The following is a 57,671-nucleotide window of genomic DNA, read 5'->3' as shown; positions in this document are numbered from 1 at the left end:
CCGCTTCCGTCGGTCGGCGTATCCGTGTATTTAAACGGCTGACGTTGCCTGAGCAGATCATCAAAATAGGAGGGATGCCGATTACCACACCGGCACGCACGGCTTGCGATCTGGTGATGGTGCCGAACGATATTCCCAGCCCGTCGCTGACCAACACTCTGGTTTGCCGGCTGATGTCCGCGTACGCGTTCCAGCCGAGCGACTGTTTGCGCATTATCCGGGAGCACCGGCACCATAAATTCGCCGGGCGCGCACGATTGTTCTTTGAATCAATCCAGCGGGAGATTGACGATCGGCCTGAGGCTGAAGTTGGGTCGGAAGCCGAGCTTGGGTGTGGGGCCGGGACTGAGTCCGGGGCTGCGACCCAGACTGAATCTGGGATCGGATCTGAGCTCGCAGGTGAGAGACCTGAAGCATCGGCCGCAAACATTTTGGCATTGCTGGATCAGCATTGAAGCGCTGTTCGCAGAAGCGTCAGCAGAAGTTTCAAAAGTTTCAATAGAAGTCTCAATGGCGCGAAACCAAGTCGGGAAAGCGCAAACCACACCGGCGCAGAAGCATCCCAACATAAGCAGACGCGAACTTGGACGAGTCGCGGAACCGCCAATTTTATTCATCTCAGCGAGGACCGCACATGGCAGAACAGCGTACATTCGGACCGCACATGTTAGGACTATGCATGTTAAGACCACGCATGACGGCATGGCACACAACAATCGACAGCGCACCACCACGACGCGCAAGGCATCGCCGCCATGCGAGGCATCGCGCCAACCATCGTCTGGCAAGACTCCGGCAACAGCAGCGGTTGCCCCGTCACGCCGCCGGTCATACCGCCAACCAGCGATATATCAACGATATGACGGCGCCACCGGAACCACCGTTGGCCCTGACACCGGCCGTGGCGTGTTCGCCAGACACCGGCGAAGACGTACTCTGGCATATCGCCCAGCACGTTCCCGAATTACGGCGATGGCTGGTGGCCAATCCCAAAGCAGGGGCGGCGCTGCTCGAATACGTCTCACAAGCCGGCGGTCCCGGCGTCAGACAATCACTGGAAATCCTGCTGGAATCTCTGGAACAGGAGTGAGCGACCGAGCAGCGGACGGCCGCCAATGTACAAGCAAACGGCAACCGACAATGCGCGACATACAATCGACTGCCGCGCAGTCTTCTCTGCTTATCTTTATCTCTCGGGCTCGGCCTAGACCTAGCCTAACCCTTGATATCCAGCACAGCCTGATAGACCTGCTTGCGGTTGGCCAACGAACCGTCGGCCAACGGATGTTCCTGCACCACTTGGGCGATGGCGTCCTTGATACGCACGCCGTCTTCCAGCGCCCGGTCGATGGCAAGCACGGCCATATCCTCCACGCTTAAGCTGTTAGGCGCTGCGGCTTCGGCCTCTTCGTCCGTGGCGCCGCCGATCACCAGCACCATCTCGCCGCGAGGCGGATTGTCAATTACGCTCTGACGAATATCGGCGATCGACCCTCGACGAATCTCCTCATAATCCTTGGTCAACTCACGGCATAGCGCCATCGGACGAGCAGGACCGAACGCGTCCAATACATCGTCCATCGAGTCGGCGATACGGTGCGGGGTCTCGTAAAAGACGATGGTGCGACGCTCACCCAGCAGCGTGCGCAGATACTGCACACGCTCGGAATGTTTGCGCGGCAGGAATCCCTCATAGCAGAAACGGTCGGTAGGCAAGCCGGAAAGCGCGAGGGCATCGAGTACCGCCGAGGGGCCGGGCGCACAGGTAACGGGCAGTCCTCGTTCGATGGCGCGACGCACGATGGCCAGACCGGGGTCATTAATGGTTGGCATGCCGGCATCCGAAACCACCAGCACCGTGGCACCGGTTTCCACCTGATCGAGCAGACCGTCGGCCTTGCTGCGTTCGTTGTGATCGTGATACGCCACCACGCGACCGTTCACATAGACGCCAAGACGGCGTGCGAGGTCGTAGAGACGGCGGGTGTCTTCGGCGGCGACGATATCCGCTTGGGCGAGCAAGGCTTTGAGCCGGTCGGAAGCGTCGCCGACATTGCCGATTGGCGTGGCGGCAAGCACTACGGTCCCCGCCGGGATGGTTACCGTAGTTGTGGGTGTGTCAGGGGTGTTTGCTCCTGCTGGCTGGCTGAGCGGCTCGGCTGCTTCGGTCGTACCGGCATCGACAGCTTCCTCACCATAGGCCATCACACTGGTCAATTCGGACCGCCCGGTCTCGGGCACAGTTTCATTCGCATTGTCTGCCATGTTCTCTGCGCTTGTCATATCTCCAGTATCACCCACCCCACGGAGTTAATCGGCTCTGCTCGATGACTTTCTCACGTCTTTCCGGCGGCTTCCCACAGCTTTCCGGCTTACAAGGGGCTGATTTCCGCTTTCGGGAAGATCTATCGGCTCTACGAGGGGTTGTCAGAGATGGTTCCGGCGTGTATTAGCGCTCCACATCGCCGTTATTTTGAGTAAGCGCAGCCCCTTATAACGCAGATAGATCTTTCAGAAAGCGGAAATCAGCCCCTTGTAAGCGAGATACGCCATCACTGAGCGACGATCATTGCGAACATGCGGGCTTTCAGGGCTATAGGAACAGGCACCAAGCCGACAGCTCAGGAATTCGGCGTTGTCCGGAACGTATTCCATCCCCTAGAGTAAAAGACCAAAACGCAGGGTTAATAGACAAAACGTGGGTCTTAAATCCTAGGTGAGGCGTTCTTCCGACTCACATTCGGGGTTATAGGCCAAAATGTGTGTCTGTTTGGGCTTGTCGGGCCTTGGGATGATTGCAGGGGCATCAAGCTCGTCCGCGGAAAAGAAAATGGGCCGCTCGCGGTGGAATGAATGCAAGCGACCCAAGTGGAGCTGACGGTAGTCGAAACCGCGACCTCTTCGATGCGAACGAAGCGCTCTACCAACTGAGCTACAGCCCCTTGGAATGTTGCCTTGCTCCGCAGGGCAACTCGCATAAATATAATACGGGGTGTGGCCAAACGCAATTTGACGCGAAGAGGTGTCGTCGAGGCAAGTCGAGGCAAGTCGAGGCAAGTCGAGGCAAAGCTCACGCTTCCAGCACGTCAAGCACTTTCTTCTCGTTGTACAACGCGAATACGATGCCGCCCAAACCGCACAGCGCCGCGGCGCATACGGCCGCAATCCGGTACCCCGCGCCGGAGGCCATGCCGATGGTGGATACGCCGGTGAACAGCAGCATCGCCACGGATTGCCCCATTTTCATTGCGAAGGTGCGAGCCGCGTAGAACATGCCCTGACGGTCCTGACCGGTCACGCGCGAGCTGGCATCGGCGATGTTCGCCACAATCGCCTGCGGCAGAATGCCGAACGCGGCCATAGGAATCGCGCCGACCACCGAAAGAATCAGGCCCTGAGCCATCGCCGGCAGGAAGCTCAACTCCTCCGAACCAAGCGCGCCGGCGAATGCGAACGCGCACGTGAAGATCACGAACGCTACCAGCAGCAACCTTTTCTTGCCAACGCGGTTGGCGAGAATGTTCACCGGCATGTAGAAGAGCACGGAGACGCCGGTCATCAGCACGAAGTAGATGGTCGTAGTGGTTTCGGGCAACTTCAGCAAGCTCGTGACAAAGAACGGCAAACCGGTCTGGAAAGTGGTGATGGCCACCCAGTAGACCACGTCGGAGCAGACGAATTTGCGGAATTCGCCGTCACCGAACGTCTGCTTCAACGATTCGATGGTGGATTCCGAGGTCGGCTGCGAATTGACGTATTCCTTCTCTCGAATGGCCAGCGGCGGCACGAGCATGCAGATGAACGCCACGGCGGCCATGATGGTGAAGGTCACGCGGATGGCGGTGATGCGGCCCATCATCGGCACGAACGCACCCCAAATCACCGGTGCCACGTAAGCGATCGCTGTGCCGAACACCCACGTGAAGGAGATGGCGGTGGAGATGGTGAGCTGCTGTTTGGAGTCATGCCCGAGTTCAGCGATCAACGCATTGTATGGCGTGCAGTAGAACGTGAGGGCGATGTAATATCCGATGACGGTCACGAACAGGAATGCGCCGTTGATCCAACTCGTGCCGTTGATCGGACTCCAGAACACCAACACGGTGACGATGGCAAGCGGCGCGGCCGCGAACTTGAGGAACGGCATACGCCGGCCTTCCTTCGCGCCGCATCGGTCGGAGAGGGAGGCCACGGCCGGGTCCACGAAGGCGTCAAAGAAACGAGCGAATGCGGTGATGCCGCCCACCACGGTCACGATGCCAAGCACCACTAGTCCCTGCGGCACGAACACAGTCTGGCCTTGGGAGATGGTCTCTTGGTCGGGTTGGTAGAAGTACACCAGCCAGTTGGAGATGATACCGGACAGCAGCGCCCAGCCGAACTGACCGATCGCAAACGCCCACACTTTGGCAATCGGCAGGTCTTTGATGACTGACTTCCCCGCAATGCCAGACGCACCAGACACACCGGACGCGCCGGCCATACCAACCGTATCGGCATCGGAAATTCGAACAGAACCACTCACAGCCAAACCTCCTTGTTGACGCTGCGTCAACATCAGTGTATCACTCAGCCTTCTTACGACATTCACCCCAAAACCAAGCCCCAAACCCCCGTACACAACCATGAGATCACATCTTCAACCCTCACCCTACCCATCTCAGATCCCACACCCGTCAGCGTACGTTTCTCCAGAGTAATTCCGCCCCATCCGGAAGAACGTACGCTCAGCCGACCGTAACGTACGTTCTCTCAGAAGACCGGCGATACAGTCCGGAAGAACGTACGCTGCGCGCACCAAAGGCACAACGGCACCAAACCCGTCGGAATAAGATGATCACATGACCACTCTCGCCGAGCAGCTCCCCCATGTCGCCGCATTCCCGCACGCGCTGGGCACGGGGCTGCTGATTCACACCGAGCATCCCCTGAGCGAAGCGGCTCGTGGACGAATCGGCTCGTTCATCGAACGATATGAGTCGGTGTTGTCTCGGTTCAGAGAGGATTCGACGGTCGCCCGGATGCGCGCCGCCCGGCACGGCGGCACATTCGTTTTCCCCGATTGGTGCGCCGACCTGTTCGATCTGCACGACCGCCTGTTCACGGCAACCGGCGGCGCAATCGACCCGTGCGTAGGCGAGGATTTGATTCGACTGGGATACGACGCATCATATTCGTTCGTCGTCTCGCCCGACGCTTTCGGCTACGACAGCAGCGACGATGCTTTCGTCCGATCCGATACGCTCGACACAGCCGCCGCCCAACACTTCGGTGACGCAATCCGTACGAAGGCAGAACGCGAATGGCATCTGGGGGCGATTCACGGCCGCGCGGCATGGGTCAATGACGTGACTCGAAACGGCGCAACGCTGGTCACACACCGTGCGGTCGCGCTTGACTTCGGTTCGTGCGGCAAGGGGTACTTGGTGGATATGATCGCCGGACTCTTGGCCGACGATATCGACAGAGTCGATGAAGCCAACCGCTCTCAGCCGACCTCGATGGCCGCTCACGATCATCCCGACAGCGAAATATCGCCAGCCCTGGAACGCCGGCAGACAGCCGCAACACCGGGCGCAGGCCAGTGCAGCAATCCCAACTATGTCATTGACGCGGGCGGGGATCTACTGGTGAACATCGCCGAACCGCTCACGATTGCACTAGAGGACCCGTCCGATGCAAGCCGGGCGGTCGGCACTGCCGAACTGCGGCACAGCGCTTTCTGCGCGAGCGCGCCCAGCCGTCGCCATTGGGGCGAAGCCGCCGGACATCAGCTTCACCATCTGCTCAACGCCATCGATGGACTGCCGGTCGACGATGTAGCAGCTACTTGGGTTGCCGTTAGCGCCGCATCATCCGCATACCCCACCGCGGTCGCCGACGGATTGGCGACCGCATTGTTCACCACACCGGCCAGCCGTCTCAGCCACTGCTTCGATTTCAACTGCGCAATACTCAACGCCGATCGCACCGCCACGCAATCCGAAGGCTTCCCGGGCAACGTGTTCACCCGATAATCATCATGGAGGCCCGCATTACACAGCCAGAGGCCTCCCGCTACGGACTTGCCGTCGAGTTCGAACCGCGTCACAATCCATCGCGCAACCGAATAGCGATTCTCTGCCGATAATTAGCAAGCCATAAGCAATCAATATATCTGAGCCGCGATTTGACCGGCACTCACCATATATATTGAGACTCACCGAGGTTCATTGGTTGGGCAAGGACCTCGCAGGGGGAAATTCAAAACATCGAGCACTGGGGGACTTGTATCCAGCTATGGCGCGCAGACGCCATAAGCAGTCGTTCTTCTCGACGAATCAGCGACGGATCAACGGCGAATCAACAACGAATCAGCAAAACCCAACTCAATCGTTCAGAAAAGGCATGTATGACTGGCTATACCGCAGGGGCACTCTCTCTCAAAAGCCCCAAAGCTATTGCCGCCGCAAGAGGGGGCATGGCTCAATACGTCGTCCAGCGGCTGCTGCAAGCGCTGTTTGTAGTCTGGGCTGCGTTTACGCTGAGCTTTTTACTGCTGTATGCGCTGCCCGGCAATGCGGCTACGCAAAAGCTGCAGACGTCAAGCTACATATCCCAAGCCCAATATGAGCAATTGGAGCACTACTACGGTCTTGATCAGCCGCTTCTGACGCAATACGTCAAGCAGCTCACCGGCATTCTTCACGGCGATTTAGGCATCTCCGTCGCAACCGGAATGCCGGTATCGCAACTTATCGGCAATGCTTTGCCGCAGACCCTCGGACTTACTCTATTGGCGTTGCTTATTGCAATCACTCTGGCTTTTGTGGTCTCCACTTTGGCTACAGTCTCCCGTTTTGCAACGGTACGACGCATATGCTGGGCGCTGCCGGCCATAGGCTCCTCCATTCCAGGGTTCTGGATCGGCCTTATTCTCCTGTGGCTGTTTTCGTTCTCCCTGCATATTTTCCCCGGAGTAGGCGATGGCAGTTTTGCCGCGATGATTCTGCCGGCCGTGACCTTGTCGCTGAGAACCGGCTCCCTGATCGCCCAAGTGCTCACCAACAGCTTGGACAAAGAGTGGCACTCGCCGTATATGCAGACGGTGCGAACCGTCGGATACGGGCGTTTGGCGGCGCTCTTCCAGCAAGCGTTGCCGAATGCATCCATCTCAGTAATGACGGTGATCGCCACTCACATCGGCGAACTGCTGGCAGGCACCGTAGTGGTGGAAACCGTATTTTCTCGCAATGGCATCGGACGAATCACGCAGGTGGCGGTCACCTCGCAGGACATGGCCGTAGTACAGGGCGTGGTTATTTTCACCGCCGCCGTATATGCCGGCGTCAACCTCGTGGTGGATCTGCTCTACCCACTTGTCGATCCTCGCATCCGCAACAGCTCGCGAAGGGGAAGAAAATGAAGCAACCGGACACCATCGCAATCCCGTTGAAGGTACAACGCGTCGGGCAACGCACCAAAACGGCCACTCTCTCCTTCCCGCGGCATTCGCGGATCTTGGACGCATTCGTCGGCAACTTCCGTCAGCCATCCTTGGCGATTGCCGTCGCGGTACTGCTGCTCGTCTTGGGCTGGGCCATCAAACCGAGCCTCTTCACCCGATTCGATCCGATTCAAGGAGACGCCGCCGAACGATTGGCCGCACCGAGCGCTCGTCACCTGTTCGGCACCGACCAGCTTGGGCGCGATGTGCTCTCCCGCATGATCTATGGTGCCGGAGAATCGGTTCGCGCGGCACTCCTCGCTATTGCGATAGCTTTGGTCGTCGGTTCGCTGCTCGGACTCATCGCCGGACTGTCCGGCAGTGTGGTCGATAGCATCATCATGCGCGTCGTGGATATCCTGCTGTCCATTCCGGCGCTGCTGCTCTCCATAGTGGTGGTTACCGCGCTCGGATTCGGAACGACGAAGGTGGCCATCGCCGTCGGCATCAGCGGAATCGGAGAATTCGCAAGAGTGATGCGTTCCTCCGTATTGAGCATTGCGTCTCGCAAATACATCGAATCCTCATATGGGTTGGGCCTCGGACATGCTCACGTGGCGTTCACGCACGTATTGCCTAACGCCTTGTCAGCGGTTCTCGCATTGGCTTCGATTTCCTTCGGCAACGTCATCCTGCAAATCGCTTCGCTGAGTTTCCTGGGGTACGGCAATCCGCTGCCGGCCCCGGAATGGGGATCCATTATCGCGGACGGCAGAAACTATCTGGTTTCGGGATGGTGGCTGATTGTGCTGCCCGGACTTGTGGTTATCGCTGTTGTGCTGTCGGCCAATCGCCTCGGGCACGCATGGAATGACTGAAAGGAGTGAATCATGACAGCTCTGTTACAGATCGAAAATCTTCATCTCACCTATCATGACTCGCAGCAGTCCGTTGAAGCGCTTCAAGGCATTTCGCTTGACGTCCAACAGGGGCAGACCGTATCGGTTGTGGGAGAGTCCGGCTCAGGCAAATCATCGCTGGCGCACGTCATCTTGCGCACGCTGCCCGATGCGACCACGGTGAGCGGAACTGTGCTGTTCCAGGGACGCAACGTACTGGATTTCAAGCCGAAAGAAATCACGTCATATCTCGGCTCGGATGTCGGATATATTCCGCAGGATCCTGCCGTCGCATTGAATCCGGTCCGCAAAATCGGCGCACAGCTGATCGGCGTATTGCGGCTCAGGAATCGCATCACCAAGGCTCAGGCAAAGCAGCAGGCGATACAGCTGCTGACCGACGCCGGACTTCCCCATGCCGAGACTCTGCTGGAGAAATATCCGCATCAACTCTCCGGCGGCATGCTGCAACGAGTGCTGATCGCCATAGTGATGGCGCTGCACCCCAAGCTACTGATCGCGGACGAACCGACCAGCGCACTCGACGTCACGGTTCAGCGGGTGGTCCTTGACTGCTTGGATCGATTCATCCGCAAAACCGGCAGTGCGATGCTATTGATCACCCACGATCTGGCCGTAGCCGCCGAGCGATCCAGCCGCATGGTCATCATGCATCACGGGACGATTGTCGAGCAAGGCGAGACTTCCGCGCTGCTGAACAATCCTCAGGATGAGTATTCCAAGCGCCTTATCCGCGCCGTTCCCAGCATGGATAGCGAGCGTCTCTTGTCGTCCGATCCATATGTCCCGGACGATGAAGAGGCCCTGCTTGAAGTCAAGCATGTCAGGAAGGCGTTCCCGGGGAACCACAGCGCGCCTCACGTCGCTTTGGATGACGTATCGTTCAATATTCCGGACGGACGGGTGCTCGCGTTAGTGGGAGAATCGGGGTCCGGGAAAACCACGACTGCACGAATAGTCGTCGGCACCGAAAAACCCGACAGCGGATATGTGCAGTTCAAAAACACCAAATACGCCGGACTGAATAATCGCGATAGCCGACCCATTCGACGCAAGATCCAAATGGTGTACCAGAATCCATACGCTTCGCTCGATCCTCGGTACTCGGTGCAGCGGCTGCTTGATGAAGCCCTGACGGCATCCGGCAACAAGGACAGCGCGACGCGACGTGCGCAGATACGTGATCTCATCGCCGATGTCTCTCTGCCGAACACCGTGCTCGACCAGAAGCCAGGTGATTTGTCCGGCGGGCAGTGCCAGAGAGTCGCCATCGCCCGGGCTTTGGCCATGAAACCCGACTTGATGGTGCTGGATGAGCCTACGAGCGCACTGGACGTCTCAGTGCAGAACGACATCCTGCACCTGCTTCATAAAGTTCAGGTGGAGCATGACATGGCGTACCTGCTCATCTCGCATAATCTGGCGGTCGTCCGAATGCTCGCGGATGAAGTCATCATCATCCATGATGGCCTCATTGTGGAACAGGGCGAAACGGATCAGGTACTCGCCAATCCGCAGCATCCTTACACCCAACAGTTAGTCTCCTCCATTCCGCGCTGGCATCGTCACGTCAATGTGCCTTCGTCATTGACGTGACGACAGAGCCGATCGCGGCCAATACATACGAATACTTACGCAGTACTTACGCAGTACTTACGCAATTTACAACGACAATTCATTCCTACGTACAGAAAGCAACACCATGACTTTTCCGACTTCCCTGTTCGCGTCCCGCACCAAGCGATTGCTCACCGTCCTTGCCGCCGGCACACTGGCATGTTCACTGGCCGCCTGCGGCAGCGCCACAGCCGCGCAATCCGCCACCGATCAGACGCTCACCGTCGCATTGGACGGAACCGTAAAGTGCCTTGATCCATGGCAGTTCGATGAACCGGCTGTGCATAACGTGCTGCGGCAGGTCGTGGAAAGCCTTACCGCTTTGGACACGAAAACCGGCAAGCTGCTCCCCGCCTTGGCCGAAAGCTGGGAGTCCAATGCAGACGCGACGGCATTCACCTTCCATCTCAAAAAAGGCGTTCACTTCTCGGACGGCGAGGAGCTTACCGCCGAAGTGGTCAAAAAGAACTTCGATCAGGCCGCGACCTATCCGCAGGGCGTCAGATCCAGCAGCTACTTCGCCAACTACAAAAGCACAACCGTGGTTGACCCGCAGACCGTCACCGTGGCCTTCAGCAAACCGAATGGTTCGTTCCTGAATCACACGGCCAGCGATTTCCTCTCGATTCTCTCCCCGAACACCATAGCCCAGTCCGCCGAAGCGCGATGCGCCGCAGGTGTGGTGGGAACCGGCCCATACACATTGGGCAAATACACGCCGAATCAGGATGTGACCATCAACGCGAGGAAGGATTACGACACCAATCCTTCATACGCAGGGCATACGGGCGAGGCATATATCAAGACAATCGTGTTCAAGCTGGTGCCTGAATCGAGTTCCCGTCTTGGCCTGTTGACTTCAGGACAGGCACAGGTCGTGCAAAGCATCGACCCGCAGGATTTCCAGTCCGCCGAAGGTTCAGGGGCGACAATCGTGCCCGTCACCACGCCCGGCGTGCCGCTCCGTCTGCAGGTGAACGTCAAGGAGGCGCCGTTCACGGACCAATCCGTGCGTCAGGCCGTTTCATATTACTTGAACCGTGACGAGATCAACACCGTGGCTTTCGGAGGCAAGTCCGAGCCCGCCATCAGCCTGTTGACCAAGAACGTTTCCGGATGGATCGATCTTTCCGATGAGCTGAAATACGATCCCTCCAAGGCCGACAAGCTCCTTGAAGACGCCGGCTGGAGCAAGAACAGCGACGGCATTTGGGAGAAGGCCGGCAAGCCCCTGTCGTTCCACATCACCAAAGCCAGCCCGTATACGCTTTCCCAGAAGCTGCTGGAGCTCGTGGTGCAGCAGCTCAACCAGAACGGCCTGCAGGTGGATTTCGCAGACTACACCGGTGATTATTCGGAGGTCACCGGCAAGCACAAGTACTCCATCCTGTTCGCGAACACCACCGATATCGATGCGGACGTACTCCGCGGCCAGGTGTCTCCCGTGGACGGCGGCAATCGTTCGAATCTGGATGCCGACGACGATCTAGTCGCGCCGCTGTCCGAACAGAACGCCACCACCGACGACACTGCCCGGAACAAGATTCTGCAAGACGTGCAGAAGGAAATCGTGGAACGCGGTCTGCAGATCCCGGTCGCGTATCTCGTGCAGTTCTATGGTCTGAGCAAGGGAGTGCAGGGCGTTACCTACGATGCGGAATCTCGCCTGAACCTGTACGACGCGAAACTCGCGTAAGGAGCTTGGACCTATGAGCGCCTCCCATTCGTTCAGCCATCTGCCGCAAGAGGCACATAACCAGACACATCACCGCGAGCACGCGACGATCAAGCGCGGCAGACCCTTCTACGGAGTTTCCGTAGGCGTGGCCATGCTGGACTCGACCATCCCGCACCCCCTCGGGGACATCGGCAACGCGACCACATTCCCTTTCCCGGTGCATTATGCCATCGTGCAAGGCATAGGTCCGTCCGATATGATCGCCCCGAAATCCGAGAAAGTCCGAGAGGGGTTTATCGACGCCGTCAACACGATGGCCGGTCAGGGCATTGCAGTGGCAGGCACATCATGCGGACTAATGGCGAGATACCAGTCGCAGATCGCCGATCGGACCGCCATTCCGGTAGCTACTTCAAGTCTGCTGCAAGTGGAATTGGCGCTCAGGCTGCTCAGATCAGATCAGAAAGTGCTTGTGGTCACCATCGAACAGCATGGAATCGATGAGGAACAGCTGCTGGAAAGCGGCGTCCCGCAGTCTGATTTCGCACGGGTGAGGGTCGCCGCTCTGACTGAAGCGACGTATCTGCATGGCGTGATCACGTCAGACACCGACGACTACGACGTCAGACGAGCCAGCGATGAAGTCTTGGCCGGCATCGACCAGGCACTGGCATCGGACGACAGCATCGCCGCCATCGTGCTGGAATGCACCAATCTCGCTCCGTTCTCCGAGGATATCCGGCATCGCACAGGCCTGCCGGTGTGGGATGCGGACACCTTAATCCAGTGGCTTCATTCCGCAGTCCAATGACGTCTCATGTTCTGACGTTTAGACGTTCTGCGACTTACGAACAGTTGCCATACACACAGCTGCTAGAGAAAGACTTTTTGACATGACCAAGCGATACCTCGTCATAGGCAATGGGATATTAGGCGCGGCCACCGCCGCAAGACTCGCATCACGCGGCCAGCAGGTGACTCTGCTTGACAGCGGCTCTCCGGAAGAGACGGCGTCGGCGAGATCATTGGGGTGGATCAACGATGCCGCCGCCACCTCCCCCGCATATCACACGTTGCGCACATTGGGACGATTGAGGCTGGCCCATGAGCAGCTCCGATCCTCGGCGTCCTGGTACCATCCCTCTGGACGACTCGATTGGGGCAGTTCGTCGGACCGTCAGCTGCTGCCGACGACAACCGTGGCTGTTTCACGTGAATCAATCGATGCTGAGATCGCACGTTTGGCGTCTCAAGGACAGGATATATATCCGATTTCCGCTCAGGAAGCCCAGTCGATCGAGCCGACAGTGGACTGGTCCCAGGTGCGGGGAACGGTACTGTACGAGCCGGAGGATGCGTGGGTCGATCTCCCGTTGCTCATCCATGAACTCAATGGCGTCGTGAAGCAGCATGGCGGGCAGATCGTCCCGGCCCGCGTCAATCGTCTGCTCACCGATGAAAATCATGTGGTGTCAGGCGTGCAGACCGTTGACGGCCAGACCATTGACGCAGACAATGTCATTGTCGCCGCAGGATCGGCGACCACGAAACTTCTCGAACCGATCGCCGACATCCCCGAGTCATCGAATATCGGCGTCACGATAACCACCGAACCGGTCGACAATCCGCCACGGACACTGTTGCGCATACCTTTTGCCGGAGTGAGGCCGGATTCATCAGGACGACTGGTCATCGTGGCGAGCAAGCTGGAAGAACTCGTCGATACACCGGGACAGGCCGTACCGGAAGAGGCGGTGCGCACATTGCTGGATGCAGTAGGCAACGCCCTGGAAGGCAAGCCAGAACTGCACGCCGCAAGCGTGAAGGTCGGCATCCGCCCCATTCCCGCAGACGGCTATCCCGTAGTCGGCACCATTCCCGGCACCAATGTTTCCGTCGTCTTCACGCATAGCGGGGCCACGGTCGGCTTGCTGTTGGGACAGCTGTTGGGAGACGAGCTGGTGGACGGCAACGAGTTCCATGTGCTGGACGATTTTCGACCGCAGCGGTTCGCGGCGAACTGACGCGCCGGCTTCCCCTGTCCGGCTCTCCTGTCCGGCTCTTCTGTCCGGCACCCGAATTGAAGGCACTCCGATATTCACATCGAAATTCATATCAATCATCGGTTCGATGCGTTCCCGCATCGACCGGCGCAACAGCGAAGGACAAACCAATGACGGATTATGGCACCCTTTTTCCCACTACCACAGCGGATTCCGCCGAACAATACCTTGAACTAGCACAGGACGCGGAACGTTCGATATCCCAATATGCCCATACCCACGCTGACGGCGTGTATTGGACGACGGAGCCGAATGCGCCGTTGGATCTATCCCGATACCACGGTTCCACCGGCATTGTGGAGTTTTACGCCAATCTGTATCAGGCGACAGGAAACTCCACATATGGCGAGATTTTCGCCAAAGCCGCCCGGTTCGCGGCACTTCACTGGCGGGATATTCTCCTGCCAGACAATGTTGCGGCATTGCAGCGGCAGGAATCCCTGCCGGAACTCGGCAAAAGCGTCGACTTCGGCGTAGGAGGCGTCGCCGAATCACTCAGGCGAGCATGGTATGCCGTATCCCAGGATCCCAGCGCCCAAGACTTCGACCAGGACTTAAAGAACACCATCGAAACGGCTCTGGCACAGATCGCGCAATGGTACCTTCTCATTGCGGAATCAGGCGAAAATGGGGTGCACTGGGCGAATAACAGTGCCCAACTATTCGATGGCGGCATCATCGAAATTCTGATTGACATCAACGCCATTCTCCAATCTAATGAGATCACCACAGTGATCGCCGCCGCCGGACGCGAATTCCTTTCGCACGGAGTGCGTCAACCTGACGGATCCTTGGATTTTGACGCATTCGCACAGATCGCCGAACGCAACTACTGGCGCGACAAGTATTATGAATCGCTGACAGGCGATGCTCGAACGGGCGGTTTCGTCGAACCTGCCACCATTGCCAACTATCAGCGGCTCATCGGCTCTCACCGCCCGAATTTTTCGTATGGGCCCGCAGGAGCAGGTTTTACGCTGCTGCGGCTGTACCACGAGACCGGCGATCGTTCTTATTTGGACGGCGCAAAGCAGGCCGCCTTGTTCCTCACCAATCATGCCGTGTCCCAGGCCAAAGGCTTCCTTTCTCCGCACGATCTCAACACAGGCCGCGATCTGTTCTATGCGGGAGAATGCAACGGCATTGCCGGCACCGCAAAGTTGTTCTTGTCGCTCTACGCATTGACCGACGACGAATCGTATCTGGATACGGTCAAGGGGTATGTTGAAGGACTCGAATCCATCGGCGTTCCCGAACATCAATCTCCAGGGTTGTGGAATAACGTATGCCAATGCTGCGGACATGCAGGACTTGTTCATTTCTTCCTGAGCCTGAACGAGATCCATCAAGACGAGCATTGGCTGGAGCTCGCCAATCGTGCCGCTTCCGTGCTGCTCGGCACCGCGAAGGTAACTCGTTCCGAATCTGGGGATCAAGCGATATGGCCTATAGCATGGTCCAGGCTGAATCCCACTCGCATAGGGCGTCCGATCGGATTGCGCGACGGTGCCGCAGGCGTAGCTTCCTCACTGCTTGAACTGTACCTTGCAGACAAGGGCGAGCATCTTCCCCGCGCTTATGACGACATTGGTTTCTGGAAATAAGGTCGTTGACGCCTCATGGTGAATACTGAACCTGCCCGTTACGGCTCCTTGAGCCGATCTCACCAGTAAGCGGAAGTCACATGTCGAACAACATGTCGAACACGGTCAGCGACAATGTCGGTTTGTCCAGAAAATTCGATGCCGGGACGGCGTCGTCTGTTCTCGGCACGGCAGCCGGCATAGGATCCTATGTTATTTGGGGCTTCCTGCCGGTTCTTTTCAGCAATCTGAATGCGGCCGGCTACGAAAAGGTGATCGTTCAGAGAATACTGTGGACAACCGTTCTGTCCATAATGTTTCTGGTATGTACGGGCAGGATCCCCAATCTTGTCAGGCTTGTCACTGACAAGAAGCAGCTTGCCGCAACCATCATCTGCGCATTATTGCTCGGAGCGAATTGGCTGACTCACATATATGCGATATTGTCCAATCAGGTCACCGATGCCGGCATCGGCTATCTGGTCAATCCGTTATTGACAGTCGTTCTCGGCGTGGTGGTACTTAAGGAATCCTTAACCCGAACACAGTGGGTAGGGTGCATGGTGGCCTTCGCCTCCGTATTGCTATCGGGATACGCCAATGGGCACATTCCGATAGCGGCGGCTCTGTTGCCGATTACCTGGTCTCTCTATGGTCTTGTGCATAAGCTGGTTCCCAGCATTGTCGATTCACTCACATCGTTCTCGGCTGAAATGCTGGTGCTCGGCGTGGCAACATCGGTATATGTGTTGGCCGGCGGAAGAGCCATGCCCGTTATCTCGGGAATACCCGCTGGCCAGTGGGCGCTGTTCGTATTATCCGGACTACTGACTTTTGCGCCCTTGGTACTGTATAACTTCGCTCTTTGCCGCACCATGCTGACCAATCTTGGCATCACCCAGTATCTTTCCGCGATCATCCAAATTTGTCTGGGCGTACTGTATTTCAAGGAGCCGCTTTCGGCCGGCAGCGCAGCAAATCTCATCCTGTTGGTCTGCGCGCTCGTCATATTCGCAGCCGGCGGCGCAAAGCACGCGGGAGGAGACGGCAAGCCGTCGCGCCGTGACTCCATATAAAAATCCATGAAGTTTCGACAAGCGGTTGAGCCACATACCGGTGCATCGCTCGTTGAGGTATCGGGGGTACCGCTGGTTGCCCTCCGGTCACCGCATGCCGGCACCCGCAGCGGCAATGGCACAGCGGCAGAGCTACATGGCAGACCAACCGACCCCGATGCCGCTATCTCGCTTACGAGGGGCTGATTTCGTGGCGGCGGAAGGTCTATCCGCGGTACAAGGGGCTGCTCGCCGAGTATTCACACGCCCAAAACGGCGGAACGGCGTTGGCGTGAAGGCATTCGCACCAACGTTTGCATGGGAGAAGAGCCCTTTGTAACGCGGATAGACCTTCCGCCGCACAGCAATCCGCCCCTCGTAAGCGAGATAGCGTCACAAGCAATCAGTCGTCATCCACATCACCAACCTTGAGCTGGTGCTCGTTCTGCGGTAGATCGGCCAAGGCTGCACGGATCTTGTCCGCTCCCACACGCTCCAGCAGATCTATGGCTCCGATATTGTCTTCCAACTGGGAAAGCTTGCTGGTACCCACCAACGTGGAGGCCACCTGCGGATTGGACAGGCAGAACGCAATGGCGAGCTGTGCGGACGAAGCCCCAAACGATTCGGCCAGATCGCGGAAACGGCTCATATCTTTTTCGGCGGCCTGCATCATATGTGACGGCCCCAACGGACGCTTGGCATCTTCGATGCGACGTCCAGCAAGCACACCCACCGCAAGCACATTCGATGCCTGATACGCCAAGTCGAATTCCTGAGCTACCTTTACCAGCTCCTTGTCCTCGGCCATATTTCGGCTGATAGCGTTGTAAGGAATCTGAAGCACGGTGGGTTTGGGCATGCCCTCACGATCGGCGAATTCGCAAGCGAATCGCACCTGCTCGGGGGTGGCATGGTTGATGCCCCAATGCTTTGCCAACCCAGCTTCAATTACGTCGGCCATCTGTACCACGATGTCCATCATCATGTGCTTGGCGCTGTAGGCGTTCAGTTGATCGACACGCTGATAGTAAAAAGCCGTATCCGGATTTTCGATGACCAGATCCGCGTAATCAACTTGGGCACGCGGCAGCGATTCCGCAAGCTGAACCTTGAACCGTGGGCGAGGACCGCCATACCACAGTTTCTCGGTATGGATGTAATCCTCACGCTTGATGCCTGCAGCCTCGCGCGCAAAACCGAATCGAATATCCGTAGTGGAAACCCGCTCAAGTGAATTCACCGCAGAGGTGTAGTGCCCCACGTCAAACCAATTCACACCATGTTTGACGGCATACGACAGCAGCTCCTCAATCTCATCCTGACTCATGCGGTCGTAAATGTGGTACGACCCCAAACTGATGGCTGAGACCTTCAATCCACTGTTGCCCAATGTGTTGTACTGCATTGCAGTCTCCTTCCGACGAGAAGTTCGGCCCGCGCTCATACGCGGATGCCATCATTCTATTTGTTTATATGTAAACTGTTTATCACTGAACTGTTTAACGCGCAACAGCCACTGATATACTGATAACCGCAGTGCAACAATCGCAAAGGACGACCATGGCCCGCCAACGGCATAACAACAAACCAGAAGCAGAACTTTGGTCTTTTCTCGACGAAGCGACCGCTAAAGTACCGCCGTCAATTCCCGAAGTCCACGCCGACGCCATGATCACCTGTATGACATTGCGTCTCGCATCGAACTTTCTGCAGGAGGACTTGGCCGAATCTCTTGCCGATACGGGACTGAATGCCAGAGAGTTATTGATGTGTCTGTTGCTGTACACCGACGGCGAGCTGGAGTTCCGCACCCTGCTGTCGTACATCCCCATCAAGAAAGCCACGGCTTCCGTTACGGTAGACGGATTGGTCAAACGAGGCGACATGCTGCGTCGAGAAAGCCCCATCGATCGCCGCGTAGTGCTGCTGTCGCTGACCGATCAGGGCAGGAAGCACTTCCAGCACGCCTTCACCACCTACAATTCCCGAGAACAGTTCTGGAGCAGCGGACTGACCAGCGAGGAAGCCGCTCAGCTGGTCGCCCTGTTGCGCAAGATCGTCGATCACGGCAGGGAACGCATGCAGCAGACTGACGCCGATAGTGAAAGTTGATCGACAGTCCCTTTTGAGGTCAGACCTCAGCCGCAGCCGGCTCGACCGACGCCGAAGCGCGGCCGAGCCAATCGATCACATCAGCAGTACTGGCAAACCCGTCACGCAAACACCGATTTGAACGGCTGCGGATTCTCCGGATTAGGAGCCAGCACCGAGGAAATCAGCTTCCGCGTGTATGGCTGTTGCGGATGATGCAACACCTGTCCGGTAACACCGGATTCCTCCAGCTTGCCATGATGCAGCACGATGACGCGATCAGCCATCTGATCCACCACGGCCAGATCATGCGAAATGAACAGGCACGAGAACCCCAACTGTGCATGAAGCTGCTTGAGCAGCTCCAACACCTTGGCCTGAATGGTCACGTCAAGCGCGGAAGTCGGCTCATCCGCAATAATCAGCTCAGGATCCAGCATCAACGAACGTGCGATGGACGCACGCTGCCGTTGCCCACCAGACAGCTCATGCGGATATCGATCAACGTAATCCGGGTCCAATGACACCGCTTCCAGCATGGTCCGAACCTTGCTATTGACCTCCTGATCGCTCATATGCGGTCGATGGATGCGCAATGGGGCGGCCACGCCTTCGCCGACAGTTCTGCGGGGGTTGAAACTGGTGCCGGGATCTTGGAAGATGAATCCCACCCGTTCACGCAATGCACGCATCTCTCGTTTCGACGCACCCACAACACTGGTTCCCAGCAAACTGAGCTCACCTTCCAGCTCCCCGCCAAGCCCAATAAGTGCGCGACCGATAGTGCTTTTACCGGAACCAGATTCGCCCACTAAGCCGAGAATCTCCCCACGATGAATCTCAAACGAAACATCCTGCACCGAGTGGATTCTCGATCCGAGTCGGCGGCCCTTATAGAACACGTTGATGTGATTCGCTTGAACCACAATGTCGTTATCGATATCGTTTCCATCGACGTCCGTAAGCCCACCCGAATCGGCGTCACCATCTTCTACCTCCAGTTTCGGCACGGAGGCAATAAGCTGCTTGGTGTAGGGATCACGCGGACGAGTGAACAGATCTTCGACGGACGCTTCTTCCACCACACTGCCGCGGCGCATCACCACTACACGCTGTGCGATATCCGCCACAACCGCCATATTATGACTGATCATGAGCAGCGCCGCCCCGGATTCGGCGCATTGCCGTTTGAGTAGATCAAGAATCTCCAGCTGAACCGTCACATCCAATGCGGTCGTAGGCTCATCCGCAATGATGAGTTTGGGATGCAAAGCCAGCGCCATGGCAATCATGATGCGCTGAATCTGCCCGCCGGAAAACTCCATCGGATATTTCTTAACGGCGGTTTCAGGATCCGGAATATCCACTTTCCGCAAATATTCCAAGCACAGCTCGTCTGCCTTCTTGTCATCAAGGCCATGCTCCGTCAATCCCAGTCGGAATTGCGCACCTATGGTGTACACCGGATTCAGCGAAGACAACGGCTCCTGGAACACCATGCCCACAATGCCGCCACGCGCAGCGGCCAGATCGCCGGCGGAAGCCTCGACCATATTGCGTCCGTCGAGCATGATTCGCCCACGAATCCGACAATCATCACCGAGCAGCCCCAATATGGCGCGAGCGGTTACCGACTTGCCACTGCCGGACTCGCCAACAATCGCCACACGCTCACCGGCTTCAACGTTCAGGTTCACGCCTCGCACAGCATGCACCAAACCGTTGTCGGTCGGGAAATCAATTTGCAAATTAGCAATATCCAGCAACGACATCACTTCGCCTCCTCTTTGGCGGCTGCGCCAGATGCTGCTCCGCGAGCCGTCTGCTCACGTTTGAGCAGCTTGGCAATGGAAGGTGCCTTACGCGACCGCGGGTCAGCGACGTCATTAACTCCTTCGCCGAACAAGGTGAATCCCAGCACGATAATGATGATGGCCACGCCCGGGCAGATCGCCGTCCACCACACACCGTTGCTCACATCGTTCATCGACTTGTTGAGGTCGTATCCCCATTCCGCCGCCGCAGTCGGCTCGATACCGAATCCCAGGAACCCGAGCGAAGCCAGCGTCATCACGGCGTCTCCTGCGTTCAACGTCATAATCAACGGTACGGTACGCAGCGCATTGGGCAACGCCTCATGGAACAGCACCCAAAGGTCTCCGGCCCCCATGGCTCTCCCCGCTTCGACAAAGCCTTCGCTGGACAGGCGGCTCACTTCGGTACGCACCACGCGGAAATACTGCGGAATATACACCACACTCAACGCGACGGCGGCCGAAAGCAGTCCCGGCCACATACCAGCTTGACCGCCACTGATTACCAGCGAGACCACGATCGCGAGCAGCAGAGTCGGGAACACATAAATGGCATCACTGATAGTGACCAGCACCTTATCCAAAGGACCGCGGAAGTATCCAGACAATGCGCCCAGCGGAACACCAATCACAATCGGCAGCACCACGCCGAGGCAAACGGCCAACAGTGCGGTGCGCGACCCCCAGAGCACACGGCTCAGCACGTCGTATCCGGTGGAGGTAGTACCCAAAGGATGCACAGCAGATGGGGCTTCCAACACTCCAAAAGTCGCTCCGTCAGCTCCTTTAAGCTGCGCGAATCCATACGGTGCCAGCAGCGGCGCGAACAGCGCCACCAGCACAAACAGCACGATGAACGACAATCCCGTAACGATCAGACCGCGCTGTGCGCCATTGCTTTCCGCAATCTCACGAATGATGGGAAGCTTGATGAGCCGTTGCCACACACCCGCCTGATCATTGCTTTTTGCATTTGAAATCGATGTCATGGACGATGCTCCTAACTGCGGATTCTGGGGTCGTTGATCGCCACCAGAATGTCGATCACACAGTTCACCACGGATACGATGATTGCCATCAGCACCACGATGCCCTGCACGGCAGTGAAATCATGGTTACTGAGATACTGCGCAAGCTCGTAGCCCAAGCCATGCCAGTCGAACGTGGTTTCGGTCAGCACAGCACCGCCGAGAATCATGGCGATCTGCAGACCGGCCACGGTCAGGATCGGGCCAAGCGCTGGACGCAAGGCGAAACGCTTGTGTATCGTCTTCTCGCGTATGCCGCGGGCTCGCCCCGCCAATGTGTAGTCGCTCGCCAAGGTGGACACCATTTGTGAGCGCACCAGACGAATGAACACGCCACCGGTGATCAAACCCAGAGATACCGCGGGAAGCACCGCATGCCTCAACACGTCGAGGGTCATCGGGGCACTTCCCAAAGAAATGGCGTCCAACAAATACAAGCCCGTGGCACCTTGGGCGGAGGTCAGCGTCAACGCCGTGTCGCTGGATGCCCTACCGGATATCGGCAACATCCCCATCCAAGAACCGAAGACCAATTTGAATACGAGACCGAGGAAGAAAATCGGCGTCGCGTAGGAAATGGCGGAGAACACGCGCAACACAATGTCTTGCCAGTGATCCTTGTGCACCGCAGCCACAATGCCCAGAGGGACACCAATCAGCGCCGCAATAATAATGGCAAAGATGCCTAGCTCCAGTGTAGCCGTACCGTTCTGACGGAAAATGTCCAGCACCGGACGGTTATCGGAGAACGTGACGCCGAAATCGCCACGCACCAATTGCCCGAGGTATTCAAAGTACTGTACGATAACCGGCCTGTCGTAGCCGGCTGCATGCTTCATCTGCGCGAGTTTGTCGGCGGAAAGACGACCACCGAGCGCCGCCGTAATCGGGTCGCCCACCAGCCTCATCAGGAAGAACACCAGCGTGACGAGAATCAGCGCGGTCGGGATAATCAGCAGGATGCGTATCAGCGCATACCGCAGCAGTTCCGCGGCACGACCGGACAACCCCGATGTTTTTGCCACTTTGACGTCACCGCTTTTCGCATTGCTTGATTTCATTGGTCTCCTTGAATTGCCGTACGGGGTGCATTCGCGGTCATATCGTCGCAAACACACCCCTTACGAACATCACAAGCCGTACTTGCGGTTTACTTGCTCAGCACACCGAGACGGAACTTGAACGAACCGTCCAGCGTGTTATCAACACCCTGCACGTTGGTGCCGGCCACAGCGATCTGCTGGCCCTGCAACAGATCGAGGTTGGAGATATCCTTAGCCACTTGCTCCTGCACTTGGGCGAGGATCTCATTGCGCTTGGTCTTGTCCGCTTCGGTTTTCTCGGCGGCAAGAAGTCGGTAGACGTCCTCGTTCTCATAGCCGTTCTGCAGGAAGTTGCCCTTGCCATAGAAGATGGACAGGAAGTCGTCGCCGTCGGAGAACTCACCGCTGCCGCCCAACTGGAAGATCGGGAATTCGCCGGTGGAATACTTCTTGGCATAACTCGACCATTCGGTGGATTGGATGGTCACCTTGAACAGACCGGAGGACTCAAGCTGTTCCTTGATCAGCGCGTATTCGTCGGCACTGCTCGCTCCGTAATGATCGGTGTTGTACTGGATGTTCAGGTTGACCGGAGTCTTGACGCCGGCATCGGACAGGCGCTTCTTGGCCTTGGCAGCATCCGGACCTCCATTGCCGTCGCCGTAGAGCTCCTTGAACGGCTGGGTAGCGCCAGTGATGCCATCCGGCACATTGGAATACAGCGGAACATAGGTACCCTTGTACACGCGGTCGGCAATGGCCTGACGATCCACCAGATCGGCGATGGCTTGACGTACGGCGAGCGCCTTGGCAGCATCCGGCTCATCGGATTGTGCGCCATAAGGCATGGTGTTGAAGTTGAACGTAAGGTAGCGGATGGAACCACCAGGCGCGGAATGAACCTTCAGCGAACTGTCCTTGCCCAAGGTTTCTATGTCCTTGGCAGACAACGTGTTCCAGGCCACATCGATATTGTGCTGCTGGATATTGAGTTTCAGGTTGTCTTCGGACGAGTAGTAGTTGACCATTACGGTGTCGGTTTTGACCTTATCGATCACTCCGGAATAGTTAGCGTTGGCCTTGAGCTTGGCGGCCACGCCCTTGGAGTAGCTCACCAGCTCATATGGGCCGGAGAAGCCACGTCCCTTGATGATGTCATCAATGGATGTGATCTTATCTGCGCCGAATACCTTGGGATCAACGATGGCGGCGTCGTTCGCGGTCAGAATGCCGGGGAAAGTCTGGTCATTGGCATCGTTCAACTCGCAGTCGACAGTCAGGTCGTCCACGATCTTCGTGGACTTGAGCGCCATCTTCATCAACTGGGGACCATTGGGGTCGTTGATACCGGCCTGACGATCCAGACTGAACTTCACGGCTTCGGCATTGATCGGATTACCGTTGGCGAACTTCAGCCCCTTGCGCAACTTGACGCGATAAGTGGTGGGATTGACGAACTCGCCAGATTCCGCCAATTCCGGTTCCGGATCGCTCGAACCAGGCTTCTGATTCATCAGTTGCCCGTAAATCTGAGTCATCAGCATTACAGATCCAGTGTCCGAGGCCCCTGCGGGATCCAGAGCAGACACCACATCCGTGGTGCCGATCTTCAACGTATTGGCATCCGATGCGGACGTCTGATCCGTGGACGCATGCGCACAACCGGACAGGCCCATACCTATGGCCAGCAGCATCGAAACCGCGGCCACTATTTTGCGCTTCCCCATGATCGCTTCCTCTCAGTGATGGAGTACCGCACTCCTATTTGTTTAGGTATGAACAGTTTAGATTTGAATAGATTAAGCGCTTGTAACACATCTCATTCAACGAAACGCATAGGCGAAATACGCAAAAGCGAACAGTTTGCGCAGCACCTCGCCGTCACTTTGCGCGAACATTGCGCGAGAAAGATACATTCGATATCGGGATGACACCGCGTTCAACGCTTGCGGCATGAGAACAGTCGCTGGGAGCAGCATTTTGCAATACGCCTTTGCACTGCAATAGAAACCCAAGAAATGAATCAGTCCCCAATGCCGCTATCTCGCTTACGAGGGGCTGATTTCGTGGCGGTGGAAAGTCTATCCGCGGTACAAGGGGCTGCTCGCCGAGTATCCCACACGCCCAAAACGGCGGAACGGCGTTGACGCGAAGGCATTCGCACCCACGTTTGCACGGCAGAAGAGCCCTTTGTAACGCGGATAGACCTTCCGCCGCACAGCAATCAGCCCCTCGTAAGCGAGCTCGTAAGCGAGATAGACGCACACCGTGGTACACAACCGCAAATTCAGCGAAACTGCGGTTGTGTACCACTGCCCCATCGAGGACCACAACGCCCGGTACCGCAAAACAGCCAATGTTCGCGGTACTACTTTGCATAAATCCTCAATTTGCGGTTGCGTACCATTTCCCCGTGGCACACAACCGCAAAACAGCCCACATTACAATTTCATCCCACATTCCGGCACATGAACCGAGCTGATTGACCCACACAGCCGCAAGGCGCACCGAGGAAAGACGCACCCGAGCAAAGGCGCTGAGCCGTCAAACGTATAGTCCAGTGGACTAGTGGACTATCCGCAGGCGAAGCGAGCGGCCCTGCCGCGAAGATCGCACGTAGCGCGACACGGTACGTCGCAGCGGGCAGCAACGACGAGGACACCCCATCATCCAGCGAGCGTGAATTGGGAGTTGTAGAGGTCGGCATAAAACCCTCCCGCCGCCAACAGCTCTTCATGGGTGCCGCGCTCGATCACGTCGCCGTGGTTCATGACGAGAATCATATCGGCGTCGCGGATGGTGGAGAGGCGGTGTGCGATCACGAAGGACGTGCGCCCCACGGTCAACGCGTCCATGGCTTTCTGGATGAGCTCCTCGGTACGGGTATCGACGGAGGAGGTGGCTTCGTCGAGAATCAGGATAGGAGCGTCCTGCACCATCGCGCGGGCGATGGTGAGCAGCTGCTTCTGCCCCGCGGACAGCGTGGATTTGTCGTCCAACACGGTGTCATATCCGTCGGGCAGCGACTGGATGTAATGATCGAGCCCCACCGCACGGCAGGCGGCAACAATCTGCTCGTCAGTCACACCAGGCTTGGCGTATGCGATGTTCTCACGCACGGTTCCGCGGAACACCCATGTGTCTTGCAGCACCATCGAGAACTGGTCGTGCACATTCCACCGCGGCACGCTCGCGGTATTCACGCCGTCGATGGAAATCGAGCCGCCGGAAATCTCATAGAACCGCATCAGGAGGTTCACCATCGTGGTTTTGCCGGCACCGGTCGGCCCCACAATGGCCACTTTCTGCCCGGCCGCAACAGAGGCGGAGAAATCGTGGATAACCGGCTTGTCCGGCTCATAACCGAACTGCACATGACTGAATTCCACGTCGCCGCGCACGGGTTGCACATGCCCTTGGGCGTCATAACCGAGCAGCTGCGCACGCTGGGTGGCCGGCATCGACGCACCGCGACCGCCGTGTCCGTCAACCGCAAGATCAACCCCAAGATCGACTCCAAGCTCAGCCTTGGTCGGCTCTTCCGCCATCTCCGGCTCCTCCAGGAAGCCGAACACACGCTCGGCGGCGGCCGCGCAACGCTGCAGGTTCTGGAAGGCCTGTGCGAACTGGGAAAGCGGTTGAGTGAACAGGCGAATGTACATCATGAACGCCACGATCACACCGAATTCGATCTGCCCGTCCATGGCGAGCGCCGCGCCCACCACGCATACCACTACGTAGCCGAAGTTGCCGATGAAGTTCATCAGTGGCATCATCAGGCCGGACAGGAATTGCGATTTCCAGCCGGATTCATACAGGTCCGCGTTGTACTGTTCAAAGCGGCGAATCGAATCAGCCTCGCCGTTGTACGCTTTCACGATCAAATGCCCGGCGTACATCTCCTCCACATGGCCGTTCACGTCGCCCAGGGCGGCTTGTTGCTGCGCAAAGTACTTTTGCGAGGCCTTCATAATCACCATCATCAGCACCAAACCGATCAGGCTTGCGCCGATGGCGCACAATGTCATGATCACGTTGTTGTAGAACATCATGACCAGCGCACCCACGAACAGGGTGACCGAGGTGATCAACGAACCCAGGCTTTGTCCCAGCGTTTGGCCGATGGCGTCCACGTCGTTGGTGATGCGCGACAGCACGTCGCCGTAGCTGACCTTGTCGTAGTATTTGAGCGGCAGCTTGTTGATTTTGACCGAAATCGATTCGCGCAGCCGCTGGGCCGTACGCTGGGTGACGTTCGCCATCATCCAGCTCTGCACGTAGCTGAGCACCGCGTACCCCACGTACAGGGCGACCAGCAGCCAGGCGATGCGGCCGACTGCCGCGAAATCGACCGAGTTCGTCACCGGACGTCCGTTGACGACGGCCGGCAGCCCCTTGACGATCTCGTTGGTCATGTCCTTGAGTTTGTCCGGCCCGATGATCTGGCAGACGGTGCCGGCCGCACCTAAAATCAGCGCGATGATGATGACGGGAATGTAATTGCGGCAGTAATCCATGAGCTTGCCCATGACTTTGCCGAAATCAGCGGGCTTTTCGACCGTGCGCCCTGCGCCCGGTCCGTGTCCCATAGGTCCTCTTGGCATTGGTAAGTCCTTTCGTTGGCTCTTGTGGTCAGGCCATCAGCTCGGCTTTGCTGAGCTGGGATTCGGCGATCTGCTGGTAGACCTCGCAGGTGTCCAGCAGTTCGCGGTGGGTGCCTTGACCTACCACGCGACCGTCGTCGAGTACGACGATGAGGTCGGCGTTCATGATGGTGCCGATGCGCTGCGCCACGATGAGTTTGGTGGAATCCTTGGCCTCACGGGCGAGCGCCTCGCGCACTTCACGGTCGGTCTTGAAGTCCAAGGCGGAGAACGAATCGTCGAAGATCAGGATTTCGGGATGGCGATAGACGGCGCGGGCGATGGACAGTCGCTGCTTCTGGCCGCCGGACACATTCGAGCCGCCTTGCGCAATCGCCGCGTTGAATCCGCCGTCCATACGGTTCACGAATTCGCTGGCTTGGGCCACGTCCGCCGCCGTCTTGACGCGATTCATCTGTTCCGCTGGCATCGTGGCGTTCTCTGCGGCCCGGTCTGCGGCGATCAGTTCAGCTTCGTGCTTGCGACCGGCGGCCGTTGAGGTATCGGCGATCTCGACATCGACGGTTTCGCCCGGCTCGTCGCCGTAGCTTACGTTGGATGCGACCGTACCTTTGAACAGTACGGAGGTCTGCGGCACGTAACCGATCTTGTCGCGCAGGGTTTTCAGGTTGTAGTCGCGTACGTCCACACCGTCGACCAGCACCTGACCTTGGGTGGCGTCGTAGAAACGTGGTACGAGATTGATGAGCGAGGTTTTGCCGGAGCCGGTCGAGCCGATGAACGCCACCGTCTGTCCCGGCTTGGCGCTGAAGGTGACGCCTTCCAGCATCGCCTCACGGGAATCCGGGTAGGTGAAGCTGACGTTGCGGAATTCGACAGTGCCTCTCTGCCCGGTTTTTGCCACGTCGGCTTCGGTTTTGGTGCCGTTTTCGATGATCGGTTTGGTGTCGAGCACTTCAAGCACGCGTTGCGCGGATACGTCGGCACGTGGCCAGAGCACGAACACCATGCTCATCAGCAGGAAGCTCATAATGACCTGTACGGAATAGTTGGAGAACACCACCATGTTGGAGAACACGGTGAGCTTGTCCGTAAGTTCGGCCGCGTCGATCAGATAGGCGCCGATCCAATAGACGGCGAGCATCAGGCCGTTCATGATGGTGTTCATCAGCGGCATCATGACTGCCATGGTCCGGTTGGTGAACAGCTGGGTTTCCGTGAGCTCCTTGTTCGCTTCGGTGAACTTGGATTCCTGATAATCCTCGGCGTTGTAGGCGCGTACGACTTTGAGACCGGTGAGATTCTCGCGGGCCACGAGGTTGATGTTGTCGGTGAGCTGCTGCATCGCCTTGAATTTGGGCATAACCATGGCCATCATCACTGCGATGGCGGCCAGCAGGATCACGACGGCGATGCCGGTGGCCAGCGTCCATTCGAAGCCCTCGCCCGCGATTTTCATCACGGCCCAGACGGCCATGATCGGTGATTTGACGATGAGTTGCAAACCAATGGTGATGAACATCTGAATCTGCGTGATGTCGTTGGTGGAGCGGGTGATCAGGCTCGCAGTGGAGAAGCGATTCATTTCGGCCGGGCCAAACGATTCGACCTGGCGGAATTCCAGGGAGCGCAGACGTTGGGTGAACGAGGAGCCCACACGTGCGGCGATATAGCCGGTGACGACCGCGCAGGCCACGGAGCCCAGCGAGATGAGCAGCATCTTGCCGCCGGCGATCCAGATGTCGGCCATCGCACTGCCCGGCGTCTCGACCAGCGTGGTGATGTCGGACATGTAGTCCGGCAACTTCAGGTCGAAGTAGACCTGTCCCACGATGGTCACCAGTGCGAGCAGCATCTGGCCTATCTCCGCTTTGGAGAGATATTTCATGATGCGAAGCATTGTGTTTCCTTTGCGATGAGTTGTAGCCGTAGGCTCACGCGCCGCTCCGCCGATTCCTCGTACCGAGGGGGCCGCCAGCTGTCGTTGGCGTACAGGGAGAGACCTCGCAAACCAAATTACTTTTTACTATTTATTACTTACACTGTAAGATATTATGCGTGACGGTACGACATTCGGTTATTCACCATGGGCGAAATACACAACCGGGCTACCACACCGCGCACCAAGTGAAGGCAAGCCGCCGCAACGGCCCGGCGGCCGGACGTTACGAATTTCCGGAAACCCGCTCGAACGCCTTGCTCACCTCTTCCGGCGTGGGGCGCGGCTGGCCGGGCTTGCAAATCAACATATACGTAGAGAATTCGCGGACCAGCTCGACGAATTCACGGGTACGCCGCTCCCCCATCTGCGAGAAAATCCAGCAGACAGCATCGCGCATTTCCTGCATATCCTTGCGGCCGCGTTCACGCCCGGCATCAGTAAGCTCCACGCGCACCGCGCGGCGATCATCGGGATCCACGGACCGTATGACCTGGCCTTTTTTCTCCAACGCTGAAAGCACCGCGGAGATGCGGCCGCTGGTGACGTTCATGGCATCGGCGAGCTGTGAAGGAGACATCGTGCCCTGATGCGCCAGCATGCGAATCACAAACACCTCGCCGGCGCCATGATTGAGATCGCGCTGCATCCGGGACCTGTGGCACCACACATCGCGCCACAGCTCATCCACCGCTTCTTCCTCATAGCCCACGGCACATCTCCTTTGCCATACATGGCCTCGTCACACATAAAACGAACGCAGTCAACTGCGCGCAGTGTTCACGACCGATACCACTTTTACGCCATATCGCCCGCAAACCATCACCCATAATATCTCACACTATAAACAATTTATTGCCGCACACCCCACAATCAAACTCGTCTACAAATTGCACAACATCCAGAGCCATGCCATCGATGCCGCGGAACAACAGATCAGCCTCAGTCGACTGACTTCCAACAGACTAGCCGAACTGTAACCGTACAGCCCCACGCACATAGCGCACGTCCGCAAGAGCATAGAATTATTGCACAATTCGGCACGAAACGCCGGAAAGTATGTGATGCAAGCCACAGAAATCACTCAATGACTATGCAGCAATACTGATGACAGCTACACTTGTCTACAAGACAGCGCCGATGCTGTCGCCAGACAAGGGGGATGGTCATGAGGGGTATCAGTCTTTGCAGCATTGCAGGCTGCACACACGAGGCAGAAGAAGCGGGCATGTGCAATATGCATTTCACGTCGGCATTGGTGCATGGCGCATTGCACTACACCACCGCCGGTCGGCCGTTGCATAGCTGAATTTCCCTCTTTGGAATCGGCCCCTCAAACGGACCGTTTCGTGCGTTTCGTGCGTTTTCACGCACCCTCTTCACGAATATGTACCACTGAGTTCGTCTCATCGATACAAATTCGCGAAGAAGATGGGCCCGCGTTCGAGGACGCCAAGATTCAATCTTTATGAACCATTGCGAATATGTACCGCTGACGTCAACTCAGTGGTACATTTTCGCGAAAGAGAGAGCGCGCGAAAGAGAGCGTACTAAAAAGTCGCGCACAAATATACGGGGGAGCAACCCCTTCTTCAACAACCTTACCGGCCCAGCGCCTCTTTCAGGTCGCGGCTGCGATAGTGCTCGCGTAGCGCGCAGTAGCCGCCGAACACCGCCAGCCAGACCAGACCGGCGATGGCCGGACCGCGCGTATCGTCCGCCAAAAACAGCGTGCAGTACACGAATACGAAGAACGCGATGGCGATGGTATTGGTCACACGCCAGGCCGGCATCACGAATCCGTCGGGGATGAAGTCGGCGGAGCGACGGTACTTGCGGTGGGCGATCATCGTCAACGTGTAGATGAAGATGATCACCGCGGACGACGCGGAGGCGAACAGCACGAATGCGCCGGAAACGCCCGGAATCGCATTGATCACCGGGGAGAGCAGAATCAGTGCCGCGGACACGAGAATCGCACGAGCCGGCACCTGACGTTTGGACACCACACCGATTTTCTGGAAGGTAGGCGATTCGGAGTCGGCGGCCAGCTGATAGAGATGGCGGCCGGCCGAGTACAGCAACGAGTTCAAGGCGGAGGACGCGGCGGTGATCACCACGAAGAACACCAGCGCCGCGGCCCAGTTCAGACCGGCGTACTGGAACACCATGATGAACGGGGAGGCGAAGGAGCCGTCCTTATTCGGCTTGAATGTAGTCCACGGCACGATGGCCATAATGGCCAGCAGAGCGCCCACATAGAAGATGAGCACACGCACGATGATCTCGTTCACGGCTTTCGGCAGCACCTTCCTCGGGTTCTGCGTTTCGGAGACGGTGACGCCCACGAACTCGATCATTTCGTAGGCATAGAACACCATCTGGAAGCTCATCAGGAACGCCAGCCACCCGTTCGGCGCGATGGAGAAATTATTGGTGATGTTGTCGAGCCCCGCATGGCCTGCCGGCGAAACGCCATCCTGACCGGTGATCTGCACGGCGTTGTAATGGTAGCCGATCACCACCATGACCACGGCGGTGGCGATCATCGCGCAGATCAGCGTGATCTTGATCATCGAGAACCAGAACTCCGCCTCGCCGAACGCTTTGACGGCAATCAGGTTAATAGTCACCAACGCGGCCAGGAAACACAGCTCGATCAGCCATTTCCAATGCGAAAGATCCATGCCGAATGTGTCGAAGAACGTGATGAAATACGTGGACACGGCCGTGATCTCGCTCATGCCGATCAGCACCAGCACGATCCAGTACGACCATCCGGCGAAATGCCCCCATCCGTTGCCCAGATACCGGGTGATGAAGTTGATGAACGTGTGTTGGCTCGGGTCGCGGTACATCAGCTCGCCGATCGCACGCATCAACAGGAACATGATGACGCCCACCGCGATGTACACGAACACGATGCTCGGTCCGGTCAGGGAAATGGACTTGCCGGATCCCAGGAACAGACCGGTGCCGATGGTGCCGCCGATGGCAATGAACTGCACATGACGATTGTTCAGTCCGCGCGCCATTTCGTTGTCTTTGTCGAGATGCTCGACGGATGTCAAGGCACTGTTGGCCTGACCGCTGTTGTGACTCTCGCTCATCAACTCACCTGCTCTTTCCGTAACAGGTTCAAACTGTATCATCGGCACCTACGCTAAAGACCGGCCAGTTCAGCCATATAATGTGATGATACGGTGATTATTTCGCCGAAAAGTTCAATTTTGTCAGAGGTAATTGAACTTTTCGGGGATAATAGGCAGTTTCGATGCCACCCACCCATCATTCCACGCTTTTCAGCGACGACACCGGGTCGATTCGATCAAGCACCGGATTGGTAAGCAACTGCACCAACAGCGCGAACGCCAACGTTACGGCAGCGGCGATCGCATAGCTGTACCACCGCACGGTCACCGCGAAATACAACCCCGGCATATTCAGCGCAGCCGTCAGCAGTCCGCCAATCCAACGGCCGAGCGGCAGCCCCACGGCGATGCCCATCAACGTCAAGATCAACATCTCGCGGTTCACATACGTATGCACTTCACGATCAAAGAAACCCAACACCTTGAGCGTGGCCATCTCGCGCACCCGTTCGGAAACGTTCGTATTGGCGAGGGTAAACAGCACCACCAATGCCAGCGCACCGGCGAGCGCGACGATCAGCGCCACCACCGCACCCATCAGATCGAAGCTGAACCGGCGACGCATATCCGCCGTACTCGTCACGCTCAATACGTCCTGCTCCTTGGCAAGCCGGTCCGCGTAGTCGATCTGATCGTCGTCCGAGCCGACGAATTGCGCGAATATCGCGTTCATTTCCACGCCATTGACTTCAGTCGCCGTATAGTCACGTGAGTTGGACGCACTGTCGGCACCGCTGCCATCGCCATCGGATTCGTCGGCCGAACCGGAACCCTCAGTGCTCCCGCCGAACACTTCCCGGTAATACTCGGACGTCATATACACATCCGCACCGATTACGGACCGGCTGACGGCGTACACGCGGACCGTTTCGCGCGCGGCGTCGCCGTTCTCCAACGCCACCTTGTCGCCGGCCTCGACGCCCATCGCATTCGCCGCACTCAGCGAAACGATGATGCCGGATGACTCCGCATCCGCACGACCCGCACGATCCAGCAGGTCCGTACGAATCGTCGTACCGTCCACCGACGAACGGAAGTCGGCGATGTTCGTCAACTGATCGGCGTACGGCACCGTGATCAGCTGCACGGTTTCGGATTCGCCAGCACCGCCGGAATCGGCAATCGTAGTGATTTCCCCGCTTTCCACGCGCGCAAGCGTCAAGGCACCGGCGGCCGGCGTGGTCGAGTCATTGATTGCGTTGCTCTCCAATAGCCGCGAGCGCACCGGGCTCAAGGCGTCGTGATCGGTCACGACCATCAGGTCGTACCGATACACGTCCTGATATTGCGTCACCGGCAGCGCATCCACCGTATCGTTGATGGCCAGGCCGCACACGATCAGCGCGGTGCAGCCGGCCACGCCACCGACCGTCATGAACAGGCGGCCCTTAAAGCGGAACAGGTTGCGCGCGGTGACCTTGTTGAGGAATTTCATGCGCCGCCACAGCGGCCCGATGCGTTCCAGCAGCACGCGCGAACCGGATTTGGGCGACTTGGGCCGCATCAGTTCGGCCGGCATATGCCGCACCTCGCCGCGGCATGCCACGATGGTCGCCACCGCGACGCCCACCACGAACAGCAGCACGCCGGCCGAACCGTACGCCCAGTCGTAGAGCAATGTGACGCCCGGCACCACATACATGCCTTCCAACACGACGAGCAGAAACGCCGGAATGCCCAGGAAGCCGATGAGATCGCCCAATCCGCCGCCGATCAGACAGGCGAGCAGCGCGAACAGCACGTAGCGCGAGGCGATCAGCGCGTTGCCGTAACCGAGCCCCATGTATGTGCCGATCAGTCCGCGATCCTCCTCGACCATGCGGGTCATCGTGGTCAGGCTCATCAGCACGGCGACCAGCAGGAACACCACGGGAAACGCGCGACCGATCGATTCGATGGAGTTGAGATCGGATTCCAGCGACGAGAACGTGCCGGCCGTGGACCTCGTGTTCACATACCAGCGGGCCTGTGGGATGCTGGATTCCACCGAGGCTGCCTGCTTGTCCAGTTCGGCTTGGGCCTCGGCGATCTGCCGGTCGGCTTTGGCGCGGGCGTCCGCGATGCGCTGGTTCGCCTCGTCGATAAGCTGCTGCCGGCGGGCCTGTTGCCGCTTGGCTTGGATTGTGGTTTCGATACGTTCGCGGACCGCGCGGACGACGTCGTCATACCGGTCGGTAAAGGTGTCGAGTGCGGAGGCACCCTCGACTTCCAGCGATATGGCAGTGTAGACGGTGCCGCTTACGCCATCGGACGGCAGGAAGAACGTGTAGTCGGTGGTGGCTGAGCTGCGGAACGCGCCCGCCGAGTATCCTTCCGGATTCTGCAGGTCGAGCGGGTCCAGCACGATGCCGGTGATGGTGAGATCGGTGGGGAAAGTCGGAGTCGAGTCGTCGCCCGACGACTCGTTGCCGGCGTCGCCCGACGCCGTCGCATCATCTGACTTGTCCTTTTCGGACGAAGCGGATGCCGCAACCTTGCCAAGCGCAACGTTCAGCCGATCGCCGATCATAAGTCCGCTGTCCCGCACGAATTTTTTGGTGACGGCCACTTCCCCGGACTTGACCGGCAGTCTGCCTTCCTGCAGATACGGCTGGTTCATGCCGTTCGTACCGATTTCGGTCAACGTCACCGACTCATTGCTGCCGTTCACGGTGACGGTCGCGGCGGCGGAGCGTTCCGTTTGCACCCGTTCGACGCCATTGACGGCCTTGAGCGCGGCGGCGTCGTCATCGGTGAGGCCAAGCGTGGAAACGATCTGGATGTCGTAAAGCCTTTGGCTGTCGAGAAACCGGTCGGCACCGCGGAACATATCACGGCAACCGGCATAAATGCCGGTAAGCACCGCCACGCCCAGCATGGTGATGATGGCGATCGAGGCGAATCGCTTCCAGTTGCGCGCCCACATGCGCAACATGTCCTTGGCGAACGCGCCTGACATGCCGAAGCCGGGGCGATGGTTCACGGATTGTTTCACATGGTATTTCACAGCGCGATTTCGTTTCACGGGGTGTTTCACGATGTATTTCACCGCCTCACCACTCGATATCCGCAATCGGTGTGGGCTGAGCGTTGATTTCTTCGCCCACCACCCTGCCGGACCGGAATCGGATCACCTTGTGCGCCATTGGCGCGAGCGCGGAATTGTGCGTGATGATCAGGACGGTCATGCCCTGCGTTCGGCAGATATCCTGCAGCAACTGCAACACTTCCTTGCCGGTCTCGTAGTCGAGCGCGCCGGTCGGTTCATCGCACAGCAGCAGCTTCGGTTTCTTGGCGATGGCGCGGGCGATGGAGACGCGCTGCTGCTCGCCGCCGGAAAGTTGCGCAGGGAAATTATCGAGTCTTTCCCCCAGCCCGACCTTGCGCAGCGTCTCAGCCGGATCGAAGTGATCCAGGCAGATCTGGCTGGCCAATTCCACGTTCTCCAGCGCGGTCAGATTCGGCACGAGATTGTAGAACTGGAACACGAAACCGATGTCGGTACGACGGTATGCGATGAGTTCGCGGCGGCTCAGGCCGGTGATATCGCGACCGCCGACCACCACGCGGCCGGACGTGGCGGTATCCATACCGCCCAGAATGTTCAGCGCCGTGGTCTTGCCTGCGCCCGATTGGCCTAGGATCACCGTCAACTCGCCCTGATCGGCGGTGAAGCTCGCCTCATCCAACGCCCGAATCGCCGCGGAACCGGACGCATACTCCTTGACCACATGATCGAATTCGATATACGCCATCGCACACCCCTTGTACGTTTCGGACGTTTCGGACGCTTCGGACGCTTCGGACGACGGCGAACGCTTCGGACGACGTCGCGCACCACTTCGCCTCATGTATTCAAGTCTATAGCGTTCGCGAGGAGGAGTTAAGTTGAGTTTTCCCCCAGTGGTCTCCGACGATTTCCCGATGCCCCCGACCGCAAATCAGCCAAAAATAGTTGCGCCCCAGAATCGCATGGTCCGAATCGAGGCAACACGCTGCCACATGATGCACAGCAGCATAAAAAATGCGACGGGTCTTGAGAAAAGGGGAAAACAAGACCCGCCGCAAGAATATGAACGGCTAAACCGCCGTTATCGGCTCAGCCGACCGTGAACCATGCCGCGTGGGACGGCGGAACCGATCGTCCATCATTAATATGGGTGCCCATCAGCAGCTCTGCATCAGAGGGCAACTCAACGGGATCAGTACCGAAGTTGACCAGCACATGCAGTCCGGTCGGACGACTGTAATGCAGCACAGCCGGATTGTCATCATGCCAGATCATATCCAAATCGGATTGGCAATACGTCCGGCGCAAGGCGATGGCTTTACGATACATGGTCAGGAACGAATCAGGCTCATCCGCCTCTGCGTCTGCGGCAAATCTGCCATACCAGTCAGGCTGCGGCAGCCATGAACGACCGGTGTTGTTAAAGCCGAAAGCGACCGATTCCCGCTCCCACGGCAGCGGGATACGGCAACCATCACGACCTCGCATGGTATGACCGCTGCGTTCCCACTGAGGATCCTGCAATTCGTCCTCGGTCAAGTCAAAATCCTCGGGCAAGCCGAGTTCCTCGCCTTGATAGATATATGCGGTGCCGGGAAGGCCGAGCATCATCAAGGTAGCGGAGCGAGCTCGCTCGGAAGCTTCGACAGGGTTGACCTGTGGCATCGTGCCAGCAGATGTAATCCATTCATTCAAATCGACATCCGCAGGCAAACCCAGCCGAGTCGCATGGCGAGGCACATCATGATTCGACAGTGTCCATGTCGGAGCACCATCGACCGCACGGAAGCCCCTATACGTGCGTTCGATAACCTTGCGGTACTCGTCACGACCCCAATATGCCTTCAGGAGCGAAAAGTCGAACACGCCGTCAAGTTCGTCCTTGCGCGCGTAATCAAACACGCGCGGAGTGAAAGGACTCCAAGTTTCGCCGATACTGTAGCGTGCAGGAACATACTCGTTCATGACTTGACGCCATTCACGATAGATATCGTGCACCGCGTCTCGATCCCAAAGCGGGTCGCTGCCATCGTCGGCCTGCGGCGAGACCAACGTTGGATCGGGCCTGTCCCGCAATGGTTCCGAAAGATCTTTGGACAAGCCATGCGCCACATCGATACGGAAACCGTCAACGCCCCGGTCCGCCCAGAATCTCAACGTGCGGCGAAAATCCTCATGGACTTGCGGATTTTCCCAGTTGAGATCCGGCTGCTCCTTGTCGAACAGATGCAGGTAATACCATCCGTCACCGCACGGTTCCCAAGCGCTGCCGCCGAAATTGCTCTGCCAGTTGGTCGGAGGCAACTCGTGATGGTCTCCCCGACCCATCCTGAACACATACCGGTCACGGGCCGGCGAGCCCGGTTCCGCAGCGAGCGCTTCAATGAACCACGGATGTTTGGATGACGTATGGTTGGGAACGATATCCACCAGAATACGGATACCGTGTTCGTGCGCCGAAGCAACAACCGCATCGAAGTCCTCCAGCGTTCCCAAACGAGGGTCCACGTTACGGTAATCGGCCACATCGTATCCTCCATCCACCAATGGCGAAGGATAGAACGGCGAAAACCAGATTGCATCTACGCCAAGCTCCACAAGATGGTCCATACGCCGGAGCACACCGGGAAAATCACCGATGCCATCGCCATCACCATCCATGAACGATCGAGGATAGATTTGATAGACCAAAGCCGTATCCCAGAAGGATGGGGCTTGGCGAGTTGCAATCGTCATAATCACTGCCTTTCAGAGAGCACGCCGTTACGCCGCGACCATCAGCCCTTGACCGAGCCGGCCAGCATGGCGCGAATGAAGTAACGCTGCAAGACGATGAACAGAATCATCGTCGGTGCCATAATGAGCAGAGCACCTGCATTCAGCAGCACTACATCAGTCTGGTACGTGCCGACGAACGACTGCAAGGCACCTGCCATAGTGCGCTTCAGCGGATCGTTAATCAACACGACCGCCAGCAGGAACTGATTCCACGTGGATAGGAATGTCAGAATCGCTAGCGAGGACAGTGCCGGCAGCGACAGCGGCAATTGAATATGAATGAACGTACGGAAATCGCCGGCACCATCGATGGATGCGGCTTCCATAAGATCACGCGGCATCTGCTCGAAATGGGACCGCATCCATACGATTCCGAAAGACAGGTTCAAGCCGATCAATGGCAGGATTAGCGCCCAACGGGTGTTGAGCAAACCCAGACCATCCATCTCATAATACAGCGGAGTAACCAGAGTCTCGAACGGAATCGTCAGACCGATCAGGAAGATGGCGTAGATAATGCCGCGTCCTGGAATACGCAGCTGTGCAAGGGCATATCCGCCAAGTGCCGAGCAGAACACCACCGTCGGCACAACAACCAGCACAAGAATAGTGCTGGATTTGAGCAACGGCAGAATATTGGCCATGTTCCACGCATCTACGAAGTTCTCCCAATGGGGATGCGCGGTGAACTGGATTCCTTCCGGCATAGAACCCTGCGGCTGGATGGCCGCGGAGAACATGCTGAAGAACGGCAGGATCGAGAACAGAATCATCACGACCAGCACGATGTTGCCGGCCGCACGAACGGAAAGCGGCTTCTTCATGATTAGGCCTCCTTCTTTCCTTCAATAAGACGCTGCAATGGGCCAACAACCAACAGCACCATAACCATCAGCACCACGGCGAGCGCCGAGGCCAGACCCACACGGCTTTGCTGGAAGGCGAGGCGGTAAACCTGTACGCCAGGCACCATGGTTGAGGTTCCCGGACCTCCCTGGGTTGACATGAACACCACATCGAAGCTGGCGAGCGCGGCAACGATGGTCATGGTGAAGCAGACGCTGATCTGGCCACGCAGACCGGGGATGGTGATGGCAAACAACTGACGCCACCAACCTGCACCATCCAAAGAAGCGGCCTCATAGAGAGACTGATCAATCGCGCCGATGCCGGAGAGCAGAAGCACAATGCAGAAACCAAGCTGCAGCCAGCAGCCAATCACACCGACTGCATTCAATGCAGTGCTCTGATCACCAAGCCAAGTATGTGCGAAACCGCCAAGATGAACCGCTTTAAGCATCTGGTTGACAGTGCCGTTATCCGCAAGCATCCAAGTCCAAGCCACAGCAGCTGCGGCGCCAGGGATAACTCGGGGCAGGAACAGGCAAACTTGGGCGAAGCCCTTGCCCATCTGCGACTTCACGTCTTTAATCAGCGCAGCGATAATCAGGCCGAGGCCAACGGGGATGATGGAGAAGAAGATGATCAGATAGAACGCATGGCCGATGCTGCTGAAAAGTTCGGAATCCGTGAACACACGGATATAGTTGCCGAAGCCCACCCAAGTACTCGCATCAATGCCGTTCCAGTTGTAGAACGAGTACCAAACGGTCTGAATGATTGGCCACAGCTCAAACATCACATAGAACAGCAATGCCGGAAGAATGAACAGGTATCCGCGAATGGCCCGCTTGATCTGTTCCTTACGCTTATTGGCGGCAAGCTTCCCGTCGATTGACGACGCTGCCGGTGCGGATTGTTGATGAGCTGACGAGCGCTCCGCCATACGCTCTCCAGCAAGAAGCTCAGAAGACATTGCCGTCTGCTTTCATGTACCGTTTCGTTTCCACTGGGTGTTTTGCATAGAGGGTGGCCAGTCGGCCCTGTCGAGCCAACCGGCCACTTACACCGTGTATGGTCGATGCCTGGCCATACACGGCAGCTAGTCAAGCAATCGATTACTTGCCAAGCTCGTCCGCGTACTTGGCCTGAATCTCAGCACCGAAGTCGGCCGGCTTGAGCGAGCCATCCACGAGCTCCTGAATGGCCGGAATCAGAGCGTTGGCCTGAATGCCAGCCGTCGAGTTAGAGATATGCGTCGCGGTGTTGCCACCCTTGATGAAAGCCGCATAGGTATCCAGCACAGATTGCATAACCGGATCGTCGCTCTTGGCTTCACCTTCGCCCAGCGGAGCATAACCGTTGTCGATGGCGATCTGACGTGCTTCGTCAGTGGTCAGGAAGTTCAGGAATGCAGCCGCAGCGTTCTTGTGCTTGGCATTGGTGGGAATACCGAACGGAGTGGCACCATCCAGTGCGCCGCCGGCACCCTCGCCTTCGGTCTTCGGCGGCACGGCGATGAATCCGGCATCCTCACCAAGTGCTTCGGACACGGACGACGTATACCAGTTGCCAGCGGGGAAGAACAGGCCCTCACCCTTGGTGAAGCGCGCCAGCGCCGTAGAGGAATCAAGTGCGTTCACGCCATCGGGGAAGTATCCCTTGCTGGCCCAGTCGGCAATGTACTGCGCAGCCTTGGCGGTTCCGTCGGTGTCAATAGTTGCGCCGTCACGCTGCTGCGTCCATGCACGCACCGCATCGACGCCATTCTCATTAATGATCAGTCCGTCGATGAGATGAATAATGCCTGCATCCTTGGAGGAAGCCATCATCGGCTGAACACCCGCATCCTTAGCCTTCTGCAGATCCGTCTCGAACTCGGCCACCGTCTTCGGAGCTTCAGTGATGCCCAGTTGCTTCGCGATCTTCTTGTTCCAGAAGATGCCGGTCATCGTGAAGCCATCCGGCACGGCGTAGAGGTCGCCGCTGCCCAGTTCACCGGAATCCGTGAGACGGTAATTGACGGTCTGGCTGTCCGGAATATTCCAGTCGTATAGCTTGGCATATTCTTCAAGGTCAACGACGTGCTTGCCACGTACGGCCGAACCCATGTCGGTGATGCGCGCCACATCAGGCGTCTCGGACGCAGAGATGACACGCGGACCGTTCTGAGCGCTTACGTTGTCGGGGTCATAAGTGGCCTTGATGGTGATGTTCGGATACTTGGCCTCGAACGCCTTAATCAGGGCATCATCCATAGCCTTAAGACCAGCACCGTCCCAAAGTTTCAGCTCAATCTTCTCATCACCGAGGTCCTTGCTGACCGTTTCAGTGTTTGCATTGGCATTGGAGCTGGAAGCACCCGGGCCGCAGGCGACCAAGGTGGAAGCCATCGCCGTAACGGTGAGCAACGTTGCCACTTTCTTGAGGGAGTTCATTATTGACCTCTTTTCCTTCAACGCTTATGCGTCGTTGTCTTCCTTGACAAACACCAGCTACTCGTGGCCTCCGATTCCCGGAAACCAACTCAGTAGCTAAGCGTTTATGCACAAAAAGCATAAAACAACAATGCTGTTTCTGTCAAACCCGTTCGAGACACGCTGCTTTTTTACAGTTTTTCACAACAAAAAATGTTGGAATTTCAGCGTTTTTTAATCCGACACGCCATATGGAGATCTCTTCGCGTTTCAATAACCAAAGCGCTTAGCTACAATAAGGGCATTGCGTCATTCCGTACCAGTTTTGCAAAGGAGCATTCTTCATGATTCTTAAGCCACAGCAGCAGGTGGAGCGCTGCAAACGAGTAATGAAGGAACGCATCGAACCTCGAATCCACCCGGTACTCAGCCACTGCAACGTGCAGGCGTTCGCCAATCAGGGTGAGCCTGAACCTGCCGACGAGTTCCTCGCCCGGGCAGAACTCGGCGAAGTCCCGTTCGAAAGCGTGCCGTTCGGCGAACCATGGGGTACTTCTTGGGGCACGACATGGTTCAAAGTGCAAGGCCATATTCCCGTCGAGGAGGCTCGCGGACGAGCCATCGAACTCGAAGCTCATCTCGGTTTCCTCGATGGTCCTGTCGGCGGCCAAGTAGAGGGCCTGGTCTACCGTCCAGACGGCACCGTCATCAAAGGCCTTCACCCTCGGAACCATTGGGCTCCTCTCATCTCGGCAGATGGTAAACGCGACGCCGTAATTGACGACAACGGTGATTTCACGTTGTACGTCGAAGGTGCCTACAACCCTATGATCCCGGCATTTCCGCAAACCACTTGGGGTGCCGGCCCCACGGGCCGCGCGGACGTACGATACGAATTCCACGGAATCGATGTATGCGCCTACGAGCATGAACTCGCCGAATATTACATGGATCTTGACGCTGTCAGCATGGCCATCGAACAGGTGGATCATGACTCGCCGCGATATTGGAAGCTCGCCAAAGCGCTGCAACGCTCACTGAACCGATTCGATATGCGCGATCTCAGCACGGTCGCTGCCGCACGACAGGCTTTGGATAAGGCGATCCATACCCCGACCGGCGGCTCAGCGCTGCATCTGGCAGCAATCGGACATGCACACATTGACTCAGCATGGCTGTGGCCCACACGTGAGACGAAACGCAAGGTGGCCCGCACCGTCTCCAACGCGCTTTCCTTGATGGACCAGAACCCCGACTACCTGTATGCCATGAGCTCCGCCCAACAATACGCATGGCTTGAAGAAGCCCACCCCGACCTCTTTGCCCGCATGAAACAACGCATCCAAGAGGGACGATTCATCCCCGTGGGCGCCATGTGGGTGGAGTCCGATGGCATGCTGCCCAGCGGCGAATCCCTGATTCGTCAGATTTCATACGGCAAACGGTATTATCGCGAGCATCTGGGATGCGACACCAAGGTGATTTGGCTGCCAGACAGCTTCGGCTATACCGGCTCATTCCCGCAAATCGCGAAAAGAGCCGGCTATGAATACTTCCTGACGCAGAAAATATCTTGGAACGACACCACGCGGTTGCCTCATCACTCGTTCATGTGGGAGGGCATCGACGGCTCTCGCATCTTCACGCACTTCCCTCCCGCAGACACCTATGGAGCCGAAGTGAGCGCCAAGGAACTGACCTATGCAGAGCATAATTACAAGGACAAGGACATCTCCTCGTCCGGAGCACTGCTGTTCGGTTACGGCGACGGCGGCGGCGGAGTAACCCGCGAGATGGCCGGCCGCGTTACCCGATACCGTGATTTCGATGGCATGCCACACACGGAATATCAAGCGCCTGAAGCATTCTTCAGCGAGCTCAAGCAAGAAATCGCGCGGGAGGCCGGCGACGAATTCCCCGTGTGGAAAGGCGAACTGTATCTGGAACTTCATCGTGCCACGCTTACCGCCCAGCAGGAGATGAAACGCGGCTGCCGCCAGACCGAGTCGCTGTTGCGTACCGCCGAATATCTTGGTCTGCTCGCTTCGCTCGTAGACCAAAAGTACGAGTATCCGCGCACGCAGCTTGACGCCATCTGGAAGACGCTCCTGCTCAACCAGTTCCACGACATTCTTCCCGGCTCGGGAATTGCCTGGCTCTACACGCAAGCACGTGCAGAGTACACGCGCGACATGGAGGCACTGCACAACATCATCGACGCCGCCAACGCTGTGATTCGACGCGCACTTCCAGATGCTCCGGTCATCGGCTCCGGCAAGATCGTCCCGTTCGCCGCGCCGCTTCCGGCGGCAAACGGCGCTTCGCAATGGGCCACCGTTCCCAATGTCTCCGGCAATGCCGACCCCGTCTCCGTGAGGAACGGTTCAGACGGCTCGATCGTGCTCGACAATGGCCTCATGAGCGCCACGATCGAGTCGGATGGCACCATATCGTCGCTATGGGATGCCGTAGCGCAGCGAGAAATCGTACCGTCCGGCACGAGGCTCGGCCGCTACGAGCTGCTGAAGGACGAACCAAGCGTCTTCGACGCATGGGATATCGAGCGTGACGCTTTCCTCACGGCCCATACGCCCACCGGCGGCTATGTTGAATCCGTCGCTACGGAAAAGGACGGCACCGCATCCGTTAACGCTCGTCTCACATTCGGCAGCAGCGCCATCGAAACCACGATCAGCCTACGCCCGGGAATCCGTCAGCTTGATTTCCACGCGCATGTCGCTTGGCACACGCAAGAACAATTCCTCAAAGTTGACATCCCGACAAATATCATCGCAAATCGCGCAACCTATGACTGCCAATACGGCACCATCGAAAGACCCGTGGTCAAAAACACGTTGCGCGACGAAGCGATGTTCGAGAATTGCAGTCATCGGTTCATCCATGTATCCGAACCCGGATATGCGGTCGGCGTGGTGAACGGTTCCACTTATGGATCCGACACCGCTCCCCTGCAATCTGACGGACACGCATGCGGAACCATGGTTCGCCTGTCACTGCTCAGCGGCCCCTGCGCCCCCGACCCCCAAGCCGACCAAGGCGATCATGATTTCAACTGGTCTGTAGTACCTTCCGACGGCATGCTGCCGGCAACCATTGCCGCGGCATATATGCTGAACGCGCCAGCCATTACCGACCTTGTGGCGACACTTCCGCCGGTTGCCCTTGAAATCACCCAAGGCACACCGATTATCGATTGGATGAAGCTGGCGGATGACGGATCCGGCGATCTTATCGTGCGCGTGTACGAAGCTACCGGCGCACCTGCAGCCGCAACGTTGCACGTCAATTCTGATCTACTCGGCCCAGCCACCATCGTTGAGACCAACGAGCTTGAGGAAATCGCACATTACGATGGCGAGCCCGTTGCCCTGGTTACCGACGAGATTCATCCAGACGATGAGCAATACGCCGAAGGCGCGCAATTGGTGTTTGGGCCGTACCAGCTCGCCACGCTCCGGATACATCGTGCTAACTGACAGGTGAAAATAGGAGACGCCTGAACTTATTTTTGTGTGGCGGCCTCAATTGGCCGAGCAACCGAGGCCGCCACACAAATAAGCCAATCGGAATTGCAGGAACATATCAATCCGGTTCGAAGCATAATATTCTAGTACTGGATTTGCCGCCGACGGCAAATCCCTTCTGCACCACTACCGATCGCACAGCGACGTTGAAAGGACCACGATGAAACGCGCAACCATCGCCGATGTGGCAAAACTCGCGGGAGTTTCAACGTTCACCGTATCTCGCGCGTTGCATGGCAGAGAACGCGTTGCTGAATCCACTCGTCAACGTGTCGTCGAAGCCGCCAAAGCACTGAACTACACCACTTCCAAGTCGGCTGCGGCTCTGGCCAACGGCCGCACACAACGTATAGCACTTCTTATCAGCGAGTCACTCAGCTCATCGTTTAACGGACATATTCAAGATGGCCTCTACGATGTTCTGCGCCCCGCCAATTATGACCTTCTGGTATACCGTGCCGGAGGCGACACCGAACGCGCTGATTTCTTCCAGCATCTACCAGCAGACCGTAACGCCGACGCGCTTATCGTATCGTTTTCCGTAACCGACGAAGAACAGCGAACGGTAACATCCATGGGCATGCCAATCGTCACCGTGAACGCATTGAACAATAAATTCACACAAGGCTCGGTCAGCATTGACGATATCAAGGCCGAAGGCGAAGCCGTACGCTATCTTCACGCTCTCGGCCATAAACGTTTTTGCTTCGTCGACAAGCAGGAACATCTGTGGGGCGTGGATCACCGCATTCTCGGATACCGGCAAGCCATCGACGAACTCGGCCTTGAGGACTGCGGCACCCTCACCATCGACAACAATCCATATCGGCCGGCACGCAGAGCCGTCGCACAGCTGCTGGCCATGCCGCAGCGTCCGACAGCCATTTGCGGCTGGTCAGATCAATATGCAGAAGCGATGCTGGTCGAGCTGTTCCGATGCGGAATCCGCGTGCCGGATGAAATCTCGGTAATCGGCTTCGATGCATTCGAACCGTACCGGATGCTCGGGCTCTCTTCTGTGGAACAACCCGCGCGCAGAATTGGTCAAATCGCCGCGGAAAAAGCGTTGGCTCTCATCAACGAAGAAAAGCTCGACGAACCACACACCGTGGTACCTACAACCATCCTTCCCGGCGAAACCACCGGACCATGCCCGGAAGATTCCGACGCCTGAAGTTATGCGTCCTTGATGAATGCTCAATAAATAACGACAGGAACACCCCGCACCCGACACAGGAGTCGTCATGTTTGCATCATTGACCCATACCCAGCCGTTTGTTTCGCGCGCGATCAACGCCGAGAATCCGAACGGCGAGCCCGGCAAAGCCGCCATGGCGGCAAGCGCGCTCGGCCCGTCGCGCAAAGGGTCGCCGTGTCTGCGCAACATCGCGCCCGGCGCAACGGTGACTCTCGCCGATATCGACGGACCGGGCCAGATCACCCATATCTGGTTCACCGTGGATGAAAAAACCACGGACGCCGACTGCTATGTGCTGCGCGATCTGGTGCTGCGCATGTACTGGGATGGAGAGACCGAGCCAAGTGTGGAATGTCCACTGGGTGATTTCTTCTGTTGCGGATTCGGTCGTGCGGCAGTCGTCACGTCCGGTCCGGTGGTGGCGTTGCCGTCGCGCGGCATGAACTGCTATTGGCCGATGCCGTTCCGCCGTCACGCCCGCATCACGGTGGAAAACCAGCACGCCAATCCCATCAAGGACCTGTTCTATCAGATCGATTACCGTCTGTATGACGACGTCGCTTCACTGACCGGCGCGGCCGACGACCTGCTCACCTTCCACGCACAGTGGCGACGTCAACCCATCACCCAGCCTGCGCAGGACTATGTCGTGCTCGACGGCGTGCGCGGCTCCGGTCATTACGTCGGCACTTACCTGGCGCTGACCACACTCGAACGATACTGGTGGGGCGAAGGCGAGTTCAAGTTCTACATCGATTCGGACACCGACTACCCCACCATCTGCAGCACCGGCACCGAGGATTACTTCGGCGGTGCATGGAGTTTCGCCCGGCAGGAGCATGGCCGCACTGTCGAACAGTGCTACAGCACGGAGTTTCTGGGGTACCCGTATTACTCGCAGCACGATCCGCTGATCCACAGCGATTACCATGACGACGTCACTCCGCCGCAGCGTGGCCTCTACCGTTGGCACATCCCCGATCCGATCGTGTTCCGCGAGCGGCTCACCGTCACTGTGCAGCAGATCGGCTCGGCGGCGTGCGGCGCTTTCGAACGTCAGGACGACGTCGCTTCGGTTGCGTATTGGTACCAGAACGAGCCGCACGGCAGCTTCCCGGCGCTGCCCGACGCCCGCGCACGCCGGCCGCGCTGAACTCGGAGCGTACAACAATCATCCTCATATCATCTCAACAGGCGATGCATACCGAGCGAAAACGCGATGTCCGACATCATCAGGGCATACAATGGCGGACATTGCGCGCGGCCGACGAACGGAAGGCCGTGCGGCAAGTCCCGCGTTTGATCGGCTCACGATCGAACGCACGCGAGAATCGAGAGAGAAGTCATGAGCAAGACTGACGCGTCCAAGAAGCCGCGCGAAACCGACGACGTGCCGGTGCCGGCAACGCTGCGCAAATCCCTGAAAAATCGTCATATCCAGCTGATCGCCCTCGGCGGTGCTATCGGCACGGGTCTGTTCTACGGCTCCAGCGAATCCATCGCGCTGGCCGGTCCGTCCATTCTACTGGCCTACCTGATCGGCGGCCTTGCGATCTTCACGATCGTGCGTGCATTGTCCGAAATGTCCGTGGAGGATCCGAAAGCCGGCGCATTCAGCTACTACGCCACCCGGTACTGGTCCAAGCGCGCCGGTTTCATCTCCGGCTGGAACTATTGGTTCAACTACATTCTGGTTTCCATGGTGGAGCTCGCCGTGGTGGGCAGCTTCGTGAACTACTGGTTCCCGGCCATCCCCACTTGGGTTTCGGCGGCTGTGTTCCTGGTTTTGATTACCGCCGCGAACCTGCTCGGCGTCTCCAAGTTCGGTGAATTCGAATTCTGGTTCGCGATCATCAAGATCGTGGCCGTGATCGCCATGATCTTGGGCGGTCTTGCGGTGATCATCTTCGCCCTGCCTACCGCTTCCGGCATCAAGGCAAGCTTCGCCAACTGGTTCACTGTAGGCGACGGCTTCTTCCCGAACGGTCTGATGGGTCAGGCTTCCGACGGCTCCTGGACCGGCCTCTTGATGGCTCTGGTCGTGGTGATGTTCAGCTTCGGCGGCACCGAGCTCATCGGCATCACCGCCGGTGAGACCGAAGACCCGCGCACCACGATTCCGCGCGCCACCAACGACATCATCTGGCGAATCCTCGTCTTCTACATCGGCGCTCTGGGCGTGATCATGGCCGTGGTGCCGTGGAACACCATCGATGGCCAGTCGAGCCCGTTCGTGCAGATCTTCGATTCCGTGGGCATTCACGCAGCCGCCGGCATTCTGAACTTCGTGTGCCTGACCGCCGTGATGAGCGTCTACAACTCCGGTCTGTACGCCAACTCCCGCATGCTGTACTCGCTGGCCAAGCAGGGCAATGCGCCCGCATACTTGGGCCGCCTGAACTCGAAGGGTGTGCCGGTCGCCGGCGTATTGACTTCCGCTGTGATTACGGCGATTGCCGTGGTCGTGGTGTTCGTGTGGCCGCAGTTCGCGTTCAATTATCTGATGTCGATCGCCACGATCGCCGGCATCATCAACTGGACGATGATTATGTTCACCGAGATGAAGTTCCGCAAGGTGGTTGCCGCGGGCGGCGCTCCGGAAGATACCGAGCTGTCCGGTAAGTCCGGTCAGGCGGCGCTGGATGCGATTCACTTCAAGCTGCCGTTCGCCAAGGTGACCCCGTGGGTGGTGCTCGCGTTCTTGGCTTTGGTCGTTGTGCTGATGTGCTTCTCCGCCAGCTACCGTATCGCCGTGATCGCCGGCGTGATCTGGCTCGCCATCCTCTTCGTGGCCTACCAGCTCACCCAAGCCAAGAAGTGATTACGCCTTCAGGCTGATTCGCCCTTTCCGCTCCCCTCGCGAACGAATGGCCCCTCGCGAACGAATGGTTCCTCGCGAACGGATGGTTCCGCCCCCTCTCTCTCGCGAATATGTACCACTGAATTGGTGCCAGTGAGTCATATTCGCGCAATGACTGGGATCATTGCGCGAATAGCTGGGAATAGTTGGAACTCTCTCGAATAGCTGGAGTCTTTCGTCGCGAATATGTACCGCTTAGCGTGTCTCAGTGGTACATATTCGCGACGAAAAACCTCACCTCTGCGAGGAGAGACGAGGTGAGACGAAGAGGGAGAGAAACGAACTCGTCCTCTCCCGAATATGTTCCACTCACCAATTGTCAGTGGAATATATTCGCAGGGCGGAAACAGCTGAAACAGCTGAAGCAGCCAAGACAACCACAGCAACCAAACGACCGAAACGAAAAATCCGGTGATTATCGGCTTATGATCACCGGTTTTTTGGTACTCCGGCTCGAATGAGTTTGGACTCAAGCCTCCAAGGCGACGTAAGGTCTTCGAAAACGATGTGAACCACCACCGTTATCCCTTGCTCCTTCAAGTCCTGCTCACGTCGGCGTTCGTACTCCATTTTGGCTTGCAAACTGGCACGATACCGATTGCTGGTATCGGCGTATTTTTCCATACCATCAAACTCCGCCACGATAATTCGGCCATCCGCCAGTTTCCAGCAAAAATCAACCCGATAAGGCATTGCCGGATTACCGGGATTATCGAATTCCACCTGCAGTAACGGTATTGCGAAATTCCGATCTACGATGCAGCCTCGCATCATAGACTCGCCACCATTTTCACTTCGAGGATCCACGTACTGCAACAATTTGTTGACCAGTTGCTCAGGGCAAATACTCTGCGCCGCTAGCGAGCGCACCTCATCAACCGTCGTCAATGACTTTCGCATAGCGGAATCGAATAGCGCTAAAGCCAGGGGAAACTCAAAACCAGAACAATCGAGCAACATTCGAGCCGGTGAAGTAAGCAGTATCCCCTCCCGCTCGTACGCCACGATCTGATTCATATAAATGCGGTTGAGATGGAACTCGTCTTTTCGGCTCGCTCCACTACGGGAGACAATATATACGGCCCCATCGTGCAATGTGTAAGAATGCTCCACACCATAGAGGCAGGCCGCACTGAGCCCTGTAAAAACCCACTGAGGATGAAGTTTTGCGAGCGCCCGAATGGTATGAAGGGACCGTTGCTCGTTATTCAAATCATTCCAATATCCCCGATCGGCGTAAAGATTGCAGTATGGGGAAATCAGTTCACCGCTGCGACGCCGGCGCAATAACGCCTGACGCTGCGCACGAGTTCTCCCGTATACGCAACGTCCTTCTTGTTCCGCCGCTCTCAGCATTGAGAACACCTCATTGTGCTTTTTCATATCGCAACACTAAAAGCCACAGATTCGAAGGCGCAAGCCCAACCAATAGATGTGGATACTGTGACGCACAAACTACCGATGTGGATAACTTCTTTTGATTATCCCAATTGTGGATATCCTTGCCATCTCACCGAGTTCGCTATCCATCCATTCGCTACTCATCCACTCACTGCAACACCCATCCACTCACTGCAATACGTCACCATTCTCCTTTCCCCACTCGCGAATATGTACCGCTCAGCCACGTTCAGTGGTACATATTCGCAAGGGGACGGATGGAGGCCTCCTCCCACCTTCCCTCTCCTCCTCCACCTCCCAACCTCGCGAAAATGACTCTCTAACGGTGTATCAGCGGTACATATTCGCGGGGAGAGGGAGGAAAGAGCGGTTGCGATATTGGCTCAGCGCTTGAGATCGTTGGCGCAGCGCAACACGTTCGGTGCCGCGAACGCTGCCGGATCGAGGCCGTCGGCCGCCGTGATATGCCACGCCACCGCTTCACCGGGCAGCAACGTGACCATGCCGCCGTCGATCGTCGCGTCTTCATCGACCTTGTCGACCATACAGAACACGTCGCGAACGTACGCATGCGCCGTCACCGTCAGCTCGTATAACCGTCACCCACAGCGGCAACTCTTGCGTCGAGCGGCGTACGGTCGAGCCGCTGATCGATCACGTCGGCCGGGTTGTAGATCACGCGCGCGAATCCGCCAGCAACCGCACCGCCGTCACCACCAGCCGCAACCGGCGTCGCAACGAGCATCTCACGCGACGCATCGCCGAACGTTGCAACCGCTTCATCAAGCGCCAGCGTCACATGCCCCGGCTCGCCGGCTGCGAACGTCACGTCGAACGACTGCGACGCAAGCACCGTGCCGTCGAAATCACGACGTTCCACGGTCCACGTGCCGACCCACGCCGCAAGCGTATCGTTCGCGATTACCAGCGCAAGATGATCGGCCGCGACCCGCCGCACAAACGCCACAAATACCGTAGCTCCCCTGCGCCGTCAAGACATATGCGCTACTAAATCGGTTTATCGATCGCCGTCACTACTCTGGATATCGTCATCATGCAGTGACGCAACTTTCATGAGGAGAGTCGATGTCAAAACCGACCATCGAGCACAACATCACCGACGATATGCCCAACATCACCTCGCCCACAGCCGACAATCCCGAGTCGCACACCAGCGACGATCAAAATTGGGCCGATTCCGTACCGCCGGACACCCCATGGTCGTTCACCGAATACATCAACACCTATCGCAAGAACGCCGGACACCCCGTCCACATCCTGCTGAGCTTCTTCCACGGCTCCGGCAAACAGCTCACCATCTCCACTCTTGCGCTGATCGCCAAGCAGTCGCCGTGCTGGGTGCTGCCGATCGCCACCAGCAACATCATCAACATCATCACGTACCGCGACCAGCACAACCTGAGCGAGCTGTGGATCAACCTCACCGTGGCGCTCGTGTTCATCCTGCAAAACGTGTTGAGCACATGGACCGTAGCGCTGCAGTTCGGCCGCATCAACCGCAATATCGAACGCAAGCTGCGCGGCAGCCTCATCGTCAAGCTGCAGCAGCTGTCGATTCGCTTCCATAACGAGACGCAATCCGGGCGGTTGCTGTCCAAAGTGATGCGTGACGTCGAAAACGTCGAGGTACTGATCGACCAGACCTATCGCAGTTTTCCGATTATCGCGCTGGACATCACCATCGCGGTTGTCGTCACCGCACTGCACAGCCCGACCGTGCTGCTGTTCTTCGTACTCACCGTGCCGACGACGGTGATCGCGATTTACTGCTTCCGCAGACCGATCCGCGAGTCGAACCATGATTTCCGCTCGCAGATGGAACAGACGCAGGCGGCCGTCGCCGAGATGATTGAAATGATTCCGGTCACCCGCGCGCACGGACTGCAGCACGCCGAGATCGACCATATGAGCAAGCGGCTCAACCACATTCACGACACCGGCCTCCGCCTCGACGTGGTCAACGCGTTGTTCGGCTCGACGGGCTGGGTTATCTTCCAGGTGTTCCAGCTCGGCTGTCTTGCGTTCACGTCGTATCTCGCGTTGCATGGACGCATCCAGATCGGTGACGTGGTGCTGTTCCAAACGTATTTCGCGCAGATCGTCAACTCCATTTCGTCGCTGATCAACCTGTACCCGGTGCTCACCAAAGGTATGGAATCGGTGTCGTCGATCGGCGAGATTCTGCAGGCCGACGATGTGGAGCGCAACACGCGTGACGTGGAGCCGGAGCGGCTGCGCGGCGATGTGGAGTTCCGCCATGTGGACTTCCGGTACAGTCCGGAATACCCGAAAGTGCTGCACGACTTTTCGCTGCACGTGCCGGCCGGCCAATCGCTTGCGTTCGTGGGCGATTCCGGGTCCGGCAAGTCAACGCTGCTCAAACTGCTGATCGGATTCGGCGTGCCTGAAGCCGGGTCGGTGCTGGTGGACGGCATCGACTTGAAGGAGATGGATCTCGACGCCTATCGTCGGCAGATCGCGGTGGTGCCGCAGAACACGATTCTGTTCTCGGGTACGTTGCGCGACAATATCATCTACGGACTCGGCGATGTGGATGACTCCGAAGTCGAACGGGTCGTGCGGGAAGTCGGGCTTGACGATGTGGTCGCCGAGCTGCCGAACGGCTTGGATACCCAGCTCGGCGAGCATGGCGGCACGCTTTCGGGCGGCCAGCGGCAACGAATCGCGATTGCACGAGCGCTGATTCGTCACCCGCGCATCATCATCTTCGACGAGGCGACGAGCGCGCTTGATTCGGCGTCCGAACGTAAGGTGCAGGACGCCATCGACCACATGATGGGCCAGTGCACGACGTTCATGGTGGCGCATCGTCTGTCTACGATCCGCAACGCAGACCGCATTGTGGTGATGGAACATGGGCAGGCCGTCGAGGAAGGTACGTACGACGAGCTTATGGCCGCACGCGGCAAGTTCTACCAGCTCAAGACCATGCAGGCGTAGAGCGGCGAGCGCACCGTCGTCCCGATTCGTCTCGTCGCCTCCTCTTTTTCTCTTTTCTCTTTTCTCTTTTCTCTGCGAATATGTACCACTGACATCGACTCAGCGATACATATTCGGGAGATTAGATCGTCAACTTGGATCATCAGCAATTATCACCATTCCGGCTTTCCTTTACCGTTATCTTCCCGAATATGTACCGCTCAGCAACCGTCAGCGGCACATATTCGCGAAGGGAAATCTCCCTTTTTGGAAGTTTGCCTCCCAGAAGTTCGCTCCCTAAAAGGTCGGATCTCTCTTTCCCGAATATGTACCACTGACATCGACTCAGCGATACATATTCGCGAGCCAAGGAGATTCGAGAGCCGGGAACTTGGGGTCACAACGATATGGGAACAGCGGAATAGGGTCGAAACACGCGCTCGGTGACGGGGATGTGGAGCATCAACATGGTGCCGTAGCCCAGAATCACCACAAGGAACAGTCCCGACGGCATCACGAACCAGCAGCCGACCACCAGCGCCACGAACACGACATCCACCGCTACCAACGCGGTCGTCGCAACAATATGGGAGACACCGAAGATAAAGGCGTTCTTCAACGTGCCGACCACTGTGTTCTCAAAGCGCGCCTGAAGCGCGAACACCCATTCGAAGCCGATAATCCAGAGTATGCTCAACGCGAATTTCGGAATGAGCAACGGCGTGATCTGCAAGACGACCCACGCGTATGCCAGTCCGATGAACACCGCAAGAAACGGCAGCCATAACAGCGTGGATTGAGCGAAATTGACCTTGAACGCCTTGCAATAGTTAGCGAAGACGCCGCGGCCTTCGCCCTCCTCGGACCGACGGCAGGCATCGTGGCCGGCGGTGATTGCCGCGCCGATCGTGATGATCGGCAGCGACGTGACCAGCATCAGGAGATTGATGAGCACGCCGTCCACCAGATTGGTCCAAGCGCGCATGAACGTGGAGTCAGGCGCCAGCCAGTTCACGGAAATCACACTCCTCTCCCCTGTTTCTCGCCCTGTTTTTCTGGAGAAACGTACGCTGACGGTCGCTCAGCGTACGTTTGTCCAGAACAGGGGTGATTTGCTCTGGAGGAACGTACGCTGAGTTGTGGTCAACGTACGTTTGTCCAAATGATGACTGCTGATCAGCCGCTAAGCCTTAACTGCTCCGCCTACGGCCCTGCAATTACGGACCGGCTCTACGAGCCGGACCCAGACATACCTTCGCTCGGCTATCGCCTCGCTCAGGCTGGAGCTTGCTGGAAGCCCACCTGGCTTCCAGCCAAGGGTTAACGGCACTGGCCGTTAACCCTTTACAGCTCCAGCCATAACCCCGCTCACGATGTACTTCTGGCATACGAGATAGAAGACGATGATGGGGATGATCGCCAGAACCAGACAGGCCATCATGGCACCCATATCTACCGAGCCGTAGCCACCCTTCAGATACTGCACAGCGACCGAGATGGTCTTGTACTTGCCCAGATCGAGGGTCAGATACGGCAGCAGGTAGTCGTTCCAGATCCACATGGCTTCAAGAATGGCCACCGATACGATCGACGGTTTCATAATCGGCACTACGATCTGGAAGAAGATGCGTGGTACGGACGCACCATCGATCATGGCCGCTTCCTCCAGTTCGGCGGGGATGCCTTTGATCACGCCGGTGAAGATGAACACCGCCAAACCGGCACCGAAGCCGAGGTACACGATGCACAGGCCCCACGGGGTGTTGAGCTTCAACATATCGGCGATCTTGGAAAGCGTGAACATCACCATCTGGAACGGCACGATCATGTTGAACAGGAACAACGTGTAGAGCAGCTTGGCCGCCCAGTTGTTCACGCGCACGATCCACCATGCGCACATCGAGGTACACACCAGAATCAGCGCCACCGAGCCCACGGTGATCAGCAGCGTCCAGCCGAAGGACGCGAAGAACTGCGTGGTCTCAACACCGCGCGTATAGTTCTCCAATCCTACGAACGCCTTGCCGGCAGGCAATGAGAACGCATTCTTGGAGATATATGCCTTCTGTTTGAAGGAGTTGATCACCACCAAAACAATCGGGAAAATCCAGAAGAGAGAAACGACGGTAAACAGCGCGGTCCACACCGGACCATGCTTGACGGGCTTGTTCTCGTTCATCAGGCTGCCACCTCCTTGCTTGTCGTGAGCTTGTTCTGAATCAGCGCGATCACCGCCACCAGAATGAAGAACAGCACAGCCTTCGCTTGGCCGACGCCTTCCCATCCCATACGCCCGTAGAAGGTGCGGGTGATGTTCAACGCCAGGCCTTCGGACATGTTGCTCGGGGCGCCGTTGGTCAATGCGAGGTTCTGGTCGTAGAGTTTGAAACCGTTGGTCACCGTGAGGAAGGAGCACACGGTGATGGACGGCATCATCAGCGGAATGATGATGCGGAACATGGTCTGACGCCCGTTGGCGCCATCCACGGCGGCGGCCTCCAGAACGTCGGTGGGCAACGCCTGCAGTCCGGCGATATAGATGATCATCATGTAGCCGATCTGCTGCCAGCACACCAGAATGACCAAGCCCCAGAAGCCGTAGGAGGCCTTATAGGTCAGGGCGCGCCCCCAATGGGCGAGCACGCCGTTCAACAGCAACAGCCAGATGTAGCCCAGAATGATGCCGCCGATCAGATTCGGCATGAAGAACACCGAGCGGAACAGCGTGGAGCCCTTGATGGCCTTGGTCAGCATGTAGGCGATGGCGAACGCCACCACGTTGATCACGATGGTGGTCACGATGGTGAAGGCCGTGGAGAAGCCAAGCGCGTGCAAGAATTCCTTGTCTTTCAACGCTTTGCTGTAGTTCTTGAGCCCCACCCATTCGCCGTCGGTGACCGTGGTGAACTCGCAGAAACTCAGGTACACGCCCATGATGAACGGCACCAGAAAACCTATGATGAACGCGGCGAACGTTGGCAGCGCGAACAGCGCCCACCATCTACGTATCGCCTTACCAGCCATGTTGATCATGACTCTTTCCTCCTCCTTGAGTCCGCAGCACTACATCGTGCGCCGTAACGGACATCGGCTATGCCAACCACCCATGCGAGCCGGATGTACAAGCTCGTTTTCGTTCGGCCTACGCTCATGGTAAACGTCGGCAACAAGAATGTCAAACGTTGTCATTTATTGCGTTTCACACAGCGTAAAGCATTAATTGCAGTCAGCGTTTTCTGGTAATAAATCGGCTTTATTCCAATACTTTAATGTTGCCAAATCCCTTGTTGCAAACGTTTGTAATACAATCGTTGTCATCGTCGCAGTCCCATAGCAGCACCTGTATACTGAACCACAGGTTTTCCTGTTGTCGCCCGCGGTATACAAAAGGATCAGCATGTCTACGAGCATCCAAGACGTCGCCGAGAAGGCAGGCGTCTCCATCTCCACCGTCTCCCGCTCCTTCACCCGACCGGATTTGGTCTCGGCCAAAACTCGCGAACGGGTGCTCGCCATTGCCGACGAACTTAACTTCTCGCTCTTCCGCTCGGCCGCGGCCCTGAAATCGGGCCGTTCGCTGCGCGTCGCCGTGCTGATGAGCGGCCATATCCGACTGTGGTTCACCGCCTCGGTGATCGAAGGCTTGAACGAGGTGCTGCACGCCGAGGGGTACGATATTTCGATTTTCCAGATTTCCAGCATCGAGGAGCGGCGCAACTTCTTTGAGATGCTGCCCGTACGCCGTAACGCCGACGCCGTCATCGTCGTGTCTTTCGATATCGACAGCAAGGAGATCGCCCAGCTGTCGTCGGTGGGTGTGCCGATCATCGGCATCAACACGGCCGAATCCGAACAGCACGGATTCGCGGCGGCCGTCAACATCGACGACCATCAGGGCTCCACGCTGGCCGCACGTCACCTGATGAACCTTGGCCATCGCAACATCGCCTACATCCGAACCGACCGTGAGGTCTCGCTGAGTTTCTCGGTGGGAGGGCGATTCGACATGTTCATGGACACCTGCCGCAAGGAAGGCGTCGAGCCACAGGTCATCGTCTGCAAGGTCGATTCGGATGGCCGCTATCAGATCAGTGATGTGGTCACCCAGCTGATGAGTTTGGAAACCATGCCCACCGCCATCGCCTGCCAGGAGGACGGCATCGCATTGCCGCTGCTATTCCAGCTTGAACGCAACGGATTCTCAGTGCCCGGAGACATTTCGGTGATCGGCTACGACGACAGTTTCTACACCGACGACATCGGACTGACCACCATCCGTCAGAACCCGGTGGACATGGCGCGTATCGCCGCGCACATGACGCTTGATCTCATCGAAGGGAAACCGGTTCACGAACCGTTCCGCACCCTTCCGGCGCAGTTGACGGTCCGCGCCTCCACATCGCGCGTCCGCTGACTGGGCTGTGATTAACCGGTCGAGCCGAAGCAACCTAGATCATCTCCCCCCAGCCCAAGGCGACCTAGGTCGCCCCCCGTCCAAACCCAAGGCTGATTTAAATCAACACGAAACAACCTAAATCACCCCAACCCGAGACGCATACACAACAACCTGACGCACCCCTCCCAACACTCACCACCACCCTGCACTCCACCCCACCCCCCACAAACCACCAGCACACACGCCGACCACTCAACCACACAAACACCC

General features: G+C 57.6%; 40 protein-coding genes, 1 tRNA gene and 1 pseudogene (1 of these 42 running past the window's edge). 18 read left to right on the top strand and 24 right to left on the bottom strand.

Annotation, left to right across the window (positions count from 1 at the left end):
• Together G1C97_RS06835 and G1C97_RS12510 are read left to right on the top strand one after the other, a co-directional pair.
• Nucleotides 1-293 (top strand): annotated as a pseudogene (locus G1C97_RS06835) (hypothetical protein); its annotated part reaches 289 nt to the left of the window's first position; the annotation flags it as partial.
• Nucleotides 294-859: 566 nt separating this feature from the next.
• Nucleotides 860-1,090 (top strand): variant leucine-rich repeat-containing protein, encoded by a 231-nt coding sequence (locus G1C97_RS12510; protein ID WP_169241131.1) that lies wholly within the window; start codon nucleotides 860-862, stop codon nucleotides 1,088-1,090.
• Between the two features lie 125 nt (nucleotides 1,091-1,215).
• Here G1C97_RS12510 and rsmI read toward each other — a convergent pair whose 3' ends face one another.
• The 3 genes from rsmI to G1C97_RS06815 all read right to left on the bottom strand — a co-directional run bounded on the left by rsmI (nucleotide 1,216) and on the right by G1C97_RS06815 (nucleotide 4,483).
• Nucleotides 1,216-2,283, bottom strand: a complete 1,068-nt coding sequence (gene rsmI, locus G1C97_RS06825) for a 16S rRNA (cytidine(1402)-2'-O)-methyltransferase (protein WP_417852217.1) — start codon at nucleotides 2,281-2,283, stop codon at nucleotides 1,216-1,218.
• Nucleotides 2,284-2,869: 586 nt separating this feature from the next.
• Nucleotides 2,870-2,942 (bottom strand) — tRNA-Ala (locus G1C97_RS06820).
• A 128-nt stretch (nucleotides 2,943-3,070) separates the two neighbouring features.
• Entirely contained in the window at nucleotides 3,071-4,483 is a 1,413-nt protein-coding gene (locus G1C97_RS06815; protein WP_169241215.1) for an MFS transporter, read from the bottom strand.
• Between the two features lie 358 nt (nucleotides 4,484-4,841).
• Between G1C97_RS06815 and G1C97_RS06810 the strand changes: the two genes are divergently transcribed.
• The 9 genes from G1C97_RS06810 (at nucleotide 4,842) to G1C97_RS06770 (ending at nucleotide 16,363) form a co-directional block, all read left to right on the top strand.
• Entirely contained in the window at nucleotides 4,842-6,017 is a 1,176-nt protein-coding gene (locus G1C97_RS06810) for an FAD:protein FMN transferase (RefSeq protein WP_169241130.1), read from the top strand.
• 443 nt (nucleotides 6,018-6,460) lie between these two features.
• Nucleotides 6,461-7,405, top strand: coding sequence for an ABC transporter permease (locus G1C97_RS06805; protein WP_169241129.1), 945 nt, complete (start codon nucleotides 6,461-6,463; stop codon nucleotides 7,403-7,405).
• Nucleotides 7,402-8,304: an ABC transporter permease gene (locus tag G1C97_RS06800; protein WP_169241128.1), complete on the top strand. Its 903-nt coding sequence runs from the start codon at nucleotides 7,402-7,404 to the stop codon at nucleotides 8,302-8,304. Before G1C97_RS06805 ends, G1C97_RS06800 begins: the two co-directional genes overlap by 4 nt.
• 12 nt (nucleotides 8,305-8,316) lie before the next feature.
• On the top strand, nucleotides 8,317-9,942 hold the full coding sequence (locus G1C97_RS06795; protein ID WP_169241127.1) for a dipeptide ABC transporter ATP-binding protein: 1,626 nt from the start codon (nucleotides 8,317-8,319) through the stop codon (nucleotides 9,940-9,942).
• 106 nt (nucleotides 9,943-10,048) lie between these two features.
• Nucleotides 10,049-11,659: an ABC transporter substrate-binding protein gene (locus G1C97_RS06790; RefSeq protein WP_169241126.1), complete on the top strand. Its 1,611-nt coding sequence runs from the start codon at nucleotides 10,049-10,051 to the stop codon at nucleotides 11,657-11,659.
• Between the two features lie 13 nt (nucleotides 11,660-11,672).
• Nucleotides 11,673-12,452 carry an aspartate/glutamate racemase family protein gene (locus G1C97_RS06785; RefSeq protein ID WP_169241125.1) on the top strand — a complete coding sequence of 260 codons (780 nt, stop codon included), beginning with the start codon at nucleotides 11,673-11,675 and terminating at the stop codon, nucleotides 12,450-12,452.
• A gap of 82 nt (nucleotides 12,453-12,534) precedes the next feature.
• Nucleotides 12,535-13,665: an NAD(P)/FAD-dependent oxidoreductase gene (locus G1C97_RS06780; RefSeq protein ID WP_169241124.1), complete on the top strand. Its 1,131-nt coding sequence runs from the start codon at nucleotides 12,535-12,537 to the stop codon at nucleotides 13,663-13,665.
• Between the two features lie 149 nt (nucleotides 13,666-13,814).
• Nucleotides 13,815-15,308, top strand: coding sequence for a lanthionine synthetase LanC family protein (locus G1C97_RS06775; protein WP_169241123.1), 1,494 nt, complete (start codon nucleotides 13,815-13,817; stop codon nucleotides 15,306-15,308).
• Between the two features lie 80 nt (nucleotides 15,309-15,388).
• On the top strand, nucleotides 15,389-16,363 hold the full coding sequence (locus G1C97_RS06770; RefSeq protein ID WP_169241122.1) for an EamA family transporter: 975 nt from the start codon (nucleotides 15,389-15,391) through the stop codon (nucleotides 16,361-16,363).
• A gap of 382 nt (nucleotides 16,364-16,745) precedes the next feature.
• Here G1C97_RS06770 and G1C97_RS06765 read toward each other — a convergent pair whose 3' ends face one another.
• Nucleotides 16,746-17,750, bottom strand: coding sequence for an aldo/keto reductase (locus G1C97_RS06765; protein WP_169241121.1), 1,005 nt, complete (start codon nucleotides 17,748-17,750; stop codon nucleotides 16,746-16,748).
• A 155-nt stretch (nucleotides 17,751-17,905) separates the two neighbouring features.
• Between G1C97_RS06765 and G1C97_RS06760 the strand changes: the two genes are divergently transcribed.
• A complete protein-coding gene (locus G1C97_RS06760; RefSeq protein ID WP_169241120.1) occupies nucleotides 17,906-18,457 on the top strand; it encodes a MarR family winged helix-turn-helix transcriptional regulator in 552 nt (183 codons plus the stop codon).
• Nucleotides 18,458-18,558: 101 nt separating this feature from the next.
• Here the strand turns inward: G1C97_RS06760 and G1C97_RS06755 are convergent, their stop codons facing one another.
• The 14 genes from G1C97_RS06755 to G1C97_RS06690 all read right to left on the bottom strand — a co-directional run bounded on the left by G1C97_RS06755 (nucleotide 18,559) and on the right by G1C97_RS06690 (nucleotide 41,061).
• A complete protein-coding gene (locus G1C97_RS06755; protein WP_169241119.1) occupies nucleotides 18,559-20,208 on the bottom strand; it encodes a dipeptide ABC transporter ATP-binding protein in 1,650 nt (549 codons plus the stop codon).
• Nucleotides 20,208-21,239 carry an ABC transporter permease gene (locus tag G1C97_RS06750; protein ID WP_169241118.1) on the bottom strand — a complete coding sequence of 344 codons (1,032 nt, stop codon included), beginning with the start codon at nucleotides 21,237-21,239 and terminating at the stop codon, nucleotides 20,208-20,210. The genes G1C97_RS06755 and G1C97_RS06750 overlap by 1 nt, the downstream gene beginning before the upstream one ends.
• 11 nt (nucleotides 21,240-21,250) lie before the next feature.
• Nucleotides 21,251-22,339 carry an ABC transporter permease gene (locus G1C97_RS06745; protein WP_169241117.1) on the bottom strand — a complete coding sequence of 363 codons (1,089 nt, stop codon included), beginning with the start codon at nucleotides 22,337-22,339 and terminating at the stop codon, nucleotides 21,251-21,253.
• 89 nt (nucleotides 22,340-22,428) lie between these two features.
• The gene (locus G1C97_RS06740) at nucleotides 22,429-24,048 is read right to left on the bottom strand and encodes an ABC transporter substrate-binding protein (protein WP_169241116.1); all 1,620 of its coding nucleotides are present in this window, start codon (nucleotides 24,046-24,048) and stop codon (nucleotides 22,429-22,431) included.
• Between the two features lie 939 nt (nucleotides 24,049-24,987).
• The gene (locus G1C97_RS06735) at nucleotides 24,988-26,925 is read right to left on the bottom strand and encodes an ABC transporter ATP-binding protein (protein WP_169241115.1); all 1,938 of its coding nucleotides are present in this window, start codon (nucleotides 26,923-26,925) and stop codon (nucleotides 24,988-24,990) included.
• Between the two features lie 28 nt (nucleotides 26,926-26,953).
• Nucleotides 26,954-28,825, bottom strand: a complete 1,872-nt coding sequence (locus G1C97_RS06730) for an ABC transporter ATP-binding protein (RefSeq protein WP_169241114.1) — start codon at nucleotides 28,823-28,825, stop codon at nucleotides 26,954-26,956.
• Nucleotides 28,826-29,090: 265 nt separating this feature from the next.
• Nucleotides 29,091-29,576: a MarR family winged helix-turn-helix transcriptional regulator gene (locus G1C97_RS06725; RefSeq protein WP_169241113.1), complete on the bottom strand. Its 486-nt coding sequence runs from the start codon at nucleotides 29,574-29,576 to the stop codon at nucleotides 29,091-29,093.
• An 889-nt stretch (nucleotides 29,577-30,465) separates the two neighbouring features.
• Nucleotides 30,466-31,974 (bottom strand): amino acid permease, encoded by a 1,509-nt coding sequence (locus G1C97_RS06720; protein ID WP_169241112.1) that lies wholly within the window; start codon nucleotides 31,972-31,974, stop codon nucleotides 30,466-30,468.
• A gap of 178 nt (nucleotides 31,975-32,152) precedes the next feature.
• A complete protein-coding gene (locus G1C97_RS06715; RefSeq protein ID WP_417852216.1) occupies nucleotides 32,153-35,002 on the bottom strand; it encodes an FtsX-like permease family protein in 2,850 nt (949 codons plus the stop codon).
• Nucleotides 35,003-35,048: 46 nt separating this feature from the next.
• Nucleotides 35,049-35,750: an ABC transporter ATP-binding protein gene (locus tag G1C97_RS06710; RefSeq protein ID WP_169241111.1), complete on the bottom strand. Its 702-nt coding sequence runs from the start codon at nucleotides 35,748-35,750 to the stop codon at nucleotides 35,049-35,051.
• A 344-nt stretch (nucleotides 35,751-36,094) separates the two neighbouring features.
• Entirely contained in the window at nucleotides 36,095-37,741 is a 1,647-nt protein-coding gene (locus G1C97_RS06705; protein WP_100496865.1) for a glycoside hydrolase family 13 protein, read from the bottom strand.
• A 41-nt stretch (nucleotides 37,742-37,782) separates the two neighbouring features.
• Nucleotides 37,783-38,607 (bottom strand): carbohydrate ABC transporter permease, encoded by an 825-nt coding sequence (locus tag G1C97_RS06700; RefSeq protein ID WP_100496864.1) that lies wholly within the window; start codon nucleotides 38,605-38,607, stop codon nucleotides 37,783-37,785.
• A gap of 2 nt (nucleotides 38,608-38,609) precedes the next feature.
• Nucleotides 38,610-39,422 (bottom strand): carbohydrate ABC transporter permease, encoded by an 813-nt coding sequence (locus G1C97_RS06695; RefSeq protein WP_240951050.1) that lies wholly within the window; start codon nucleotides 39,420-39,422, stop codon nucleotides 38,610-38,612.
• 319 nt (nucleotides 39,423-39,741) lie between these two features.
• Nucleotides 39,742-41,061, bottom strand: coding sequence for an ABC transporter substrate-binding protein (locus G1C97_RS06690; RefSeq protein ID WP_169241110.1), 1,320 nt, complete (start codon nucleotides 41,059-41,061; stop codon nucleotides 39,742-39,744).
• 323 nt (nucleotides 41,062-41,384) lie between these two features.
• On the opposite strand from G1C97_RS06690, the gene G1C97_RS06685 reads away from it, so the two are divergent.
• From G1C97_RS06685 to G1C97_RS06670, 4 genes are all read left to right on the top strand, one after another.
• Nucleotides 41,385-44,537, top strand: coding sequence for an alpha-mannosidase (locus G1C97_RS06685; RefSeq protein WP_169241109.1), 3,153 nt, complete (start codon nucleotides 41,385-41,387; stop codon nucleotides 44,535-44,537).
• Between the two features lie 208 nt (nucleotides 44,538-44,745).
• A complete protein-coding gene (locus G1C97_RS06680; protein WP_100496860.1) occupies nucleotides 44,746-45,759 on the top strand; it encodes a LacI family DNA-binding transcriptional regulator in 1,014 nt (337 codons plus the stop codon).
• A 70-nt stretch (nucleotides 45,760-45,829) separates the two neighbouring features.
• On the top strand, nucleotides 45,830-46,936 hold the full coding sequence (locus tag G1C97_RS06675) for a glycoside hydrolase family 172 protein (protein ID WP_100496859.1): 1,107 nt from the start codon (nucleotides 45,830-45,832) through the stop codon (nucleotides 46,934-46,936).
• A 192-nt stretch (nucleotides 46,937-47,128) separates the two neighbouring features.
• Complete coding sequence (locus G1C97_RS06670) at nucleotides 47,129-48,604, top strand: amino acid permease (RefSeq protein WP_169241108.1); 1,476 nt, start codon at nucleotides 47,129-47,131, stop codon at nucleotides 48,602-48,604.
• Between the two features lie 468 nt (nucleotides 48,605-49,072).
• Here G1C97_RS06670 and G1C97_RS06665 read toward each other — a convergent pair whose 3' ends face one another.
• The 3 genes from G1C97_RS06665 to G1C97_RS06655 form a co-directional block, all read right to left on the bottom strand.
• Nucleotides 49,073-50,026 carry a hypothetical protein gene (locus G1C97_RS06665; protein WP_169241107.1) on the bottom strand — a complete coding sequence of 318 codons (954 nt, stop codon included), beginning with the start codon at nucleotides 50,024-50,026 and terminating at the stop codon, nucleotides 49,073-49,075.
• Between the two features lie 401 nt (nucleotides 50,027-50,427).
• On the bottom strand, nucleotides 50,428-50,589 hold the full coding sequence (locus G1C97_RS06660) for a hypothetical protein (RefSeq protein WP_169241106.1): 162 nt from the start codon (nucleotides 50,587-50,589) through the stop codon (nucleotides 50,428-50,430).
• 38 nt (nucleotides 50,590-50,627) lie between these two features.
• A complete protein-coding gene (locus tag G1C97_RS06655; RefSeq protein WP_169241105.1) occupies nucleotides 50,628-51,011 on the bottom strand; it encodes a hypothetical protein in 384 nt (127 codons plus the stop codon).
• Nucleotides 51,012-51,130: 119 nt separating this feature from the next.
• Here G1C97_RS06655 and G1C97_RS06650 point away from each other — a divergent pair, with 119 nt between their 5' ends.
• The gene (locus G1C97_RS06650; protein WP_205832554.1) at nucleotides 51,131-53,026 is read left to right on the top strand and encodes an ABC transporter ATP-binding protein; all 1,896 of its coding nucleotides are present in this window, start codon (nucleotides 51,131-51,133) and stop codon (nucleotides 53,024-53,026) included.
• 376 nt (nucleotides 53,027-53,402) lie between these two features.
• On the opposite strand, the gene G1C97_RS06645 is transcribed toward G1C97_RS06650, so the two are convergent.
• From G1C97_RS06645 to G1C97_RS06635, 3 genes are all read right to left on the bottom strand, one after another.
• The gene (locus G1C97_RS06645; RefSeq protein WP_169241212.1) at nucleotides 53,403-54,020 is read right to left on the bottom strand and encodes a DUF624 domain-containing protein; all 618 of its coding nucleotides are present in this window, start codon (nucleotides 54,018-54,020) and stop codon (nucleotides 53,403-53,405) included.
• Between the two features lie 321 nt (nucleotides 54,021-54,341).
• Nucleotides 54,342-55,184 (bottom strand): carbohydrate ABC transporter permease, encoded by an 843-nt coding sequence (locus G1C97_RS06640; protein WP_100496853.1) that lies wholly within the window; start codon nucleotides 55,182-55,184, stop codon nucleotides 54,342-54,344.
• On the bottom strand, nucleotides 55,184-56,038 hold the full coding sequence (locus tag G1C97_RS06635) for a carbohydrate ABC transporter permease (protein ID WP_100496852.1): 855 nt from the start codon (nucleotides 56,036-56,038) through the stop codon (nucleotides 55,184-55,186). Before G1C97_RS06635 ends, G1C97_RS06640 begins: the two co-directional genes overlap by 1 nt.
• Nucleotides 56,039-56,402: 364 nt before the next feature.
• Here G1C97_RS06635 and G1C97_RS06630 point away from each other — a divergent pair, with 364 nt between their 5' ends.
• The gene (locus tag G1C97_RS06630; protein ID WP_169241104.1) at nucleotides 56,403-57,419 is read left to right on the top strand and encodes a LacI family DNA-binding transcriptional regulator; all 1,017 of its coding nucleotides are present in this window, start codon (nucleotides 56,403-56,405) and stop codon (nucleotides 57,417-57,419) included.
• Nucleotides 57,420-57,671: the final 252 nt, after the last annotated feature.

Source organism: Bifidobacterium olomucense (assembly GCF_012932375.1).
Lineage (GTDB): Bacteria > Actinomycetota > Actinomycetes > Actinomycetales > Bifidobacteriaceae > Bifidobacterium > Bifidobacterium olomucense.
Note: the sequence above shows the minus strand (reverse complement) of the source record. Positions and strands in the feature narration are given on the sequence as shown.

Bases quoted from the DNA above. Each gene is read 5' to 3' on its own strand.
- G1C97_RS12510 (WP_169241131.1), top strand. From the start codon at position 860: ATGACGGCGCCACCGGAACCACCGTTGGCCCTGACACCGGCCGTGGCG.
- rsmI (WP_417852217.1), bottom strand. From the start codon at position 2,283: ATGACAAGCGCAGAGAACATGGCAGACAATGCGAATGAAACTGTGCCC.
- G1C97_RS06815 (WP_169241215.1), bottom strand. From the start codon at position 4,483: ATGGCCGGCGCGTCCGGTGTGTCTGGTGCGTCTGGCATTGCGGGGAAG.
- G1C97_RS06810 (WP_169241130.1), top strand. From the start codon at position 4,842: ATGACCACTCTCGCCGAGCAGCTCCCCCATGTCGCCGCATTCCCGCAC.
- G1C97_RS06805 (WP_169241129.1), top strand. From the start codon at position 6,461: ATGGCTCAATACGTCGTCCAGCGGCTGCTGCAAGCGCTGTTTGTAGTC.
- G1C97_RS06800 (WP_169241128.1), top strand. From the start codon at position 7,402: ATGAAGCAACCGGACACCATCGCAATCCCGTTGAAGGTACAACGCGTC.
- G1C97_RS06795 (WP_169241127.1), top strand. From the start codon at position 8,317: ATGACAGCTCTGTTACAGATCGAAAATCTTCATCTCACCTATCATGAC.
- G1C97_RS06790 (WP_169241126.1), top strand. From the start codon at position 10,049: ATGACTTTTCCGACTTCCCTGTTCGCGTCCCGCACCAAGCGATTGCTC.
- G1C97_RS06785 (WP_169241125.1), top strand. From the start codon at position 11,673: ATGAGCGCCTCCCATTCGTTCAGCCATCTGCCGCAAGAGGCACATAAC.
- G1C97_RS06780 (WP_169241124.1), top strand. From the start codon at position 12,535: ATGACCAAGCGATACCTCGTCATAGGCAATGGGATATTAGGCGCGGCC.
- G1C97_RS06775 (WP_169241123.1), top strand. From the start codon at position 13,815: ATGACGGATTATGGCACCCTTTTTCCCACTACCACAGCGGATTCCGCC.
- G1C97_RS06770 (WP_169241122.1), top strand. From the start codon at position 15,389: ATGTCGAACAACATGTCGAACACGGTCAGCGACAATGTCGGTTTGTCC.
- G1C97_RS06765 (WP_169241121.1), bottom strand. From the start codon at position 17,750: ATGCAGTACAACACATTGGGCAACAGTGGATTGAAGGTCTCAGCCATC.
- G1C97_RS06760 (WP_169241120.1), top strand. From the start codon at position 17,906: ATGGCCCGCCAACGGCATAACAACAAACCAGAAGCAGAACTTTGGTCT.
- G1C97_RS06755 (WP_169241119.1), bottom strand. From the start codon at position 20,208: ATGTCGTTGCTGGATATTGCTAATTTGCAAATTGATTTCCCGACCGAC.
- G1C97_RS06750 (WP_169241118.1), bottom strand. From the start codon at position 21,239: ATGACATCGATTTCAAATGCAAAAAGCAATGATCAGGCGGGTGTGTGG.
- G1C97_RS06745 (WP_169241117.1), bottom strand. From the start codon at position 22,339: ATGAAATCAAGCAATGCGAAAAGCGGTGACGTCAAAGTGGCAAAAACA.
- G1C97_RS06740 (WP_169241116.1), bottom strand. From the start codon at position 24,048: ATGGGGAAGCGCAAAATAGTGGCCGCGGTTTCGATGCTGCTGGCCATA.
- G1C97_RS06735 (WP_169241115.1), bottom strand. From the start codon at position 26,925: ATGCCAAGAGGACCTATGGGACACGGACCGGGCGCAGGGCGCACGGTC.
- G1C97_RS06730 (WP_169241114.1), bottom strand. From the start codon at position 28,825: ATGCTTCGCATCATGAAATATCTCTCCAAAGCGGAGATAGGCCAGATG.
- G1C97_RS06720 (WP_169241112.1), bottom strand. From the start codon at position 31,974: ATGAGCGAGAGTCACAACAGCGGTCAGGCCAACAGTGCCTTGACATCC.
- G1C97_RS06710 (WP_169241111.1), bottom strand. From the start codon at position 35,750: ATGGCGTATATCGAATTCGATCATGTGGTCAAGGAGTATGCGTCCGGT.
- G1C97_RS06705 (WP_100496865.1), bottom strand. From the start codon at position 37,741: ATGACGATTGCAACTCGCCAAGCCCCATCCTTCTGGGATACGGCTTTG.
- G1C97_RS06700 (WP_100496864.1), bottom strand. From the start codon at position 38,607: ATGAAGAAGCCGCTTTCCGTTCGTGCGGCCGGCAACATCGTGCTGGTC.
- G1C97_RS06695 (WP_240951050.1), bottom strand. From the start codon at position 39,422: ATGTTTGAGCTGTGGCCAATCATTCAGACCGTTTGGTACTCGTTCTAC.
- G1C97_RS06690 (WP_169241110.1), bottom strand. From the start codon at position 41,061: ATGAACTCCCTCAAGAAAGTGGCAACGTTGCTCACCGTTACGGCGATG.
- G1C97_RS06685 (WP_169241109.1), top strand. From the start codon at position 41,385: ATGATTCTTAAGCCACAGCAGCAGGTGGAGCGCTGCAAACGAGTAATG.
- G1C97_RS06680 (WP_100496860.1), top strand. From the start codon at position 44,746: ATGAAACGCGCAACCATCGCCGATGTGGCAAAACTCGCGGGAGTTTCA.
- G1C97_RS06675 (WP_100496859.1), top strand. From the start codon at position 45,830: ATGTTTGCATCATTGACCCATACCCAGCCGTTTGTTTCGCGCGCGATC.
- G1C97_RS06670 (WP_169241108.1), top strand. From the start codon at position 47,129: ATGAGCAAGACTGACGCGTCCAAGAAGCCGCGCGAAACCGACGACGTG.
- G1C97_RS06665 (WP_169241107.1), bottom strand. From the start codon at position 50,026: ATGAAAAAGCACAATGAGGTGTTCTCAATGCTGAGAGCGGCGGAACAA.
- G1C97_RS06660 (WP_169241106.1), bottom strand. From the start codon at position 50,589: ATGGTCGACAAGGTCGATGAAGACGCGACGATCGACGGCGGCATGGTC.
- G1C97_RS06650 (WP_205832554.1), top strand. From the start codon at position 51,131: ATGTCAAAACCGACCATCGAGCACAACATCACCGACGATATGCCCAAC.
- G1C97_RS06640 (WP_100496853.1), bottom strand. From the start codon at position 55,184: ATGAACGAGAACAAGCCCGTCAAGCATGGTCCGGTGTGGACCGCGCTG.
- G1C97_RS06635 (WP_100496852.1), bottom strand. From the start codon at position 56,038: ATGATCAACATGGCTGGTAAGGCGATACGTAGATGGTGGGCGCTGTTC.
- G1C97_RS06630 (WP_169241104.1), top strand. From the start codon at position 56,403: ATGTCTACGAGCATCCAAGACGTCGCCGAGAAGGCAGGCGTCTCCATC.